Origin of the sequence: Labrenzia sp. THAF82 (genome assembly GCF_009363435.1) — a bacterium.
GTDB lineage: Bacteria > Pseudomonadota > Alphaproteobacteria > Rhizobiales > Stappiaceae > Roseibium > Roseibium porphyridii.
The window spans coordinates 4,305,707-4,362,536 of record NZ_CP045354.1 but is presented as its reverse complement, the minus strand read 5'-3'; the positions used below and the strand labels follow the sequence as shown (position 1 = coordinate 4,362,536).

The window sequence follows — 56,830 nt, the reverse complement described above, 5'->3', positions numbered from 1 at the left end:
GGTCGGGTGTGTCGATACGGATAGACACAAGCCGGCCGTCGCGGGCGAGCTCGCGCACAACAATCTTGGAAAGAAGGCGAGGGTCGATGTTGCCACCGCAAAGGACAAGTCCGACCTTCTTTCCGGCAAATCGATCCGGGTCGCTCAAGAGGGCTGCAAGTCCGGCTGCCCCTGCACCTTCTGCAATTGTCCGCTGCAGAGTCAGATAGGCATTGATTGCCTGTTCAATGCTGCTTTCTGAAACCAGCAAGATGTCATCGACCCGATCCTTGATCACTTCTGTCGTCAGTTGACCAATGTCCCTCACGGCAATGCCCTCGGCAATGGTCGCCCCTTCGCATCGCACTTCCTTTCCGTAGAACGCTCCCCACATGCCAGGATAAAGCGTTGTTTCAACACCGGTTACTGTCACCGAGGGTTTTAACGCCTTAGCCGCTGTTGCGATGCCGGAGATCAGGCCGCCACCTCCAACCGGGATCACCAGAACCTCGAGATCGGGTTGCTGTGCCAGCATTTCCAGGGCAATGGTTCCCTGTCCGTGAATGACATGCGCATCATCATATGGATGAACCCAGACAAGGTCCTTCTCCAGCGCCAGCCGGTCGGCCTCTTCCTTGGCATCGGCAAGTGTGTTGCCGGCCAGAACCACTTCAGCGCCGTATCCACGCGTGGCTGCAATTTTCACAAAGGGTGTCAGGACGGGCATGACGATAGTCGCCGGAATGCCAAGTCGGCCAGCATGATAGGCAACGCCTTGCGCATGGTTACCGGCAGACACGGCAATCACGCCACGCGACTTCTCCTGATCGGTCAGACCGGAGAGTTTCACCAGCGCACCACGTTCCTTGAAAGCGCCGGTAACCTGCATGTTCTCGTATTTGACGAAAATATCTGCGCCGGTCAGTTGCGACAGGCGCGGTGCAGGCAGGCAGGGCGTTTCAAGAACCGCTCCTTTGATGATTTCCGCTGCTTGTTTGATCTTGTCGAAAGTTACTTGCTGCGGGTCGTTGAAGGCCAATGTCATGAACGCTCAGCCAGCATTCCTGCCACTTTCGGCGCGAAATAGGTTAAAATGCCGTCAGCTCCGGCGCGCTTGAATGCCAAAAGGCTTTCCAGCATAGCCTTGTCACCGTCAAGCCATCCGTTTGCAGCAGCTGCCTTGATCATCGCGTATTCGCCTGACACCTGGTAGGCATAGGTCGGGACCTGGAATTCGTCCTTCAACCTGCGCACGATATCGAGATAAGGCATGCCCGGCTTCACCATGATCATGTCCGCACCTTCAGTGATATCGAGTTCAGCTTCGCGCAGAGCCTCATCTGTGTTGGCCGGATCCATCTGATAAGTGCGCTTGTCGCCTTTCAAGGTGCCCGACGACCCAACGGCATCTCGGAATGGTCCATAAAACGCAGATGCATATTTGGCCGAATAGGCCATGATCTGTGTGCCGCGAAACCCTTGAACGTCAAGTGATTGGCGAATTGCGCCGATACGGCCGTCCATCATATCGGACGGGGCGATGACATCCGAACCTGCCTCGGCCTGAACGAGCGCCTGCCGGCAGAGCTGATCGACTGTCTCGTCATTCAGAATGGTTTCGCCGTCCATCAGGCCGTCGTGGCCGTGGCTGGTATAAGGGTCCAGCGCGACGTCCGTCATCAGGCCGATGTCAAATCCTTCAGTCTTGATGGCACGCAGCGCACGGCAGGTCAGATTGTTGGCGTTCAGCGCTTCTGAACCGGTGTCGTCTCTCAAAGAAGGATCCGTGTAAGGAAAAAGGGCAAGCGCTGGAATGCTCAGCTTTGCGGCGCGCTCTGCCTCGCGCACAGCCTCATCCACCGACAAGCGGACAACGTCGGGCATCGACGGAACCGGTTGTCGGATACCTTCACCGTCCACCAGAAAAATCGGCCAGATCAGATCATCGACGGTCAGCGCATTTTCACGCACGAGACGCCGGGACCAGTCGGTCTGGCGATTGCGGCGCATGCGGGTTCCCGCAAGCAGCGTATCCATATGGTCGGATGTGATCTTCGGGAGGGGCGTTTTGGACGGCATTTCAGCAGCCTGTATTTGAGGAAAGTTCGTTTTCGCATTCTGCCGGGAGTGAGCCGACAATCTACCACGCAGTTTGACGCAGTCCAACATTCTGTAAAATAACTGAAAATAAAAACAAAAAAGAGATTGTTTGACGTTTGCGTCAAATATGGTTTAGTGCTGCCGCAATTGGAAGCGGCGGGTGTTTCCGGGGAAAGGGCCTCTGTCTCCGCCTGCGATGGGAGGACAACAAAGTGGACTTTTCACCGAACGAAGATCAGCGTGCCTTTCAGGATATGGCAGCAAGCTTCTCAAGAGATGAGCTCGCACCCTTTGCCAAGGAATGGGACGAGGAAAGCCATTTTCCGATCCCGACATTGCGCAAGGCCGCTGAACTCGGATTCGGTGGGATCTATGTTCGGGAAGACGTTGGCGGATCTGCGCTCAGTCGGCTTGATGCGGCATTGATCTTTGAAGAGCTTTCCAAAGGGTGCACATCAACAGCTGCCTATCTTTCCATTCACAACATGGTGGCCTGGATCATCGACACATTCGCTTCAGAGGAGTTGCGCCAGAAATATTTGGCCAGGCTCTGCACGATGGAGTTGCTGACAAGCTACTGCTTGACGGAGCCGGGTTCCGGTTCCGATGCCGCGTCCTTGAGAACCAGCGCTAAGGACGATGGCGATCATTACGTTCTGAATGGCTCCAAGGCTTTCATATCTGGTGGTGGGGTCAGTGATCTTTATGCGGTCATGGTGCGCACCGGCGGCGAGGGGCCCTCTGGCGTTTCCTGTCTTCTGGTCGAAAAGGGCACACCAGGCCTTAGCTTCGGTGCCAATGAAGTCAAGCTCGGTTGGAAAAGCCAGCCGACAGCGCAAGTCAATTTCCAGGACTGCCGAGTTCCAAAGTCCAGTCTGATCGGTGAAGAGGGACAGGGTTTCAAGATCGCAATGTCCGCGCTTGATGGGGGGCGTCTCAACATTGGGGCTTGTTCTCTCGGTGGCGCGCAAGTCTGTCTGGACCTAGCAGTGAATTACGTGAAGGAGCGCAAGCAGTTCGGAAAACAGCTCGCCGATTTCCAGGCTCTGCAGTTCCGATTGGCCGACATGGTCACCGAACTCGAGGCCGCTCGACTTCTGTTGCATAAGGCCGCGACCGCGGTCGATGCCAAGTCGCCTGATGCCACGCAATTGGCCGCGATGGCGAAGCGGCTGGCAACCGACACAGGGTTTAAAGTCGTCAACGAAGCGCTCCAGCTTCACGGCGGGTACGGCTACTTGCGGGATTATCCGGTCGAACGTTTCTTGAGAGATGTCAGGGTGCATCAAATCCTGGAAGGTACGAATGAAATCATGCGCCTGATTATTGCCCGACAGCTCTTGAAAGACTGAGTGAATTTAATCTGCTTGGAAATTGAAAAGACTCTTCTTTCTATGTGAGGCGCAAAGTGAGCGACGAAATACTCTTTGAAAAACGCGGCAAGGCCGGCTTTGTCATTCTCAATCGACCCAAAGCACTGAACGCACTCAGCCACGCAATGGTTCGCTCGCTTGCAGGACAGCTCACGCGCTGGGCAGACGATCCGGAGATCGCGCAGGTGGTCATCACCGGCACCGGCGAAAAAGCTTTTTGCGCCGGTGGTGACATTCGCAGCATCTATGATGCCAGAATGGCCGGAAAGACAGATGGCTTGGGAGTGTTCTTCCGCGAAGAGTATCTGCTCAATGCGCAAATCAAGGCCTATCCAAAGCCCTATATCGCGTTGATCAACGGCATCGTCATGGGTGGGGGTGTTGGTGTTTCAGTTCATGGAAGCCACCGCATCGGTACGGAAAGAACGCTCTTTTCCATGCCGGAAACCGGTATTGGTTTTTTCCCGGATGTCGGTGGCACGTATTTTCTGCCGCGCATGCCGAAGCAGACTGGAATTTATTGCGCCCTGAGCGCCGGTCGCTTGAAGCAGGCAGACGCACTTTCGACGGGTGTCCTGACCCACGCTATAGAGGAAAGAAGTCTGGATGATGTTGCCGTGGCGCTTGAGACTGCTGAGGATATCAACACAGCTCTGGCACCGTTTCTGGTAACACCTGAAAAAGGGCCTGTAGCTGAACAGGCTGATCTGATCGAAAATCTCTTTTCAGGTTCCAGCGTGAGCGACATTCTTGAAGATCTCGACGGCTCCGGCGAAGAGTTTGCCCGGAAAACTGCGAGCGCAATTCGCGCAAAGTCGCCGACCAGCGTTCTTATTGCCTTTGAACAGATGAAGCGCGGAAAAGAATTGTCCTTTAATGAGTGCATGAAGCTGGAATATCGCATCGTGTCGCGGATTTTGCTGGAAAACGACTTTTATGAGGGTATCCGAGCAGCCATTGTCGACAAGGATCAGGACCCTGCCTGGAGCCCTACCCAGTTCGGGCAAGTAGACAGCGCGACGCTGGCGTCGTATTTCGAGGAACCGCCTGAGGGCGATTTGCCTCTTTGATACCGACCAATGGACACTCGCCGAATATGATCACCAGCTTTCAGGACCTGATCGACTCGCGCCCGCCCTGGAGCACTCTGCTGATCTTGTATCTGCGCGGTATCGCGATCATTTTGATCGGAGGTGGTGTTATTTACTGGGCGCGGATCATAGGCATTGTCGAGTGGCGGGGACTTTGGTTCTGGGAAATGCCGATTGCACTTCAGGGAGCAATCGTGTTTTTCGCCGTTCTGGATCTTGTGGCTGCAACAGGGCTCTGGCTGACGGTCTCCTGGGGAACGGTGATGTGGCTGTTTCGCTGTTTCTGCCAGATCGTAATGCATACCGCCTTTTCCGACCTGTATGGTCGCCGGCCATATGAGATCGCATTTTATCTGCTGACGATCGCGGTCTATGTGGCGCTTCACTATCTGACCATCAAGGAAAACCGGGAGGCTGCGGGTCGACCTGCAGAGACCGGAACTTGAATCAGTTTTTGAACCGCCTTTGACAGCGGTTCAAGACGAGCGGTCAACCGATTCAAAAACAACGCAAAATCACTTTGGGAGGAAACCATGCCAAGCACTATCGGATTCATTGGTCTGGGCAACATGGGCGGACCGATGGCGATCAATCTTGTCAAGGCCGGGCACAAGGTCCTTGGATTTGATCTTTCCGAAGCGGCCCTGGCGCTCCTGACCGATGCGGGTGGAGAAAAGGCCGGCAGTGTTGCAGACCTTGCTGCACAGGCGGACGTGGTCATCACCATGCTGCCTGCAGGAAAACATGTACGGCAGATCTATCAGGGTGAGGGCGGCATCCTGGACAATGCCAGATCCGGCACCTTGCTGATCGATTCCTCTACGATTGATGTCGACAGTGCTCGCGCAGTCAGTAGCGCCGCGGAGGAAAAAGGCATGCCGATGGTCGATGCACCGGTGTCCGGTGGTGTTGCCGGTGCGGCCGCCGGTACGCTCACTTTCATGGTGGGCGGGGCGGACAAGGCTTTTCAAGAAGCCCAACCCTTCCTCGACATCATGGGTAAGACAATCGTTCACGCAGGCGGTGCAGGAAACGGTCAAGCCGCAAAGATTTGCAACAACATGATCCTCGGAATTTCGATGATTGCGGTCTCCGAGGCTTTTGTTCTCGCCGAGAAGCTCGGTCTGGACGCGCAAAAGTTGTACGATGTTTCTTCGACTGCATCGGGTCAGTGTTGGTCGCTGACCTCCTACTGTCCGGTTCCAGGGCCATTGCCGACGTCGCCGGCAAACCGCGATTATCAGCCGGGCTTCGCCGCAGCAATGATGCTGAAGGATTTAAAACTCGCGCAAGAAGCAGCAAATTCTGCAGGCGCTGCGACACCGCTCGGCGCTGAAGCCTCGTCTTTGTATGCATTGTACTGCAACTCTGGCGGTAACGAGACGGATTTCTCCGGGATTGTGAACTTCCTGAGAGGGGTAGGGTAAACAAGACATTAATCGGACCCCTAAATGACCCTTCAAAAGTTAACTTATGATTCAGTGTGTCTCTTAAGCGGATTTTAGAATCGCTCGGTTAGATTGCAGGTCAAGGCGGGAAAATATCCGCCGAAAGACAGGTACTATAAGAGGCGCAAACAAATGATCACCGCAAGTAGGGCAGTCGACGCTGTGGCACCGGGTGAAGAGGAAGCAGTGGACATCAAACCACTCTACCTCGAGGCACTTACGCTCGTTGAGCGACTGCATAGACGTCTTTTGGACGTTATCAAGGATGAGTTCGATCGCATGGGTCGATCCGATGTCAACAGCGTGCAGGCTCTGCTGCTGTTCAACATTGGCGATGCTGAACTGACGGCCGGTGAACTGCGGACACGCGGTTACTACCTGGGATCAAACGTTTCCTACAACCTTAAGAAACTGGTTGAGACCGGCTATATTCATCATCAGCGTTCCCGCATGGACCGTCGGTCCGTCCGTGTAAGCCTCACGGACAAGGGGCAGGAAGTGGCAACGATCGTCAATGATCTTTATGAGCGCCACATTCTGTCCGTTGAACAGGTCGGTGAAATCGGACCGCAGGATTTTGTTGCTCTCAACAAGTCTTTGCGCCGTCTCGAGCGGTTCTGGACTGACCAGATTCTCTACCGTCTGTAAGTTTTCGCGGTACATTCAGATGACAAGGCACCGCCCTCGGGGCGGTGCCTTTCTTTTTAAGTAATTTTTCCAAGGGTATTCGACGCCTCACGTAGCGCTGAAACCACATACAGTGAGTGCTTTATCGACCTCACGCAGAATTGCGCTGCCGATTTGTTGATTTCAGCTCAAAAAACTGATGTCTTCGCCACAGATAGACCTAGCGGCAAGAAACTGACATCTTGTGGTCACATTGGAATGGCTTTGTGCGGTATTCCAAACGAAAAGATGGTTAAAAAATCAAGCGATTTGTTAACTCCCTTCCGCTAGGAATTGGTATAGCTGGCTTGGTTTAATTATGGCAAACCAGCCTGAAACACGGAAACATCCGCGCATAGTCGCAGCAACATGAGGTCGGCAATGAACCTTTTATCCGGACCGTTCGGGATAAAGCTTCACGTCAATAAGACGACTGGGAAATCGCTAATGAGCCTTTGCGCGCTCGGTTTGGCGGTGCCTTTTGTATTGGGCGGAGCGGCTCCGGCTCAGGGCGGCCAGACCGTTGAATGGGCTGACAATTTCGACATCGCGACCGAAAACATCACGGAAGTGAAGTCATCGGCGCCGACGCTGTCTCCCAACACGGCCGACTACAATGCGATTGCGATCAACCGCTACCAGCAGATTGTCCAGGCCGGTGGATGGGGAACCGTGAGCGGTGGTAGCAAAACCCTCCGCATCGGCTCCCGCGATCCGCGCGTCGTGGAACTGCGTCGCCGCCTGATCGCTTCCGGTGATCTTGAGCAGCAGGCAGGCCTTAGCGACACGTTCGATTCTTATGTTGATGCGGGATTGCGCCGTTTTCAGCTTCGTCACGGCCTGATCCCCGACGGCGTCATGGGTGCAGATACGGTTGCCGCGCTCAACGTGCCGGCGCATGTCCGGTTGCGCCAGCTTGAGACCAACATGATCCGCCTGCGGTCGATGTCCGGCTTCAAGGGCGACCGTTATGTGATGGTCAATATCCCGGCGGCTGAGATCGAGGCCGTTGAAAACGGCCGGGTACGCTCCCGCCACACTGCTGTCGTAGGTAAAATCGATCGCCAAACGCCGATCCTGAACAGCAAGATCTATGAGTTGAACTTCAACCCATACTGGACGGTGCCAAAGTCGATTATCCGCAAGGATCTGATCCCGAAGATGAAAGAGGATCCGCAGTATCTTTCAAAGAACAACATCCGGATCTTTGACTGGAGTAACAACGAACTCAGCTGGCAGCAGATCGACTGGAATACCGACGAAGCGACACAATACCGCTTCACGCAGGATCCGGGCGCAGAAAACTCGCTTGGCAACGTGCGCATCAACTTCCACAACAAGCACCAGGTTTATCTGCACGATACACCTTCCAAGACGCTGTTCGGTGAAGCCAACCGCTTCCACTCTTCCGGCTGCGTCAGGGTTCAGAACGTGCGTGAGCTGGTAACATGGATGCTGCAGTCATCAAACGCGGATTGGAGCCGGAACAAGGTGGACTCCGTTATTCGTACAGGTGAGCGTGAAGACGTGAAGCTGAAGAAGTCCATTCCGCTTTATCTGACATATGTGACAGCCTGGTCCAATGCCGACGGTGTCGTGCATTTCCGTGAAGACATCTACGACCGGGACGACATTCATGGAACCGGGTCGCAAGCCCGTCTTTAAAGCCGTTTCATCCGGTTTTTTGCTATGGGGATTGAAGACGCCGGCCTTGATCAGGCCGGCGTTTCGTGTCTTCTGGACCTTGTTGAGCAAGGAGCAGGGCAATGAGTCGCGATCCGCGGCCGGGTGAGATCTATCTGGAATTCAGACCGGTCGGGAAACAGGTCAAAGTCACTGCTATTGATGCGGCAACCGGTATCGAGGTGTCGACCTTTGGTCCTGCATCCGTTGCGCAGGAAGACCTTAAGCGGATCGTCGTACGCAAGCTGCAGCGGCGCATTGAACAAGAAGCCGCAGCCAAAACTACTCGACCAGATCCGACACTGTATTGACAACGGTGGATCCGTCGCTGCGTGACCTCACGCACCTTGATTGATTTACTTGCGGAACAATTTTGATTTTGCGGAACATTGGTGTCGTTTTCCAAGTGGGCCGCGTCGCTATGGCCCTTGGTTCTTGCCGAACGCTGTGTTAATCCCTCGCGTCAAGCTGGCACGGTCGCGATGAAGGTCTGCCGAAGACCGTACCGCTGGTGCCTTCTGCTCCTCGCACAGAATACAAGGATGATGCGATGTCTTTGATGGAAAGCTCTGGTCAATCCCTGCAGTCCGGTTTCTTCACAAGCGGTCTTTCAGAGGCTGATCCGGACATTTTCGGCACGATCGAAAAAGAATTGGGTCGTCAGCAGCATGAAATCGAATTGATCGCTTCGGAAAACATTGTTTCCCGTGCGGTGCTGGAAGCTCAAGGCTCGATCTTCACCAACAAATATGCCGAAGGATACCCGGGCAAGCGGTACTACGGCGGTTGCGAATTCGCCGATGTAGCCGAAACCCTGGCCATCGAGCGTGCCAAGGAACTGTTCGGTTGTAACTTTGCCAACGTGCAGCCGAATTCCGGTAGCCAGATGAACCAGGCAGTTTTCCTGGCGCTTCTGCAGCCGGGCGATACATTCATGGGTCTTGACCTGAATTCTGGTGGTCACCTCACGCATGGCTCTCCTGTCAACATGTCCGGTAAGTGGTTCAATGTCGTCTCGTATGGAGTACGTCAGGACGATCATCTGCTCGACATGGACGACGTCGAGCGCCTTGCACATGAACACAAGCCGAAACTGATCCTGGCAGGCGGCACCGCCTATTCCCGGGTTTGGGATTGGAAAAAGTTCCGTGAGATTGCCGACAGTGTCGGAGCGTATCTGATGGTGGACATGGCCCACATTGCAGGTCTCGTGGCAGGCGGTGTTCATCCGTCTCCGGTTCCTCACGCTCACGTTGTGACGTCGACGACGCACAAATCCCTGCGCGGTCCGCGCGGCGGCCTCATCCTCAGCAATGACGAAGCGATCGCGAAAAAGATCAATTCTGCCGTGTTCCCCGGACTTCAGGGTGGCCCGCTGATGCATGTGATTGCCGCCAAGGCAGTGGCTTTCAAGGAAGCCTTGCAGCCCGAGTTCAAAGCCTATGCACGCGCGGTTGCGGAAAATGCGAAGGCTTTGTCCGAGGCCTTGAAAGAGCAGGGGCTCGATATCGTGTCCGGCGGAACCGACAACCACCTGATGCTGGTCGACCTTCGTCCCAAGAACGCGACCGGCAAGGTCGCTGAAAAGGCGCTTGGCCGGGCGAACATTACCTGCAACAAAAACGGCATTCCGTTCGACCCGGAAAAGCCCTTTGTTACATCCGGCATTCGTCTTGGAACACCGGCGGCAACGACACGCGGCTTCGGTGTCGCTGAATTCCGGGAAGTTGGTCAGCTGATCACGGAAGTGTTGGACGGTTTGAAGGCCGCAAACAGTGAAGAGGGCAACGCGGCAGTTGAAGCAGCCGTCAAAGCCAAGGTAGAAGCACTGACGGCCCGCTTCCCGATTTACGGGGGCTGATGATCGCGGGCTCGGTCAGGAGCTACATGAAATGAGATGTCCTTTTTGCGGCGGCGACGAAACCCAGGTCAAGGATTCCCGCCCGACCGAGGACAACACCGCTATTCGTCGTCGCAGGATCTGCAACACCTGCGGCGGCCGCTTCACCACTTTTGAAAGGGTGCAGCTGCGCGAATTGATGGTGCTGAAACGCTCCAACCGCAGGGTGCCTTTTGATCGGGAAAAGCTCATGCGGTCGGTTCAGATCGCCGTTCGAAAACGGCCTGTTGATCCGGAAAAGATTGAACGCATGGTCAGTGGAATTGTTCGCCAGCTGGAAAGTTCCGGTGAGAGCGAAATTACTGCGGAAACAATCGGCAACCACGTCATGGAAGGCCTCAAGGGCATAGACGATGTCGCCTATGTGCGCTTTGCTTCGGTCTACAAGAACTTCCGCGAAGCCAAGGATTTTGAGGCCCTTTTGGACGAACTCAGTGATTCCGATGGGCAACCTGTAAAAAATACATAATTCCTCAGTATCCGGTTTTTCATGTCACTAGTATCCGATCTCGATTCGCGTTTCATGGCGGCCGCAGGACGTCTTGCCAGGCGAGGCCTTGGGCGTGTTTGGCCCAACCCTTCGGTGGCAGCTCTGATTGTCAGAAAAGAGGAAGAAGGTCAGCGCCTTGTTGGCCGTGGTGTCACCTCCCGGCCAGGAATGGCCCATGCCGAAGTCAATGCTCTGGCTGAGGCCGGTGACAACGCGCGAGGTGCGACCTGTTATGTGACGTTGGAGCCCTGTTCCCACTATGGCCGGACACCGCCCTGTGCGCTTGCACTCATCAATTCAGGCATTGGCCGTGTTGTTGTCGGAATGCTTGACCCCAATCCGCGTGTGGCCGGACGTGGCGTCAAAATGCTGCAAGATGCCGGAATCCCTGTGACGATTGGGGTGCACAAATCCGAGATGGAGAATCTCTATCACGGGTTCACTTTGCGCCAACTCAAGCAACGGCCGCATGTTTTTCTGAAATTGGCGGCATCACAAGACGGTTTTATTGGCCGCGCAGGCGAGGGGCAGGTCAAGATTTCCGGTCCGCTGTCCATGCGCAAAGTGCATGGGTTCAGAGCCGAGCATGACGCGATCCTGGTCGGGTCTGGTACAGCGCTTGCTGACGATCCGTTACTGAATTGTCGACTTCCGGGACTGGCGGAAAGGTCTCCTGTCCGTGTGATCATCGATCGCTGCGCGCGCCTCCCGCTGGAATCCAAACTTGTAAGAACTTGCGTTGACGTTCCGGTCTGGCTGATTTGTGGCAACGACGCAGATGCCGACAAAATCGAAGTTCTGACAGCTGCCGGTGTCAACGTGATCCGAGTTCCGGCAAGCGACTGCAGCATCAAGCCGGCGGTGATCTTGAGCGCCCTGGCAACACGCGGCATCACCAGCGTCATGGTGGAAGGCGGAGCAAGAATGGCCTCGTCATTTCTTGCGGCCGATCTTGTCGACGATCTGTGCGTGGTCACAGGTAATCTCGTGATCGGCGAGAATGGCATACCGGCCCTGCATGATCTTGATCTTGAGAATGTGCTGACAGACCCCAAGTTTCATCGGGTCGAAGCCGGTAGCTACGGTGACGACGCGTTCATTTATCTCAGACGGCGTGGAGCCTGACATGTTCACCGGCATTGTGACCGACCTTGGCGAAGTTCTTTCAGTTGAAGATGTTCCAGCTGGCAAACAGACACGGATACGGACCACATACGACACGGACACGTTCGATATCGGAGCGTCGATTTCCTGCTCCGGCGTCTGTCATACGGTGACAGCAAAACAAAACTCTTCCGATGGCAACTGGTTCGAGGTTGTTTCCGCGGCAGAAACACTTGCGCTTACGAATGTGTCCACATGGACTGCTGGCCAGAAGATCAACCTGGAGCGATCGCTGACACTTGGCGCTGAGCTCGGTGGTCATCTGGTGTTGGGTCATGTTGACGGACTGGCGAACGTCACGAAGCGGGAAAATCATCCCGAAAGCGTCTATTTTCAGTTCGAGGCAACTGGGGAGACAGCTCCCTTCATTGCCAAGAAAGGCTCAGTCGCGCTTGATGGAACCTCGTTGACCGTCAATGAGGTTGAAGGACGACTGTTTTCGGTATTTCTCATTCCGCATACGCTCGAGGTGACCACTTGGTCAGAACGTCAGGTCGGCGACAAGATCAATCTGGAAGTTGATATGATGGCGCGATATGCAGCGCGTCTTGCGGAATTCTCCAAGACCGGGTAGGGGACGGATCCAATACCTTCTTGAAAGAACTGTTTTTCCTGATTGTGAGTGCCGGGCGGCTCAGATTTCGCCAGGTTTTTGCGATCATGCTCGAATGAGACTGGACAAACCCGGGCAGACATGGTTCCTGTCGCGGCCTTATAAAGGATTGTACGACCCATGAGCGCTGCAAAGAAACTTCTGATCATCGAAGCTCGCTTCTACGACGATCTTGCCGATGCGCTTGCTGAAGGTGCTATCAAGACCATCGAGGCCGCTGGTGCCACCTATGACAGGGTTGCTGTGCCAGGTGTCCTGGAAATTCCGGCAGCTTTGTCCATGGCCATGACTGCAATGGAAGGTGACGGCGTTCTGTATGACGGTTTTGTGCTTCTAGGCGTGGTGATCCGCGGTGAAACAACTCACTACGATATCGTTGCCAATGAATCGAACCGTGTGGTCATGGATCTGATTGTGGACGCGGATCTTGCGGTCGGAAACGGGATTTTGACCGTCGAAAACAGCGATCAGGCGTGGGCGCGTGCAAAAGTAGACGACAAGAACAAAGGCGGAGCTGCAGCTCAGGCGGCCCTGGACATGATCGCCCTGCGTGAACGCCTCGGAGTATAACGAATGACCGGAAAGGCTGACCCGGAAAACCCGGCTGCCAAAACTGTGCGCCCTGCGAACAAACGGGGTGTTGCCCGCTTGGCTGCTGTCCAGGCTCTGTACCAGATGGATGTGGGTGGCGCGCCACTTACCAGTGTGATCAGCGAATTCACGGCTTTTCGTCTGGGAAAGGAAATTGACGGAGAGCAGTACCGTGATGCCGATGAACAGTGGTTCAAGCAAATCGTTGCCGGTGTCGTTGAAGACCAGAAGTTCCTAGATCCTTTCATCCACACAGCGCTCACGGAAGACTGGCCGCTCAAGCGCATCGACAGTCTTTTGCGCGCTATCTTGCGGTCGGGGTCATATGAGCTGCTGCGCCGGAAAGATGTTCCTCCGAAAGTGATCATTTCTGAATATATCGACGTCGCCAAAGCCTTCTTCGAGGATGATGAACCGGGTCTCGTCAATGGCGTCCTCGACCGCCTAGCGCATGAGCTGCGAGACGCTGAGCTCGGCGACAAGAAGGCCGATGGTGCCGCCTGACGATGGTTGCGGATCGGCCTGGCGAGTTTGATCTCATCAGGGAGTTTTTCGCTCCGCTGGCAAAAGATCCGGGAAGCCTGGGCCTGACCGACGATGCGGTCGTGCTGACAGCGCGCGCAGGGCATGATCTTGTGCTTACCAAAGACATGCTTGCCGCAAATATTCATTTCTTTTCGCAAGATCCGCCGGAAGCAATCGCTGCAAAGGCGTTGAGGGTCAATCTTTCTGATTTGGCCGCAAAAGGGGCAAAACCCCGCGGCTACATGATGGGCCTGGCCCTGCCGTCCGACTGGTCACCCGACTGGTTGGAAGGTTTTTGCGCTGGGTTGGCCGACGATCAGAAGGCATATGGCTTCGATCTCCTGGGTGGAGACACGATCCGCTCTTTCGGCGGATTGCTTGTTTCCATCACAGCACTGGGTGAGGTGCCTTGCGGAAAGGCTGTTCGCCGCTCGGGCGCACAGCCGGGTGACCTTCTTTTTGTCACCGGTACGATTGGCGATGCAGCCGCTGGACTTCAGCTGCGGTTCGACCCGGCGTTTGGGCAAGAACGCACACTATCTGCTACCGATGAGCAATATCTTCGTGATCGTTATTTGCTGCCCAGACCGAGGACAACCTTGGCTCCCTTTCTGCTTGAATATGCAAATGCAGCCATGGACATTTCAGATGGCTTGATTGCCGATTGTGGTCATTTGGCAAGCGCGTCCGAGGTCGACATCGTGCTTGATTTGGACAAGGTTCCGGTATCGCACGCGATTGCGAAGATTAACGCAAACTCGCAAGACGATTTCCTGCGCTGCGTTGACGGGGGCGACGACTACGAAATCCTTACATGTGTTTCTGAAGCAAATGCCGAGCAGTTTTCAAAGCATGCCACTGCCGTGGGCTGTCCTTTGACCCTGATCGGACGTGTCGATCAGGGAACGGGGATTGTTACCGTGACAAAAAAGGGAACGCCAATTCACATGCATGAATTGGGTGGTTTCCGCCATTTTTAATCCGGTTCTCTTCTGATTCTGAAAATGTGATATCGCATATGGCTTTGTGTTCAGGCGCGCTCATGTTACCGGTTGCGTCCTGCCTGTTTTGACCATCTGAAACCAGAGACCTGAGCCATGACCGCCGCTCTGACGGATACCTTTGTTGATGACCGATTGGCCAAGCGCAATGCGTTGTTGCTTGCCCTTGCACAGGCCGTCGGAGGCGCTTCAGCTTCAATCGTGATCGCAACGGGTCCGCTTGTCGGGTACATGATGCTGGACGAGGACAAATCCCTTGCGACCTTGCCCGTTTCAACCATGGTTCTTGGCACGGCGTTCGGTACCATTCCTGCCGGCATGATCATGCGGCGTTACGGGCGTCGTGCAGGCTTTGCGGGCGCGTCTCTTATCGGTGTCCTTGCAGGTCTCCTGGCCTCTTTCGCAGTCTTCAGGGACAGTTTCCTGCTGTTTTCTCTCGCCTGTTGCCTGGGTGGCTTTACCGGAGCATTCGTTCAGCAATACAGGTTCGCCGCCGCAGATACGGCAAGCAATGCCTTCAAACCCAAAGCGATTTCCTGGGTGTTGGCAGGTGGTGTTCTTGCCGGCATTGTCGGTCCCCAAACCGTGATTGCCACCAAGGATCTTTTCTCACCTATTCTTTTTGCCGGGACTTATCTTGCTCAGGCGGGTCTTGCGCTTGTTGCCTTTGTCCTGGTCCTGTTTATCAAGATCCCCAAACCGCCCCGGATCAGTCATGCCCAGGCTGGCGGTCGTCCGCTGCTTGAGATCATGGCACAGCGCCGCTTCATAGTCGCCGCAGCCTGCGGGATCTGTTCCTATGCTCTAATGAGCCTTGTAATGACGGCAACGCCCCTTGCCATGATCGCTTGTGGCCTGACCGAGACAGACGCGGCGCTTGGCATCCAGTGGCACGTGTTGGCGATGTTCGGCCCGAGTTTTTTCACCGGCAGTTTGATTGCACGTTACGGCAAGGAAAGGATCGTTTCCATTGGTCTGGCGCTTCTTGCCGGGTGTTCAATCGTTGCGCTGATGGGTATTGAACTGGCGCATTTCTGGACCGCTCTTGTCCTCTTGGGTTTGGGCTGGAACTTCGGCTTCATAGGCGCAACTGCTATGCTGACGGATGCATACCGACCCGAAGAGCGCAATATGGTTCAGGCGGTAAACGACTTTCTGGTGTTCGGATTCGTGGCTGCAGCGTCGTTTTCCTCCGGTGCACTTCTCAATGCCTTCGGCTGGGGCACTGTCAATATTCTGGTCTTTCCGTTTGTGGCACTTTGTCTCGGTTTGTTGGCCTGGCTCGCTTGGGCTGAAAGAAAAGAAGTTACAACCGCTTAAAGTCGTTGCGAAAATTCATTTCGTCATTGCAGCATAGATGCCGCACTGCACCAAACAATACCGCAACGGAAGTACCAAATTAAACAATGTGAGAGCTTGACGAAGCGCTCCGCTTTGCTGCTATCGTGTCGACGCTTCACGCTGCGGAAATGGCGTGAAATGCGGTACGGCGGAAAAACAACAAGAAAATCATGCCGCCACAGTCTTGGGAGGAAGTATGATCGAGCTTGTCGTCATCATTATTTGTGGCCTCTTGTCCATCGCTTATGGCGCATGGGCCATTCAGTCCGTTATGGCGGCGGACGCGGGAAATGCCCGTATGCAGGAGATCGCGGGAGCGATCCAGGAAGGAGCCAGCGCATATCTCAACAGGCAATACACCACGATCGCGATCGTCGGTGCTGTTGTTTTCGTACTTGCTTGGATACTGCTTTCCGGGCCTGCGGCTATAGGGTTCGCCATTGGCGCTGTCCTCTCCGGCGCAGCCGGTTATATCGGCATGATGGTTTCCGTACGGGCGAATGTCCGCACTGCGCAAGCAGCCAGCCAAAGCCTTGGGGCAGGGTTGGAAATTGCGTTCAAGGCCGGTGCCGTCACCGGCCTTTTGGTTGCCGGCCTCGCGCTTTTGGGCGTTGCCGTCTACTTTACAATACTGACTGGGCCCATGGGCTACGAGGCGTCCGACAGAACCGTGATCGACGCTCTGGTGGCTCTTGGTTTCGGGGCTTCTCTCATCTCGATATTTGCGCGTCTCGGCGGCGGTATCTTCACCAAGGGTGCTGACGTTGGCGGTGACCTCGTTGGTAAGGTTGAAGCCGGTATCCCGGAGGATGACCCCCGCAACCCTGCGACCATTGCGGACAACGTTGGTGACAATGTCGGTGACTGTGCCGGCATGGCTGCTGACCTGTTCGAAACCTATGCGGTGACTGTTGTCGCCACAATGGTTCTGGCATCGATCTTCTTTACCGGCGCTGAGGCGGTTGAGCTGATGCTGTTGCCGCTTCTTATTGGCGCCAGCTGCGTGGTCACTTCCATAATCGGGACGTTCTTCGTCAAGCTTGGCGAAAACAATTCGATCATGGGTGCTCTCTACAAGGGCTTTATTGCGACTTCGGTTCTGTCCGCAGTCGCACTTGCGGTGATCATTTTCGGCTGGCTCGGCGGCAGCACCGAATACACAACCTCAGGCGGGACAACCTTCTCGGGCTTTGATCTGTTCGTGTGCGGCGTTGTTGGGCTGATTGTGACCGGTCTGATCATCTGGGTGACGGAGTATTACACCGGCACCGAGTACCGCCCGGTGAAATCCATCGCGCAGGCGTCGGTTACAGGTCATGGCACCAATGTCATCCAGGGGCTTGCTGTTTCGCTCGAGGCAACAGCCCTTCCGGCAATCATCATCATTGCCGGCATATTGGTGACATTCTCCTTCGCTGGGCTGTTTGGCATCGCAATCGCGGTGACCACAATGCTTGCGCTTGCAGGCATGGTTGTTGCCCTGGATGCATTCGGCCCGGTAACGGACAATGCTGGCGGTATTGCCGAAATGGCAGACTTGCCTGCTGAAGTCCGCACAACGACGGACGCGCTCGACGCTGTGGGCAACACCACAAAGGCTGTCACCAAGGGCTACGCAATCGGTTCTGCCGGTCTCGGTGCCCTGGTGCTGTTTGCTGCCTACACGGAAGATCTGAAATTCTTCTCTGCCAATGCGGAAGAAGGGTCGATCTTCTACGGCATCGATGTCAGCACACTGTTCACGCTCTCCAACCCTTATGTCGTCGCCGGCCTTCTGTTCGGTGGACTGCTGCCCTATCTCTTCGGCGGCATTTCGATGACCGCTGTGGGTCGGGCAGCCGGGGCTGTTGTGGAAGAAGTCCGCAGCCAGTTCAAGGAAAAGCCCGGCATCATGCAGGGTACAGAGCGACCGGACTATGGCCGGGCAGTGGACATGCTCACCAAGGCAGCCATTCGGGAAATGATCATTCCTTCGCTGCTTCCCGTGCTGTCACCGATCGTGGTCTTCTTCGTGGTGCGCGCGGTTGCCACCCCGGCGGATGCATTTGCAGCCCTCGGCGCCATGCTGCTTGGTGTGATCGTCACCGGTCTGTTCGTGGCGATATCCATGACCGCAGGTGGCGGTGCATGGGACAACGCCAAGAAGTCGTTTGAAGACGGCTTCACAGACAAGGACGGCGTAACCCATGAAAAGGGTGGTGAAGCGCACAAGGCATCGGTGACCGGCGATACAGTTGGCGATCCCTACAAGGACACTGCCGGCCCGGCGGTGAACCCGATGATCAAGATCACCAACATCATGGCGCTGTTGCTGTTGGCGATCCTCGCACACTGACGATAGACGACATCTAAAAAAGAAAACCCCGGCCTGTCAGGCCGGGGTTTTTGTTTGCGCCGCTGAAATCGATCAGAGGCTGAAATTCGGGTTGGTCGCGCCGCGCAGGATCTGGGTCAGGAAGCCGTAGTCGGCACCGCCTGTCCGCGTCTTGCGGGTCACGATATCGACGATCTTGCCGTCTTCAAGAGAGTAGTTGCCCATGTCCTTCACGAAGCCGTCCTCATCGAAATAGACAGCAACGACGCGCTGCTCGACGATATCAGGGGCCATGAAGGCCGTGGTCGCGGTCTTCTGGGAAATGTAATAATAGGCATCACCCGCAAGGCTTGATGTTGTGGAGGGTGAGCCGAGGACCAGTTCTACCTGCTCGCGGCTGGAACCGACCTGCACCTGGCTCATCATGTCGCTTGTGATGACATGACCATGCGTGTAGGTGGTCGTGAAACATCCGCCGAGCGGCAGTGTTGCAAGAAGCGGTAGGATCAGGGCGCCTGCCTTGAAGTTCATTTAAGAAGTCCCATCTTGCCAGATCTGCTGGCTTCCTTGAATTTCGTTGCTTGGCAAAGTCACTATCGTGGGATAGGGCACAAGGCAACACCTGGTTTTATGGAGACGTCATGCTTTTTGGGCTGTTTCGCCGCCGATCCCGTGATGCCGAGCACAAGGTTTATTGTGAAATCGTGGCTCAAGCGCGGCAACCGGTCTTTTATTCAGGGTTACTTGTTCCCGATACTGTGGATGGCCGGTTTGACATGATTGTTGTTCATGCAGTGCTTTATTTCCGTCGTATGCGGGGCGAGGGCGCCAATGTTGCTGAGTTTGCGCAAAACGTCTTTGACTTGTTTTTTCAGGATATGGATGCGTCCTTGAGAGAGATGGGCGTAAGCGACACACGCGTTCCCAAAAAAGTGAAGGTGATGGGGGAGGCCTTCTATGGCCGGGCAGACGCTTACATCTCCGCTATCGATAGCGACAATGTTGCTGAACTCGCAGACGCTATCGGGCGCAATATCTTTACTGATGATGCGCAACCTATCGCGCAAAAGAGGCTTGCTGCCTATATTCTGGAGGCTGCGAGACTGTTAAACGATCAATCGGCGCAGGATCTCATGCGCACCAATATTCGCTGGCCCGATCCAAATGCTTTCAAGACGTTGCCAGTCTGATTCTTTGTTTCGAAAAAACAAAACTCTGGCGAACAAAAATTAGAAGAAGAATGATGGCACAGAACACTTTTCCCTATTCCTTCAAGGTCAATGCAAGCAAAGTGGTCGACAAGGACCAGTTGGTGGTCGTGGAGCCGGATCAGGCTGCATTGGTTGCAATAGCGAAAACCTATGAACTGGATGGGATCGATACACTCAAGGCAGACTTCACGCTCAAGCCCTACAGAAAAGCTGGATTGCGCGTGGTCGGGCCGATATCGGCAACTGTGACGCAAACCTGTGTGGTAACGCTTGAGCCCTTCCAAAGCAGCCTCAAACTGGACGTGGACCGAACTTTCGAGCCACACTCGACCAGGCCACGCAAGATCCGAGATCTGAATGACGAAGGCGAGATCGAAATAGATTTGGAATCGCTCGATCCGCCTGACGTAATCGAGGACGGCGTGCTTGATCTGGGTGGGGTCATCTGCGAGGAACTTGCATTGTCGCTGGATCCCTTTCCGCGTCGTCCTGGCGCAGAGTTCGAAACCGGGGAGGAGGAGGCCCCAGACGAGGATGAGCAGGCAGAGGAAAAACCCTCTCCATTTGCCGCGCTTCAGGCACTGAAGGAAAACCCGGCCGACAAATGATCTCGCCGTAACTCATGTTGGTTGGCGTGGACCATCCGGCTGCTTGAGTGGGTTTTCAACGCCAGATCGGCACACGATCATTAAAACGGTTGTCAGTCTTGCCAAAACCGTTATGTTCGCGCCCGTTCTTGGCACTCCTGTCTGGGCCTCTGTCGTGGTGGCAGGACTATGGGGGGCGCCATCCGGTGCTGTTCTTGGTAGCGAAACGTCAAAAGACATTCTAGATGGCGAAAACTATACCGATTTCCCTGGACGCCATGGGCGGCGATAACGGGGCCGAGGTTGTCATTCCCGGCGCTGAGATCGCGCTTGTCAGGCATCCTGACATTCATTTCATCCTGTATGGCAATGAAAAGGTCATCGGTCCGCTTCTCGAAGAGTATCCGCGTGTTCGCGACGCTTCGACTTTTCACCATTGCGACGTTTCCATCGCCATGGACACAAAGCCAAGCCAGGCGCTGCGTCAGGGGCGCTGGAGGTCTTCCATGTGGCGGTCGATCGAGGCCGTCAAACAGGGTGAAGCCTCGGTCGCCGTGTCTGCCGGAAATACCGGTGCGCTGATGGCAATGTCCAAGTTCTGCCTGCGCACCATGGCAAACATCGAGCGGCCCGCAATTGCCGCGATTTGGCCGACGACACGCGGTGAATCCGTTGTGCTGGATGTGGGGGCCACGATTGGCGCTGATGCGCAACAGCTCATCGACTTTGCTATTCTGGGCGGCGCAATGGCGCGCGCCCTGTTCGGTGTGCAACGACCAAGCGTCGGCCTTCTCAATATCGGTGTCGAAGAGGTGAAAGGGCTGGAAGAGGTCCGCACCGCTGGCCGATTGTTGCGCGAAACGCCTCTGCGTTCACTCGAATACGCCGGTTTCGTCGAAGGCGATGACCTCGGAAAAGGGACCGTGGATGTCGTGGTAACTGAAGGCTTTGCCGGCAACATCGCATTGAAGACGGCAGAAGGCACGGCCAAGCAGATCGGCAGTTACTTGCGTTCGGCGATGAATCGGACCTTTATGTCCAAAATTGGTTATCTCTTCGCCAAAGGCGCCTTTGATTTGCTGCGTGAGAAAATGGATCCGCGCAAGGTCAATGGCGGCGTGTTCCTGGGATTGAACGGCATTGTGATCAAAAGCCATGGCGGTACGGATGCCGAGGGCTATGCCTCGGCAATCGATTTGGCCTATGACATGGTCAAAAATGAACTGACGCACAAGATCGCTCAGGATCTAGTGCATTACCATCGGGGCCGCTTCGCAGAAGCCGGGCCGACATCGGAAGGTGATTTGTGAGCGTGATCCGTTCGACCGTGACCGGCTGTGGCAGTTTCCTGCCGGAAAAGATCCTGACCAATGACGACCTTTCGAAGATGGTCGATACTTCAGATGATTGGATCGTGCAGCGTACCGGCATCAAACAACGGCACGTGGCGGCCGAAGGGCAGGTGACATCAGACCTTGCGCTGGGTGCAGCAAAAAGAGCGCTTGAGCATGCTGGTCTTGATGCCCAGGACATCGACACGATCATTCTTGCAACCGCAACACCCGACAACACGTTTCCTGCAACGGCAGTGACCGTTCAAAGCGGTCTTGGCATTTACCACGGCGCAGCCTTTGACGTTCATGCCGTCTGTTCGGGGTTCGTTTATGCCCTAACAACGGCCGATGCCTATATCCGGTCCGGCATGGCAAAGCGGTGTCTTGTGATCGGTGCGGAAACGTTTTCCAGGATACTTGATTGGACCGACCGCACGACCTGCGTGCTCTTTGGCGACGGAGCGGGCGCTGTTGTGGTCGAAGCAGCGGAGAGCACCGGATCCAACGCGGATCGCGGAATTCTGACTTCGCATTTGCGCTCAGATGGTCGGCACAAGGAAAAGCTGTTTGTCGATGGAGGGCCTTCGGCAACCCAAACGGTTGGCCATTTGCGCATGGAAGGCCGGGAAGTCTTTAAACATGCGGTTGGCATGATCACCGATGTGATCGAAGACGCTTACAAGGCCACCGGGCTGTCCTCTGAAGATCTGGACTGGTTCATTCCCCATCAGGCCAACAAGCGCATCATTGACGCCAGTGCGAAAAAACTGAACATCGCGCCTGAGAAAGTGGTGACCACGGTTCAGCTGCACGGCAACACGTCTGCTGCCTCCATACCGCTTGCCCTGGATACGGCCGTCAGGGACGGACGTGTCAAAAAGAACGATCTTTTGATGTTGGAGGCGATGGGCGGCGGATTTACGTGGGGTTCGGTCCTGCTGCGCTGGTAGTCGGTCTTCATTCAAAAAACGACAAATGCAATCTTGTTAAGGAGTTCCGGTTGACCGGCTCGCCGTGAGGCCGTACCGTATGGCCTTGCATCGGAGTTCTCTTGCAAAATCAGCCAGATCACTGGCGTCCTTGAGGAGGGGTTATGGGCAACCGGACTATTACCCGCGCGGATTTGTGCGAAGCCGTTTATCAAAAAGTCGGGCTTTCGCGCACCGAATCTTCTGAATTGGTCGAACGTGTACTTTCTGAAATTTCTGACTGTCTTGTGACGGGAGAATCGGTAAAATTATCAAGCTTCGGGTCATTTGTGGTTCGCTCCAAGGGGGAGCGTATAGGCCGCAATCCGAAGACTGGCGAGGAAGTACCGATTTCACCGCGCCGTGTGATGGTGTTTAAACCGTCCAATGTATTGAAACAGCGGATCAATGATGCGCTGACAGGACAGGCCAGCAAATAAACTAAAAAGACCGGATGAGCTCGCAGGATAAAAGCCCAGACGCTTTTCGTACCATTAGCGAAGTCGCAGAAGACCTTGACCTGCCGCAGCATGTGCTGCGCTTTTGGGAGACACGGTTCTCGCAGATCAAGCCGCTAAAACGGGGTGGGGGTCGCCGCTACTACCGGCCCGACGATGTGGAGCTCTTAAAAGGCATCCGGCATCTGCTATACGGTGAAGGCTACACCATCAAGGGTGTCCAGCGCATTCTGAAAGAGCAGGGCCCGCGTTTCGTCATGCAGGCCTGGCAGGAAGATATCGCACAGATCCAGATGGAACCGGTGGCTGTGGAAGCTGTCTCACCAGTACCAGAAACATCTCCACCGCCGACGCCTGTACACACTGACAGTGGCTACGGACCGCATGAGAAGTTGCCAAGCGGCCTGTTACCGGATGATGCCCCCGACACGGAAACGAGTTCGCAGTCTGGCGGATTGAACATTCTTGGCCGCTTGCGAGGCGATAAGCCTGCTCCAAACGTTCCGGCCGGCAAGGCGTCGGTCACCAAAGAGGACATCAGGCGCTTGCAAGCGACGCTCTTTGAACTGCTGGAATGCAAACGCACGCTCGATCAGGCGCGATAAGCTCGAAATTCAACTGGCCGGTCCGGGCCGGATCGACTATTTGCCGAACAGTTTCTTTAAAAATGCTCGTTTGCCGGTTTTTGCTTCAGGCTCTGCATCCGCCACTTGGGCTTCGCGCGCAAATCTTCTGAGTTCCTCCAGCGAAACTCGCTGAGATGGACCGGACTGAGAAGAGCTGGATTTTGGCTCTTGGCTATGACCTATTTCAGCCGTCTTCTCATTTGTTGCCGACCTTGCCTCGGTAGGCTCTTCAGCGATTGCGCTTTCAGGTGAAACGACTGCGTCTGGTTTAGGAGGAGACGCTTTCTTTATTGCGAGTAGCCGGTCCAAAATGGCAGCATCAACGGGATCATTGGGGTCCAGTCCGCTGACGTCCACGTCTGAAACTGTTGAGGAAAGGCGCTCGCCATTGTCATCATACTGGTGATAGATGCTTGGACGGTACTCACCTTCTATGCCCAGTTCGGCACTTGACTGTACAGTTAGTAAAATACGATCAGGTTTGTCTTTTTCAGTTTGCTTGTAGGAAATTCTGACCTTTTCATCCTGGTTTTTTCCGAACACGTCGCCTTCTGGCAGTACTTCTTGGCGCTGTAGGCAAAAGGCGACAAAGTAGTGCAGATTTTCGACCATATAAGCGGGAGGAACAGTGCTAGGTTCGAATTCGACCCGGTATCCAATCAGATGTTCTGCGCCGGATGCGACAACTCCAAATGTCCTCGTGTCGGAAACGCTTTGAATTGGTGCGTGCAGGTGCGGCCGGATATAAAGAAGGGTTTCATCGTTTTGGATTGCCAGCTCAGCGAACCGTTGAGCAGGCAAAAGATATCCATTCTGGCCCCAAAAAACTCCCTCGCAACGGGTTTTAAGAGAGACTTGTACGGCGATTACCTTCGCAATGTTCAATGCGAATTTGGTCGACTTGCTGTCACAGAAGCAGTCGAATTCAGGACCCAACATTTCGGAAAATTCATCCGAAAGCTTTACACCACCTAATGCAAATTTCTGTACTGATATCGTAGTCACGGCCTTGCACTTGGTGAGTACATCAGCGGCATCCGGGAAAGCTTGGCTGACAGCATAGTCCCGAGTGAGTGGCTCAATATGTGACGTGTCCGACAACGGCAGGCTTTGGGTCACCAGGATCTGCAGGTCGTTCAGCAACATGTAAATGTCAGCTTCGGTGCTGGTGCGCATCAACTGGCAGGCTTCCCTTGCAAAGCCGCATTGCTGCACAGCAGAGCGAATGATCTCCTGAACTTGTTCGCCGGTTAAAGGTGCATAGGTTTCATAGAGCAGCTGACAATCGACACTGCGCAACGGATGGGTTTTCAAGGCCGCCCCCAATTGAATTGCTATGGGACTAGGTCTAACGACAAACGGTAAACGCGGCCTTGCAACGCAAAATTGAATTTGCCCTATCTGCGCATTTACTTGAGGCCCATGCAGGACGCGTAGAAACTGGTGGTTGCCGGCCAATCAGAGAAGATACCCTTCACGCCAACGTCTCCGGCCAGAACATCGACGACTTCCAGCATGTCACCATCAGATTTGATCACGTCGCTGACGGTCTGATAGTACCAGCCGCCGCCTGTGTTCAGTGGCCCTGAACGCTCCAGCGTCCAGGTGATCAGGTCCAATCCGGCCTCTTTTGCGGCTTTCGCATAAGCTGATGGAACGATTTTGCCGTCTTCGACGCTCAACAGTACAAAGAGCGGCGGTGCGATGTAGTTGACGCCCATTTCCTTCAGTTCTTGCATCGAGGGAGAAAATGTCGACGGATCCTGAGGATTGATGTCACGCCGGCCATCCAGGAACACCGCCTGTTTGCCGAATTCAGGTTCGTTCTCGATCCAGTATAGAACGTCATCGAGACGGAAGGATTGTGCGAAGACATCCTCAGGTGGAATGCCAGCTTGCTTGTACTCGTCGATCAGCTTCTGTGCGTAGTCGGCTTGCGAAAAGCCGTCATGAGGCATGTCGATTTTCGGAGATTTCAATTCCGGGGTGAATTTGACACCAAGGTCTTTGAAAAGGGCGATGGAATCAGCGTGCGTCATCAATGTGCCGGTTGCCCCGTAAAGCTCCGTCCGCCAGGAAGCTGTGCCGTTCATGTAATCCTCAACCGACTGTGCCTGCTTGTCTGCACTGTCCATTTTCCCCTTCAGCGACCTGAATTCCGCCAGGCTGATGTCCGAGGTTCTGCATTCGGCTGAAGCCGGGTCACCGCCGCTGGCAGGTTTGAAGCCAGAAGTGCATTTGGCTGCCAGGTCTGTCGCAAGAATGTTGGTGGTGGTGTGCAAATCATTCTGGGAGTGACGGCAAACCAATTCCTTGTCTGCTGTAAAGGTCACATCACATTCAAGAATGCCCGCGCCCATCAGCGCAGCGGCCCGGTATCCTTCTTCTGTATGTTCGGGAAATTGCAGCGGTGCGCCTCGGTGACTGATGGAAAAGAGGGATGGCTTCGCTGGGTTGCCAATGCAGGCGGCGAGCTTCTCCTTCAACGGGCCGGGGTTCATTTGAGAAACGAGATAGGCGGGGCGCGGCCCCAGATCGACGCCTTCAGCAAATGCTGCCGCGCCAAAGCCGAAGCCGAGAAGGATTGAAAGTGAGAGACTGATACGCATGGTCTTTAATCCCGGGTCTTGAATCAAATTCTTAAGTGGCTTCAGAAGGTATTTTAGGTCAGGAGGTTATCAGGAAAAGGTCAAGCAGGCTTCCAGGCAACTCTAAGAGCCTGCGGACCTCGCACAGACAGTCCGCGTTTGTATTTTGGAGCCTCTTCCGCCAGCTCAACGGATCGAAAACGCCTCAACAGCGTTGAAAAGATGATGTCCATATCCAGCCGGGCCAGATGATTGCCCAAACAAAAGTGCGCGCCTCTACCAAAGGCTGTGTGCCAATTGGGGGTGCGCCCGACGTCGAACGTGTCGGCATTGGGGAATTGTCGCGGATCTCTGTTGGCAGCACCGTAAAGTACCCCGAATTTCGTGGCCCTGGGAAACATGCTGCCGCACACATCCATGTCCTTGGTCGAATAGCGATGAAAGAAGGGAAGGGGAGATTCATAGCGAAACATTTCCTGCACAGCCGTTTTCATCACACCGGGTTCATCACGTAGTCGCTGCATTTCTGCCGGAAATTTCAAAAGGGCATGCAATCCGGAACCAAGTACATCGATTGTCGATCCGTGACCTGCCATCAGGATCAGCATGGCCGTGGAAAAGAACTCGTCGTGGTTCATGTGCCCCTGGCGTTCGGCCTGGATCATCACCGACAACAGATCATCCCTGGGAACCGCCTCACGCTCTGCTTTCAGCTTCAGCAAGTACTCGTAGAACTCGGTCGTGTTCCGCTCCGCCAGTTCTTTTCGTTCATCGGATCGGTCAACATCGAAGAACTGGACAATGTTTTCCGACCAGATCCGCAATTGCGGACAGTCTTCGTCGGGAACACCAATGATCCGTCCAATCACATGGCCCGGCACATGGGCGGCAAGATCGGCAACAAAGTCAATTTCGCTTTGATCCTGCAAACCGTCGAAGAGGCTGTCCACATAGGCCTGTATCTCGTCGCGGAGCTTCCCCACCATGACCGGTGTAAACAGCTTGAACACCTGCTTGCGCAACCTGTCATGAATGTCACCGTCGCTATCCAGCAATGAGAATTGCACGAAACGGGAATGATGCGGCATGTCGTGCCAGTTGCCGGCCTGCTTTTGCGCCGATATTTCTTCCGGACTGGCAACATGCTCCATGGATCTGACCATGTCCTCATGCATGACGATTTCCATAACGTCGTCAAAACGCGCGGCGAGCCAGACATCAAACTCTTCGTAGTAGGTCAAACCGTCGCTTTCACGCAGAGCCTCATACGTCGGGTAGGGATCTTGCGCGAAGGCGTCTGACAGTGGCTCGAAGGAAAGGTCTGTGGACGGGGGCATCAGGTACTCATGAGAAGCCGCTCATTGCGGTAAAATTGTGATTCTTGGCAGGGTCGAAGATTTGGCTGGCCAAGTGCAAGGAAAATCCGCCGTCAATCTGCTGATATCAGCAAATTTCCGCGATTTTCAGCAAATGGTGCTGAAGGCTTGGGGATAGCGAGGAAAGGATAAAACTGACGATACCGGCCCGTGGATCGGGTTCTTAACGATTATCAAATCGCAAAAAGGCGGCTGAAGCTTATGAAGAGCCCCTTTGCAAGCTGGAGTGCGTGAGACCGACATGAAAGTGCCGAAAGCTTTCATCAACGAGTATCAGACCTTCTTGAAGGAGGCCGGGTTCGACAATCCGAACCCGCAGGCGCTCTTGATGGAACTCGCCTCGCTCAGCATGGAAGTCTACCTGAAAGAGATAGCCTGGCTGTCGGATTTCATCGGTAGAATCAGGAAGGCCAACCGCGAAGCGGCCTAGACAAAAGCACTCCAAGACCGGCCCAATTTCTCTTTTCTGATCACGCGGTGACGACTGCACTCGTTTCGCTAAATTTCCAACGAATGGTGTGCGATCGCTGTCGCTGCCTTCTGAAGTTTCCCGTTTCTGAATCTGAGTCCCGGAGAAGCGCTCTTGTCTTCTCTATAGTCGAATTTGGGTTTCAGCATTCGCTGGACACCCGTTTTCAATAATCACCGATTTTGAGTCGAGCGTTGACTTGTTTGAAAAAATACATAACCATTCTGTTATGGATTCGAAAAAACTCGATCTCGTATTCTCGGCTCTCTCAGATGCGACGCGCCGCGGAATTCTGGCCAATTTGGCATTGGGAGAACGGACAGTGCACGAACTCACTGCTGCGTTTGACATTTCACAGCCGGCAGTGTCTCGGCACTTGCGCGTGCTGGATAGCGCCGGGCTCGTGAAGCGAGAAAAGCGGGGCCGAGAGACATTCGTGACCGCGGCCACCGAAACTGCAGCTGAAGCCGCGCACTGGTTGGCGCATTACGTGGATTTCTGGACCGCACATTTTGATCAAATGGACGCCATCCTGACAAAGCAAAAGGAGCGACCCGATGACCGTTAAAACCAATTTCTCAGACAACACGCTGACGATTACCAAGGAATTTTCGCAGCCGATTGAGGCAGTCTTCGATGCCTGGATTGACGCGGCAAAAACAACTCATTGGTGGGGGTGCGCAAATACGACCAGAGTTGCTTCCACGGTTGAGCCGAGAGTAGAGGGAACCTACCGGCACACCATGTCCATTGAAGGCGTCGGGGACCATACGATTGAAGGCACGCTGGTCGACTATGACCCACCAAACAAACTGGCATACACGATCCCGGCAAATGACTTTGCACCCGAAATGCTCGTTTCGGTGAGATTTGAACCGACCGGGAAGGGGACACGGGTCATTCTCAAACAGTCGGAAATCGGTGGCGGCCTGAAGGACGTGGTCGCGGCCGGATGGACGGCGTCGTTTGAGCGGCTTGAAGCCTATTTTGAAGGCCAGCGGCGGGTGGCATGACTTCTCGCCGAACGAACAAGGGCAAGGCCTTCCCAGAATGCCACACTGGTCTGTTTGAGGCTGAAATGCACGCAAACCACTCGTTGAAAATGGAGTGGTGCGTCCGTTTGTCTAAGGGGTTTCGGCGGTAAACCTGGAATGAATCGGCAAGGTTGCCGCTCCGTAGGCGAGCGCATTCGGTCCAAACTGGCTTCCGGTTACCGTTAGACCGGCCGAGACCTTCAGTTTCAAATCAGAAACCAGCACATCGGTGATTGATTTTGGCACCGGGGCCGACAAGATCAGTTCAGAGACAGTTGCAAACGTTCCAAGGCTTTGAACGAGAGTGTCCAGCTTTTCGACAACTGCGCCAAGCCATTGGCGAACCGCAGGATCATCGTCTTGTGCACCAGACGTGATTGCGTCATGCGTCCTTTGCCAAGTCTCGCTGTCACAAATGGAGATCTGCGGTGTTGAGCCTGTGTAAATGCGGCCACCGAGGATGAGCCGAGGCTTCAGGTCCTCACAAACGTAACAGAAAAGCAGATCGTCAATCCGTTTGGCCTGACCGAACAGGGTCTCAGCACTGGCGGTCGCGGTTATGTCATTCTGGATGAAGACTTCAAAACCTGTGTGCGCACGCAAATCTTCTTCAAAATCATGCGCAAGAATGGCTTGTTCCTCCGGCCTATCGGCCTCGAAACGCCCAGGCAGGGTGAGGCCAACCCCTGCAATAAGTGCTTTTTGCTCAGCACCCAATTCCGATAGCAAAGCGTCGACTGTTCCGGTGAGCGTGTCTTGAACCGTCTGGACATCAAGTGCGGCCAAGGAGCTGCGCCTTTGAAACACCGGCTCACCGACAAAGTTTATGATGCTTGCCTCGATTGCGTGACGGTCAACATGAAGCCCGATTGAAAAAGCACCGTTGGGGTTCAAGCTGATTGGCGTGGTTGGAGGTCCGATCCGTCCGCGGACAGCTTCGCCTTTGCTGACCAGGTTGTCGCGTTCAAGAGCTCTGACAATGACAGATATCGTCTGTGCGGACAGTCCGCTTTCCTGTCCGAGCTGGAGACGTGTCATGCCCTCGTGCTGCAAGAGAAGGGACATGATCAATCGTTCGTTGAAGCTGCGCGCCAAAACCTGATTCATACCACCTGGGTGTTCTGCAACACGAACAGTTGGTGGCGGGGCAAAACGCATATCCGGCAATAGTACAGCCTCCGGCTTTCAAATCAGGGTTGGTAGCGCTCACCTCGGGATCGAGGCAGGGCTTCACGTTATGGGTTATCACGTTTGGGCGGCAGGGACCGGCGTTTGTGACTTGTCCGATCTTGAACCTCCCATGGTTTAGTCACTTTGTTCCGGCCAGCCAATCGCTGCGATCTCTTCCGCGATTGCATGGCCCAAGTCCTTGTGGGCCTGCACATCGAGATGAAAGCCGTCCTTGTCGCTGGAGTTGACGACAAGGCCAGCGTTGAAGAAATGAACCTCGTGAGCTTCGGCAACCCGTTCATACTCCCGGGCCAGTGCACGCGATTTTTCCTGCGCTCCGAGAAACACATCCGACCATTCTTTCAGATCAAGGGCTGTCGGCGGTGGCGCGACGATCAGAATTTCGGGGATTTTTCCATCGACGCCGGCAGGCATGGACTTGATGTCGCTGACGAGTGCTCCGACGCCCATGGCGATTTCACCCGGCGTCTTGTTGAAGCGCACTTTCAAGTCGTTGGTGCCGAGCATGATAATGACCAGATCAAGCGGCTTGTGGCTCATGATGCATGGTCGAAGATAGGTCCGGCCATTTTTCTCCGAACCCTCAATCTCGTCATCACTGACGGTGGTTCTCCCGCTCAAACCTTCTTCGATAACAAGCCACTCATTGCCGACGAGGCTCCGCAACACTCCAGGCCAGCGCACATCATGCGGATATCGGTCATCTGGTTTGTTGGCGGTGGTTTGTCCATACGTATTGGAATCTCCGTAGCACAACACTGATCGCATACCGCCTCCAAAAGACATATTTTTCAATAATTTAGGCAGTCTGATCGCGATTGCCAACGTGATCCAGCCTAGAAGCGGATCTTCAAATGGTCAATAGTAATTCATCGTGAATAATTATTGACACAGACATATTTTCCGTGCTCATCATGATGAACAGACACACGGATCCGGTCGAAAATTGCCTTGTCCGTGTCGTCAGATCACGGGAGGATCAGATGAAGCTCATGAAATCAGTTCTGGCGGCTGCCGCCGTCACATTAGGTCTTGGCGCCACGTCGCCGGCATTGTCCAACGAAGAGGGGCCGATCCTGGTTGTAAGCGGCCCGCTGTCCTGGCCGTTCTTCGCAGCGGTGAAGAAGGGCTTTGACGACGCTGCGGAAATTTTCGATGTCGACTATCAGTATATCGCGGTCACAGACACCTCGAATATGACGAGCGATTACCCGAGGCTTCTGCAGCAGGCAATCAGCCGCGAGCCCAGAATGCTTCTGGTAGGGGAGTTCTTTCCAGATGGCATGGATCCATTGATCAAGGAGGCGACTGCGGCCGGTATTCCTGTCCTCATTCACAACTCCGGCCAGACCCTTTGGGAAGGCAACGGTTCAATCGGATTTGTCGGCGAAGACCCTTATCAGATGGGTTACAAGGCGGGTCAGATACAGGCGGAAGCCGGTGTGACCACAGGCCTCTGCTTCAATCAGGTTCCCGGAAATCCGACGGTTGAAGAGCGGTGCAACGGCTATGTCGCTGCCATGAAGGAAGCCGGCAAGGAAACTGTCTACCAGACCATTGGTACGGGCGACGCGACAAACCCACAGGCGATGACACAGGCAATCAAAGGCAGCCTTCAGGCGAACCCTCAGATTGACGGGATCTACACACTGAATGCGGTTCCGGCAATGTCCGCATTGCGCGCTGTGGATGAGGTCGGGCGCAAAGGTGAGATCATGGTTGGAACGGCAGATTTGTCCAACGAGGCGCTGCTTGCGATCAAGAATGGCGACCTGGCCTTTGCCATGGACCAGCAGCCGTATTTGCAAGGGTTCATGTCCATTCAGATTGCGCATCAGTACCTGAATTACGGACTGCATCCGATCGGTCATGTCAAAACCGGACCATTGGTGATCGACAGCTCCAATGTCGAAGAAACGCTGAAGGTCAATAAGGAACACGCAGGAGTACGCGGCGCCTCTTAGGCGCCGCAAGGTTCCGGTCGGGATATCCAACCATGCTCACCTGGAGAATGACGTGCTCAGGAATTTCATGAAGCGGCCCGAAGCGGGCGCTTTCGCAGCCTTTGTCATCACTTACCTCTTCTTTGCGTTGGCAACGCCGGGAACTGGTTTTGTGTCAGTGAACGGAACCGCCGGATGGCTCAATCTTGCCGCTGAACTGGGAATTGTCGCGATTCCGGTGGGGCTTTTGATGATCTCAGGTGAGTTCGACCTGTCAATCGGTTCGACTGTCGGGGCGTCGTCCATGATCCTCGCGCTTGGCACCAACCAATACGGATTGCCGATCTGGCCAATGGTGTTTCTGGCGCTGGCTGCCGGTGCTGCAATTGGACTGGCGAACGGACTTGCGGTCGTAAAAACCAAACTGCCGTCTTTCATTGTAACCCTGGCAACCAACTTCATTGTGATCGGTGCAACGATGGGCATCTCACGCCTGATCGCCAATGTCACATCAAGTTCGATTGTTGCCTCCGACAGCGCAAAATTCGTTTTTGCAGCACGTTGGGGTCAGGCCAATATCTCTATTCTCTGGTGGTTGCTCGTCGCGTTCATTGGCTACCGGATTTTGAGCCGCAGTATTTTTGGCAACTGGATTTATGCCACGGGCGGCAATCTGGATGCTGCCAGAGGTGCGGGCGTGCCGGTTCAAAGGGTCAAGATCAGTCTTTTCATTGCAACCGGACTTGCTGCGGCGCTTGTGGGCATCCTCCAGGGCGTCCAATGGAACTCAGGCAATGCGACCTACGGCATGGGCTTTGTGTTCCAGGCACCGATTGTTGTTGTCATCGGTGGAGTTCTGCTCACTGGCGGGTATGGCAGTGTCACCGGCATTGTGCTCGGCACGGCGTTGTTCGGTGTCATTTCCAGCGGAATTTTCTACACCGGCTGGAACACGGACTGGATCCAGTTGTTCCTCGGGCTTTTGCTTGCTGCGGCCGTTCTTGCCAACAACTACGTTCGCCGGTTGGCGCTCTCAAGCAAATAGGGTCCGTCATGTCTCAGCCACTTATGGAATTGCGCGACGTCGACAAGTTTTTCGGGTCCACCAAGGCGCTCAAACACGTGTCGATGCAGGTCGAACCTGGCAAGATCCTCTGCCTGCTCGGAGACAACGGAGCCGGCAAGTCAACCTTGATCAAGGTTCTCTCCGGCTATCACCAGCCAACATCAGGGACGTTGATGTTCGAGGGCAGGCCAACAAAATTTGCCTCGCCCCGTGAAGCACGTCAGCGCGGCATCGCAACAGTTCATCAGGATGTTGGCTCCATTCCGTTGATGAGCGTTGGTCGCAACTTCTTTCTGGGTGCTGAACCCGCGACGGGCCGTTGGCCGTTCAAAAGCATAGACACACGTCTTGCCAATGAAGTCGCCGTGGAACAGATGCAGAAATTCGGCCTCACCCGCGTGACCAGCGGAGATCAGCTTGTTGGAACGATGTCCGGTGGCGAACGCCAGGTGCTGGCAATCGGACGGGCAATGTATTTCGGGGCCAAGATGCTGATCCTTGATGAGCCGACATCCGCACTGGGCGTCAAGGAAGCCGCGATGGTCCTCAAAATGATGAGAATTGCCCGGCAAAACGGTGCGGGTATTGTCTTCATCACGCATAATGCGCGTCATGCCATGAGTGTTGGCGACACTTTCGTAGTCCTGATTCAGGGAGAGGTCGCAGCGTCATTCAAGCGGGGCGAGAAGTCTCGTGAAGAAGTTCTCAATCTCATGGCTGGTGGCGAAGACATGAGTGAGCTTGAAGATGACCTTGAACAGATTGATTGACCAATGAGCCTGTTTCTAGCGGTGGATGTTGGAACCGGCAGTGTGCGTGCGGGCGTATTCAGCCAGGACGGGCAGCTGCTTGGGCAGGCCAGTCAGGACATCAGAACCTGGCACCCGAGACCGCATTTTGCACAACAGTCCAGTGCCGACATATGGAGTGCGGTGTGCGCGTCAGTGCGAACGGTCATAAACCAGGCCGCCATAGCGCCGGAAGACATTACGGGACTGGGGTTCGACGCAACCTGTTCCCTGGTTGTTGTCGACGGGCAGGGCGATCCTCTCAGCATTTCGCCCGATGGCGAACAGGAACAAGACACTGTTTTGTGGGCGGATCACAGAGCGATCGCAGAAGCTTCCAGGATCGATGAAACGGGTCACCAGAGACTGAGTGTTTCAGGCGGCAAGATTTCGCCTGAAATGCAATTGCCGAAGCTGCTGTGGATCAAGGAGAACCTTCCCTCGATTTGGCAGCAAGCTGGTCACTTCTTTGATCTTCCGGACTGGCTGACCTGGCGCGCCACGGGAAACCTGACTCGGTCCTTGTGCAGCACCGTATGCAAATGGACCTATCAGGGAGAAGCAGGCACGAAAGGTGAGGGCTGGGATGCCGAATTCTTTGCTCTTGCTGGACTGAAGGATCTCGCGGACGAGGGGTTCAGTCGTATCGGCACCGTGTGTTTGAGCCCCGCAGCCCCTCTTGGCCCGTTGAGCGAAAAGGCGGCGCAAGAACTCGGATTGACGACATCGACACTGGTCGCGGCAAGTATGATTGATGCCCATGCCGGTGCCATGGGCACGCTTGGGGTTACGGCTGACGCAGTCGGCCCGGATCGTATGGCTCTGATAGCCGGCACATCCGCCTGTCACATCACTGTTGCGCAGCAGGCGGCATACGTGCCGGGTGTCTGGGGACCTTATTATGGCGCAGTGTTGCCTGACCTTTGGGCAAATGAGGCCGGTCAATCCATGGCTGGCGCGGCAATCGACACAGTGTTGCAGAGACACAGCGCCTTTGAAGGGGCAAAAGCAGCGGCCCTAGAGCAGGGCATGACCATCTATGACTATCTGGATGATCTCCTGTCCGGTCTTGCGAGCGAAGAGCCACCATCACTTTTGACCAATGATCGTCACATTATCCCGGATTTCAACGGAAACAGGGCACCACTCGCGGACCCTCGCCGATTGGGAGTGACTTTGGGACAAACCGCGATCCCGGATATTGACGATCTTGCGCGTGATTATCTCGCCTGCATCCAGTCACTGGCCTATGGAACACGGCATATTCTCGACCAGTTGGCAGAGAATGGCGTGCGTCCGGACGCAATTGTTGTCAGTGGCGGCCTTGGACGCAACAGTCTCTATTGCCAAACCCATGCAGACGTCACCGGATTACCAGTGCTTTTGCCTGATCAGGAAGAGCCTGTTCTGCTCGGAACCGCAATGTTAGCGGCTGTGGGGTCAGGAAAATTTGAAAGCCTGAGCAGCGCTATGGACGCAATGAGCGGGCCTGCAAAGGTTCTGCGGCCGGACACCGGGACAAGGGCCTTCCATGACAGGAAGTACCGCGTCTTCCGCGCCATGCATGACGACTTTGAAACCTACCGAAAAATCATGTCCGAGTAAGGCCTGACACCATGTCCGAGAACTCCATCTACCTGTTTGCCAGCGGCGACAGCAGGGAAAGCGCGAACCGAACCTGCTGGCCGGCCCAGGAAGCCATGGAAAAGGCGTTTGCCCGGGAGTGCCGGGAACTCGGATTTGACGTCATTCGTGCGCACCGTGTCGATCCTGTGAAAGGACATGGATTTCTTGCCTCGCAGCGCGAGGGCATGGACGCCGTCGCGTCTGTTCCGAGCAACGCGAAGATCGTGGTGGCGGAGGCCGTCTGGCAGTATTCGCATCACATTCTTCCTGGCCTCACCAGTCACAAGGGTCCGATCCTCACACTGGCAAACTGGTCCGGGCAATGGCCGGGACTTGTTGGGATGCTCAATCTCAACGGCTCCCTCACAAAGGCAGGGGTCTCCTATTCAACGCTCTGGAGTGCTGAATTTGATGACGGTTTCTTTCGCGAACATCTAAAGGCATGGCTCTCAACCGGCACAATCAGTCACGAGGATAGCCACGTCGCGGACTATGATCCTGAATTGACTTCGGATGCAGACAAGGAAACGGCTGGCCGGATTGCTTCGGATCTAAGGTTGAACAAGTCCATCATGGGGGTCTTTGATGAAGGCTGCATGGGCATGTACAACGCGATCATTCCCGATGAATTGCTGATGCCGCTAGGAGTGTTCAAGGAACGCCTGTCACAATCGGCTCTCTATCATGAAACGCTTCAGGTCTCCGAAGACGAGGCCCGTGCTGTTTACGACTGGATGCGGGCAAGGGGAATGACCTTCCATCTTGGCCACGACGGGGCAACGGAACTGACCGAAGAGCAGGTTTTGATGCAATGCCGGATGTATGTCGCAGCTGTGCGGATGGCAGATGCATTTGATTGCGAAACGATCGGAATACAATACCAGCAGGGTCTCAAGGATCTGCTGCCAGCCTCCGATTTGGTGGAAGGCATGCTGAACAACACTGAACGGCCGGACGTCAAGCGTGCCGATGGCAGCGTGATCAGGCCCGGTCAACCGGTTATCCATTTCAATGAAGTGGACGAATGCGCCGGTTTGGATGCCTTACTGATAAACAGAACCCATTCGGCGCTTGGTGAGCCACTGGAAACAACGCTCCACGATATCAGGTGGGGAGATTTGGACGCCAGCGGCACGACTGATCAGTTTGTCTGGGTTTTTGAAATCTCCGGCGCTGCGCCTCCCGCTCACCATCTCGGTGGCTGGACAGGCAGTGAAAGCCTGCGCCAGCCAGCGATGTATTTTCCTTCGGGTGGCGGCACACTCAGCGGCGTTGCCAAACCGGGCGAGATAATCTGGTCGCGCATTTATGTCCAGGACGGTGCCCTGCATATGGACATCGGCCGCGGACGATGCATTGAGCTGCCTGAAAGTGAAACGGAACGACGGCGGCAAAGCACAACGCCGGAATGGCCGATCATGCACGGAGTTCTTGATGGTGTCAGTCGCGACCAGCTCGTGGGACGACACAAGGCCAACCACATCCAGGTCGTTTACGCGAATTCAGCATCCGGCGCAGATCGAGCACTTTGGATGCGCGCGCATCTGGCGCATGAGTTGAACATCCAGGTCAATATCATTGGAGACGTTACCAGATCGGGTTAAACCCGAGACGCGTAATCCTGGTTGATTTGCCTCCGTCATCCAGACAAGTCTCACAAGATTTCTGTAACCTTCGTGCAGCCCTACCGCTTCTGGCCATTGTCCTAGATCAAGGCGGGAAGGCTGCACATCCGCCAGTCTAGGGTCTTGCAATTAAGGGAGGCCTGACATGGCTCAATCCATCTTAATTCCTGTTGACCTTGCCCATAAGGACGCTTTGTCAAAAGCTGTTTCCGTGGCAGGGGATCTTGCAAAACTCGGCGACGGCGCGAAGCTCACCCTGATCGGCGTGACAAGCTCTGCAGTGACCGAAGCTGCACACAATCCAGTCGAGTTTGAAAAAAACCTTGAGGCATATGCGCGCGAGGTCTCTCAAGACATCGGACATCCAGTCGAGACACGCTCGATGATCGACAACGATGTCGCCGTTGATCTTGGCAATGTGCTTATCAAGGCGGCAGAAGACATGGGCGTCGATCTGATCGTGATGGCATCTCATATTCCCGGGTTACTGGAGCACATCTTTGCCTCCAATGCGGGGTATGTCGCCAGCCACGCAAAATGCTCTGTCTACGTGGTGCGCTGACCAGGGCCTTTGGTGGTGCAAAGAAGATGTAGGCTGACACCATTCAGGGTCGCCGACATTTTCTGCGCGCATTCCAGTCGCCGTTGCGTGGTGATGTGGCCCGAAGACCCGGAAGTTTTCATGAGGTCTCCGAGCGATCAGTCGCGGGCGGCGGCGTGCGGGAGAGGGCAGCAATCTCTTCTCGCGTCGATGGCGTCATCTCGATGTCTATGGACCGCAGTGCGGGCTCAAGCTGACGCGTGTTTCGAGCACCGATGATCGGGCAGGTTATGCCTTCATGCGCGCCGGCCCACGCAACAGCGAGACTGACGGGATCATAGCCGCCTTCGCGTGCATAAGCCGTGAACGCTTCGGCAACATCGTAAACCCAATCGTCACCATAGCGGGACGCGTACATGTCATTGTCCTTCAGGCGTCCGGCATTCTTTGGTGCCGTTCCAGAATACTTGCCTGTCAGGAGACCTCCGCCAAGCGGGCTATAGGAGATGACAGCCAACTCCTCTGATTGTGCCAACGGCAGAATTTCGACCTCCGCCTGCCGTTTCACAAGGTTATACATCGGTTGAATCACCTCGAAGCGTGACCAGCCATTCCTTGCGCTCACACCGAGTGCCTTGGCAATCTGCCAGGCCGCGTAGTTGCTGACACCGAGATAAAGGACCTTGCCCGATCGTACGAGGTCCTCAAGTCCGCGCAGGGTTTCTTCAAGCGCAGTGTTTTCGTCCCATCGATGAACGAAATAGACGTCAAGGCGGTCGGTGTTCAGTCGCTTCAAGCTCGCTTCAACGGCCTTTGTCACGTGCCTGCGATTGGTGCCGCCGTCATTGATGCCATCCCCCATTTTGCCGAACACTTTCGAGGTGATCACCAGGTCATCGCGTTCATGAGAGATCAACTTGCCGAGGATCTCCTCGGCCAGGCCATTGCTGTAGACATCGGCACAATCGAAAAAATTGATGCCCGCGTCGCGGGTCGCCTTGTATAGCTCTGCAGAAGTGGCTTCGTCCGCATCGCCGCCGAAAGACATGGTTCCAAAGCAGAGTTGCGAGACTTTGACGCCTGTGCGGCCGAGTAGTTTGAATTGCATCTTTCAGCATCCTCGAAGACAGGATTTGCATCCGCTGATGACCGGAACAGGTTCCGCGGTCCGGCAGAAGCGGATCGGAGTTTAAGTTTAAAACTTGAAGGTCAGGCACACTGGGATTGCTCTGAGCGTGCTTTTGGAGGGACATCAAGGATAGCGGTCAGAACAAGGTAATTCAATTCACGAAAGCCGACGTCAAACCACTTTATGAAATTTCGTGTTTTTTACAAAAACGCCCTAGGTCATCCGCCGTTGCCTGAAATTTAGGACGAATTGGCTGGCTGCAATCCCTTGAGCGTTAGCAGATCCAGCAGTTTTGCTGAAAGGGATAGGAGAGGATAATTCTCCGGGCATGACCCGGATAGGCCGCGCCTATTTTGCAGCGGCGAGCAGTACCTTCTCTAAAAACTGTTTTACCGGAACAAGGTGGCCGGTACCGGCCACCTTGAAAGAACGTGCATGGACTATTGCGCCGTTGGAGCGGATGACTGGGTGGTGTCCGTATCGCCGACGGCCGGCGCGCCGTCGCTTGGTGCAGAGCTCTGGGGAGCAACACTCTCATTCCCCTGTGAAGCCCCATCGGGTTGATTGGAGTTTTCGCCATTGCAAGCGGCAAGCCCAAGTAGTGACGCAGCAACAACAACCATGAACGCGCTTTTCATCTGGAATCTCTTTCCTCAAGTCTGCGCTTGCAAGTATTTATCCTTACAAGTGCGTTCGTTTAGAGTTCCCGCCCCGTCTTTGTTATTATGTTTGCGATTCTAGAAATTGATTTCGTCGATAAGTTGAAATTTTAGAGCTAAAATTGTGGAATTAATTTAGATCTATTTTCAGCTTGCTTTGTCACTGCTTGCCTTGGCTTAAGTATGATCAGTATCGGCACTGTGTGCCCTAACTCCCTGATTTGAGAGCTGTTTGGACTGTGACGGGAGCTGTTGCCTCCCATCCATCCAAGGTGTCCGATGTCCGGCCAGTCTGGCACAAAGTGTCCATTCTTTGACGCAAAAGGGATGTCTGCGGACCGTCAATTCCGGCAAAGGCGGCTGATGTCTTCCAGGCCTTGAGTTTGCTCGTGCGTTCAGCAGCCATCTGTGCGACGGAACAATTGCGATCTGGAAACGCAAGTCGCCTTTTGTTCGTCTGTTGTTTTGGTCCTCAAGTGATGCCAATCGGCACTTTTGGCCAGTCGCTGCACACTCCGAAACACTGGAAATTTTATCCGGCAGGGCGTTATAGATTTCCCGACCCAAGATTCTGATTAATCGATTAACTTAAGCGTTGACTTTGCGTTAGCGAGCTTGCTTAATCGTTAAAGCATTGGGGGCGTGATGGTCAGCATCAAGCAAATTGCCAACGACATTGGCGTGTCAACCGCAACGATTTCGAACGCGTTGACCGGCAAGGGACGTGTTTCTGAGGAGTTGGTCACGCGTATCCGGGCAAGAGCGGATGAACTTGGATATCGTCCCAGCACAGCAGCCCGCGCTCTCAAGACTGGGCAGACCGGTATCCTTGGTCTTGTCATGCCGGACCTGACCAACCCGTTGTTTCCGCGCATCGCCCAGACGCTCTCAATGGAAGCCGACAAGAGAAAACTTGGCATTCTGATTGCGGATTCGCGGGGCAGTGCGGACGAGCAAACCGAAGCATTGCGAAGACTGCTGGATCGGGGCGTGGACGGCCTTATCGTCGTGCCGCAAAAAGGCACGACACCGGATCCGATGCCTGTTCCGATTGCGGTGTTGAACACAGCTTCTGACCCTGGAAACTCAGTCTCGGCGGATCATGCGGGTGGCGGTGCGCTGGTTGCCCGGCACATTTTGGATATCGGACATCGCAAGATCGTCATCCTGGGCGGGGACGAAGTCTCCGAAGTTCAGCGTGACCGCATTGCCGGGATGCGCAGTGCCTTGCCTTCGGACATTGATGTCGATGTTTTTTGGGGTGAAGCGGGCATTGAACGGGCTGTCGCAAAGGTTCAGGCAGGCGCAACAGCGATCATGGCCACTTCAGACCTGATTGCGCTGCAGGTGCGCACCGAACTGATGCGCGTGCAGATTTCCGTCCCGGACCAGGTCAGCCTGACAGGCTTCGACAACATGTCTTTTTCTTCAATCATGCATCCGGCGCTCACGACGGTTGCCCAGAATGTCGACGAAATCGCCAGCCGCGCGATTGACATCATCTCAGCCAAAATCAGCGGCGAAACACCGGCTCAAGAAGGGGAAACCGTGCCAATGCGATTGGTGGTACGGCAATCAACATCTATCCCGAGCCAGCTTTTAACAAGGAGACGACCTCAATGACCAAGTACATATCAATCCTTGCGCTGAGTGCAGCTCTCACTGCGACCGGCGCGGCAGCACAAGACAAGCTTACCATCTCGGTCTATTCCTTCGCTCAGGATGCCTACAAAGAAGCGCTGTATGATCCCTTTGAAGAGATTTGCGGCTGTGAACTGGTGATTGAAACCGGAAACTCCGTGGAGCGCATGGCCAAGATCGAGGCGAATGCGGCGGACCCGGTGATCGACATGGCCGTGATTTCCTCCCACGACGCACTGAGCCTTGCGCGCAAGGGTCTTCTCCAGTCAATTGATACGTCAAAGCTTCAAAGCTTTGACAAGCTTTACCCGGCCGCACAGAACCCGATTGGCGACAGCATGGCTGTTGGCTACACTTTCTATGCAAGTTCAATCGTTTATCGCAAAGACCTGGTGAGCATTGAGAGCTGGAACGACCTGCTGGGCGAAAAGCTGGCCGGCAATGTTTCCCTACCGAATATCACCGGGACACAAGGGCCGCTCACCTTGATGATGCTCAACAAGGCTGAAGGCGGCGATCCGGGTGATTTTAGTGCGACGATTTCGGAGATCGGCAAACACGCTGATGACATCGTGACCTTTTACTCCCGGTCTTCCGAGCTCGCGCAGCTCATGAACCAGGAAGAAGTCATCGCTGCGCCTGTTGGCCGCTTCGCCTGGAGCCGCTTCAAGAGTTCTCCGCTTCCCTTCGCATGGGCTGATCCGAAAGAAGGCCAGGCAGGCGGCATGAATGTCATGATCATGACCGCCAACAACGGCAATGAAGAACTGGCCTATAAGCTCATGGATTATTGGCTTTCAACGGAAGTTCAGACCCGGATCGCCGAGGCTCTGATTGACAGCCCGGCAAATATGGACGTGAAGGTCAGCGATGAAGTGGCGGAAAACCTGACCTACGGGGCTGAACTCATCAACTCGCTCAACATTCTCGACCCAGCCGTCATCATCGCCAACCGCGATGCATGGGTCGACCAGTGGAACAATGAGGTCATCCGTTAAAGACGACCGGGGGCGGTCAGACCGACCGCCCTCCCACGCCCATTCGCCCGGAGCTTCCTCATGTTTCTCAACCGCGCAGAAGGACTGGCGCTTGCCCTGCCTGCCGCGCTTTTCACGTTTCTTGTGTTCCTGGTGCCGGTTGGCATCCTGTTGTCTGTTGCCTTTCAGGCTGAGAGCGGGGCCTGGAGCCTGCAGGGCTATGTTGATTTCTTCTCCGAGCCTTTGAACCAAAGCGTCTTTTTCCGCACGCTCAAACTCGGAATTCTGGTCGCCGGCACGTCTGCTGTGATCGGTTATGCGGCCGCGTTCTGCATCGTCAACCTGCCGGCAACCTCACGCGGTCGCATATTTGGACTCGTTGTTCTGCCGCTGATGATTTCTCCCGTTGCCCGGACTTATGCCTGGATTGTCATTCTGGGCCGTACCGGCATCGTCAACGACGTGATAGTCGGGCTCGGCCTGTCGGAGTTGCCCATTCGTCTGCTGTTCACTGAAACGGCTGTCTTCATTGGTCTTCTTCAATTGTTTCTGCCGCTCATGATCATTTCCCTGGTTTCCGCCATGGAGAACATCCCCCGCGACGTTGTTCCGGCAGCTCGTGTGCTGGGCGCCAGCTGGTTCCAGGTCTTTTTCCGGGTGATCCTGCCGCTGACCAAGGAGGGGCTGGTCATTGGCGGTACGCTGGTCTTTACCGGCGCGCTTACGGCCTACATCACACCGGCCATTTTGGGAGGATCGAAGGTCCTAATGCTGGAGACGCTGCTCTACCAGAAGGTCAATGTTTCAAACGACTTCGTGTCGGCAAGCGTTATTGCCATGATCCTGATCGTCATGTGTTTCTCGGCCAATCTGGTCCTGAAGCGCATTGCCTCGGTGCGGAGGTAGACCGTGTCCCGTTTAACTGTCTGGCTCATTCTGGGTGCAACGCTCACATTCCTGATCGGCCCGTTCCTGATCGTCATTCTCGCAGGCGCTTCAGCCGGAGAGGCTTTGTCTTTCCCGCCTCAGGGCCTGTCTCTCAAATGGTACGCCAAGGTTTTCACGGTGGAGAGCTTCCGGGCCAGCTTTGCCTTGTCGATGTTCCTTGCGATCTTTGGCACGTTGGCAGCGCTGTTGATCGGCATCCCGGCTGCCTATGCGCTCAACCGCTATGATCTGCCCGGCGCAGAGACCATCCGGACAATTGTTGCTGCGCCAATCATCGTGCCCGGCATCATCGTTGGGCTCGCGCTTCTGCGTTACTTCGTTGTGCCGCTTGATGTCACGATCACCATGGCGCTTTTCGCGACACACACCGCTCTGGTGCTGCCCTATGCGGTGCGTGTTGTGTCCTCGAGCCTGAACAATTTGCGTGCCGATATGGAAGAGGCTGCGGTCATTCTCGGGTGTACCCGGCTGCAGGCGTTCACCAAGGTTGTCCTTCCCAACATCAGGGGAGGCATTCTGGCAGCTTTCATTCTGGGTTTCGTCACCAGCTTCAACGAAGTTCCGGCTTCGTTGTTCTTGTCGGGACCTGGCGTGCGCACGCTGCCGATCGACATGCTGTCCTATATGGAAATCACCTTCGATCCGTCGGTTGCAGCGCTGTCGGCTCTGCTGGCCTTCATGTCGGTCGCCATCGTATTTGCCGCCGAACGACTTCTGGGGTTCTCTCGTTATGTCTAACGCATTCGTTTCATTGTCGGATTTGACGCTGTCCTATGGGCAGACGGTCGCTGTGCCGGATCTCAATCTGGATATCCGAAAGGGCGAACTGATCGCCTTGTTGGGCCCATCGGGCTGTGGCAAGACAACCACCATGCGCGCAATTGCTGGGCTTTTGACGCCGACAGGCGGGAAGATCATGATCGACGGCGCGGACGTGACCCGGACACCGGCAAACAAGCGGGGCATCGGCCTTGTTTTCCAGTCCTATGCGCTCTTTCCTCATCTAAGCGCCTTTGAGAACGTTGCGTTCGGGCTCCGGCTTCGCAAGTTGCCGGATGCACAGGTGCGAGCCAAAACGGAAGCCGGCATGGCAACGGTTGGCCTGAAGGGCTTTGAAGCCCGCAAGCCTGCCGAAATGTCCGGCGGACAGCAACAGCGCCTGGCACTCGCCAGGTCTCTGGTGATGGAACCCAAGGTCCTCCTGCTTGATGAACCGCTGTCCAACCTGGATGCACGACTTCGGCTGGAGATGCGCAATGAATTGCAGCGGGTGCAAAAGGACACCGGAATTACGATGGTTTTTGTGACTCACGACCAATCAGAGGCCCTGGCCCTGGCTGATCGGGTCGTGTTGATGAAGGATGGCAGGATAGAGCAACTGGGGTCACCGTCAGAGCTTTATGCCGAACCCAGCACAGCGTTTGCAGCAAACTTCATGGGGTTTGAGAATATCTTCCGGATGGAGGGAACTGATCTTGTCTCTGACCATGGTCGATTGCCGCTTGGCTCTGAAGTTACCGCCCCCATGCTCGCCTGGCGCCCGAGCGGTGTCGCGGTCGGGAAGGGGCCACACACCGGCCGGGTGATTGCAAGCAGTTTTGCCGGCGACCACCGGGAATACGTGATCGACAGTCCGCTGGGGCAGATCAAGGCCGATGCCTCAATCGAGCTTCCTGAAGTGCCGCTCGGCGAGCAGGTTGCATTTGATCTTCCCCAGGCAACCGCACGGCAATTGGCAGCGTGACAGCAATTTGGGTCGATACGGATTTCGGGTTTGACGACCTTTGGGCGCTTCTCGTGCTGAGGTATCTTGGGCGGAATGTGGCTGGCGTCTCCCTTGTTGCGGGAAACGCACCGCTTGCTCAGGTAACAGCCAACGCACTGGGCGCTAAAACCTCTTACGGGTTCGACTGGCCAGTATGGCAGGGAGCAGCAAAGCCGCTGAAGCGTCCGTTGGAAACCGCTGAGCGCATCTTGGGCCCGACAGGCATCAGAACCAGGGGAATGGTGCTGCCAAAACCGGATACTAACGCGCCTTCTGAAGGTGCGGTGCAGGCTCTTGCAAACTGGCTTTCAGATGGCGCGGGCGCTGAACCCGAGGTTTTGGCGCTTGGGCCACTGACCAATATTGCTTTGCTTTTGCAGCAGTCGCCCGAACTGGCTGACCGGATAACGCGGCTGATCTGGATGGGGGGAAGCGCGGGCAGGGGAAACCACACGCCTCTGGCGGAGTACAATGCCTTTGCGGACGCAGACGCATTGGCCTATGTGCTGTCGACCGGCATTCGGTTCGACATTGTCGATCTGTCATTTTGCCGAAAAGTGACCTTTGGACCAAAGGACATGCCCCTGACGGACCAGCTGACCGGTGACCTTCTCGGAGGTTATCTCGACATTGCCTTGGAGCGCGGACGGTCCGCAATGGCGATCTACGATCCTCTGGCCGCACTGGCCGCGGCGCAGCCGGACTGCATAGGCTTTTCGCCATGTGCCGTTGAGGTGTCGACCAAATCTGACGAGAGCTATGGCGCAACGAACGTCTCGCACGTCGCAGCGTCCAAAGTGAGACTTGCAACAACTGCCGGAACCGATCTTGCCCGGCTCTGTCTGAGTGCATTGAAACGGGAGGCCATGGATGGCCCAAGATAGCAACATCAACGCGCCGGAATTGCGGGCCCGCGCTGTGAGAGCTGCCCAGGGCCTGGAACCGTTCGATCTCCTCATATCGAACGCGCGGTTGTTGGATATGGTCACGGGCCGGGAACGGGACGCCGATATTGGCATTGTCGGCGGGCTCATCGCCAGCGTTCGAAAAGCAGGCTCAAAGCCCGATTCAATTGCAAGTCTCGATGCCGGAGGCCGATACGTGGTGCCCGGTTTTATCGACACGCACATGCATGTTGAAAGCTCGATGGTGACACCGGCCGAATATGCTGCGGCCGTGGTTCCGCGCGGCGTGACCACCATTGTCTGGGATCCGCATGAATTCGCCAACGCATGCGGTCTTGCCGGGGTTGATTATGCGATTGCGGCCGGCAAGGAGGTGCCGCTGCGCTTGCTTACCCTTGCGCCCACATGCGTTCCCTCCGCACCCGGGTTCGAGGCAAGCGGGGGCGACTTTGACCCGGATCTGCTGACAGAGCTTCTGGCAAGACCTGACATACATGGCGCTGCGGAGTTGATGACAATGCAGCCGCTGTTGAATGGCAACGACAGGGTCCAGGGCATCGTGAATGCCGGTCTGGCAAGCGGTAAACGTGTGTGCGGACACGCGCGCGGCCTCAACGACGGCGCATTGTCGGCCTATGCCGCAGCCGGTGTTGAGACAGACCATGAACTGTCTTCAGCCGAAGATCTGATTGCACGTCTTGAAGCCGGTATGACCGTTGAATTGCGCGGTTCGCACGAACATCTCCTGCCGGAGTTTGCCAAGGCCATTCTCGACTTGGGCCATCTTCCGCAAACGCTCACACTCTGCACCGACGACGTCTTCCCGGACGATCTCCAGCGCCAGGGCGGTCTCGACAACGTCATCCGTCTCATGATCCATTTCGGACTTCCCCCGGAGTGGGCCTACCGCGCAGCAACTCTCAACGCGGCAACGCGCATACGGCGACCCGACCTTGGCCTGATCGCGCCGGGCAAACGTGCCGACATCGTTCTCCTTGACGATCTTGCGCAGGTGAAGCCGAGCCTTGTTGTTGCAGATGGCAAAACTGTCTCTGAAGATGGCAATCTGACAACGCCCTGCCGCAGCACCGAGCCGCCGGCTGCGCTGCGCAATTCCGTGTCCGTCGCCGAATTTCAGGCTGATGATTTTGAAATTCAGGCTCCCGGCTCCAGCGCACAGATCGCGGTTCTTTCAAAACCGCGTTTTCCGGTCTGGGGGTCAAGAACGGTCGATGTGGAGGCGGGCAAGCTGATCCTCCCTGACGACATGATCCGTATGGCCGTTGCGAACCGCTACGGGCAAAATGCGCCCGTCCGGGTCGCCTTTCTGGAAAAGTGGGGCAGGTGGCGCGGCGCATTTGCAACAACCGTTTCCCATGACAGCCACAACCTGACAGTCTTCGGCCGTGATCCTTCTGACATGGCTCTGGCCGCCAATACTGTCCGGTCTTCAAACGGCGGAATGTGCGTGGTCGCCAAAGGCGAAGTGATTGAAAAAATAGAACTTCCCTTGGCGGGCCTGGTGAGCGAAGCACCGCTGTCGGAGATCGCCGTGCGCTTCGCCGCTCTGCGCCAAGCTCTCGATGCCTTGGTCGACTGGGAGCCGCCCTATCTGGTGTTCAAGGCACTCTTCGGCGCATCTTTGGTCTGCAATGCGGGACCACGCCTGAGCGATGTCGGCATCGTTGATGTCTTCAAGGGACGTGTTCTCGAGACGCCGGTGCTGTCTTTGGACAGCTCACTTGAGTGAGCAGTCGGGTCCTTAGACATGACTGCATTGCGGCAACATGAATTCCCTTTGGCTCTTGAGCCCTTTTCTCGAACGTTGCCCGCATCGTCGGAGAATGCAACCCCGAATGGGTGTTCTGCGAAAACGTCTCGGGACTCTGGACCTTCAATCCGAATTTTTCGGACTGGATGATGGGTTGGCCAATCGGGTTGAGCGATCCCGTACAGCCGGTAACGGGCTTGTCCCGCTGGTCACAGCTTATGCGTGGCGAACTCTCAAGGCAGCTTTCTATTGAAGAAAAATGACAGCTTTGGGCGGGAAATAGACATTTGCTACTATGCAGCTGATCGGCTCATTTCAATGAAACGCAGACACTCGGTTTCAAGCATTTAACTTGTTATGTCATGGATTAAGCTTAAAGTTGCATTGCGCGGATCTACGTGCAGGGACGACGTTTGAATAGACCAAAGGAATTTCATCAAGTGAGTACAGCCATCAAACGCGGGTTTATCTCCGACTCTATACAAAACGCAGCGACTGAATTGAATGTTACCGAAGACGACGCGTTCATGCATTGGTTTTACTCCGTCTTGTTCGATGCTGATCTGGATGAAGTTCCAGATGATGAACTGGTCGATGGGGCCGGTGAACGGCAAATCGACATCTTTAAGATTGAAGTGGATGACAGCAGCCAATCAGTTCACATTCGTCTAATTCAAGTCAAAAACACACAAGGTTTTTCCGCGAATACCGTATCGCTTATGAAGGTTGGCATAGAATTTATTTTTTTGGCCAAGCAGGCCGAATATAAAGACAATCCAAATGTAAAACTGGTGGAAAAGATAGAGAACGCAAGAGAGCTGATCAGGCAATATGGCAACAACAGCGTGAGCGTATCTTGTTACTTTGTAACACTTGGTGACGAAGCGGACATTGCGGAAGAAGCTATAGCCAACAAAGGCAATATTCTGCGAGACTTTTCGGACAGTGGAGTTTTCGCCAGCTTTGATTTTCACTTCATTGGGGTCAATGAACTCGATCGAATAAACAATTTGAGGCGAAACAGAGTTCGCCAAATCGATGCAAACATTCCGATTGTGTATGATGCAAACCGACCTTCGATTGTCGAATTTGACACTGGTGGTGTCAGAAGCGTTCTTTGCACAGTTAAGGGAAGTGACCTTGCAAAGCTTGCACAAACTGAGCCACGAGATGCGATCTTCGACGCAAATGTCAGAGGTAATCTGGGCCTTGGTGGGCAGGTAAACAAATCGATCTATTCGACCGCTACTAGCGACGAAAAATCAGACAGTTTTTGGTACATGAACAACGGTGTAACAATGGTCTGTGATAGCTTATCGATGGTTAGAGACCCAGACGCGCCCTCAGTTCGAGTCGAGAAAGTACAGATTATCAATGGTTGTCAAACAACGTCATCATTACGTTCCGCTTTTGAAGATGAAAAACTAAAAGACGACGTAAAGGTTCAAGTCAAAATCTACGAGTCGCACGACTTTGAGTTTGTGAACAATGTAGTTATAGCAACGAACAATCAAAACTCTATTGGTTCTCGTGACCTGCATGCAAATGACGAGATACAGCAACTCATCCAAAGGAAGATCGACGAAGATTTTGGCCTGTTTTACGAAAGAAAACGAGGAGAAGCAAAGAGTGCGGGTGTACCTAAATCCGAGGTGATTGGTATGGAAAAGGCAGGCCAAGCTTATTTAGCTATATTCAAGAACCAGCCCACCGTTAGCCGCGCTCAAAAGTACAAAGTGTATTCCCCGGAGTTTTACAATGACATCTATGGCAAAGCACAGCCTTGGCAGCTAGCGGCTTCCCACGAAATTTACAGGTTCGCGGAAACTCGAGGGAGAAGAGCCTACCGAGAGCTCGCTCCAGATGATCCTTCACGAAACATCCTGAATTATGGTGTCTTCCACATTTGTCGGATTTTGTGGTGGGTATTGGAAAATGAGCTAGATTTGGATCCTCGAGATGAGGCCGCAGCAATGGCTGTCGCTCGAGAGGAAAACGACTCGCTTGAGACTGCATATGATAGAGCAAACAACATTCTCTTCGAGGTGGTAAACAAGAACAATGAGAGCCTCATCAATCTGAACAATTATTTCAAAAAGGCGCAATCCCAACAGAATATCAACCAATACCTTCAGAGCCAGCTCGACCAAGCTGCTGAGAACTGACCCGTTAGAGGCTGTGTGCAAACAGCTAATGGCCGCTTTGTTGACTTTGATTGCAGCACCTGTTTCAAGCGAGGAAGGTCCGTTTTGAGACGTGTCCGTGAAATCCGACAATGGATGATTTGTCCGCATTGTCGGCATCTGGCGGGCTAACGTCTTCGCTGACGCAATGAATAGCAGCTTCGGCGGCCTGCACCGACGCAGCGTGCCAGCGAGCCAATGAACGCTTTGGGCTGAAAGCGCCTTTGGTTCACCCTCAAACTGGGTGCCAAATGAAGTTGCGCGCTACACAGCACGAACCAATTTTCAAGCATGACTACCGGCCTTTCGCTCGGCAATCGAGCAAAAGTTCTCAACATCATCCATGTCTTTGAAAAATGGTCGGGCAGGCCGGATTTGAACCGACGACCCCTTCACCCCCAGTGAAGTGCGCTACCAGGCTGCGCTACTGCCCGAACGGACCCTACCTAGCTTGTTCGCTTTGCAAGCGCAAGCTGCTTGTTGCGCTCGTGCTGTGAGATTTTTGAAACCGGTCAAGGGGACTTTATGCAGCTGCCAGTCTTTGTCTGCGTGCGCGCTTTTGTTCGATCTTGTCCGTCGCGATCATGCCCCAGGCAAGGCCATAGAGCATGTACATGTGGCGCCAGTGATCGGTGTCGATAATCACCGACAGGATCAGATGTGCCACGAAGACCGCAAAGACGCATTGGGTGAACGCTGTCCAGGGGCGGGACTTGAACAGGAGCGGCACCAGGGCGCAGACCGTCCAGAGCGCCATCGCGATATAGACGAACCCGCCGAGCCAACCATAAGTGGTGAAGCCTTTCAGGTAGACGTTGTGCTCGTCTTCTGGAAAGTACTTGTTGAACTCCAGCGGACCGAGGCCGAGCGGGTATTCCATCACCATCTGGAAACCGAGCGCATAGCGCGCAAAACGTCCGAGGCGGGCTCCGTCATATTCCTGAACGAGCCGCGCGCGCTGGGAAAACATGTCCGACACGGTGTCGATGGAAAGGGCTGCGGCAAGCAGACCGGCACAGGCCAGAATGCCGGCAAAGCCGAGAAACACCAGACGCGCGCGCCGGCGGTTGCTCTGCTCTGTTACGAGCGCGAGGAAATAGACCACAAGAACAGCTGCCACCAGAACGCCCCAGGCACCGCGCGAGAAGCTGAGAAAGATGCCGAGCAGGAGGATGGCGAGCGGCACCAGCAGTGCAAAGTTCCGGATGACGGAGTCGCGCAGCAGCTTCTGAATGATCAGCATGGTCGGCAGCACCAGAAACGGTCCGAAGACGTTCGGGTCCTGAAACGTGCCGCGAGCCCGGCTGTAAAGCGTGAAATACTCAGCGCCCGGAAACAGATTGAAATAGCCGGCAATCCCGATCATCGCCACAAAGACCGCACTGATCGTGTAACCGCTCTGAATGACGCGGAACCGGTCCGGCTCATCGGCAAGGATGGCGGCATAGAAAATCGCCGTTATCGCCAGGAAGCCCGAGACGGCGATATACATCACCGCATCGCCGAATTCCTGCGCCATCGGGATAGAGGCGACGCCACCGGCGACATAAAGCATCATGCAGATGATCAGAGGGCCGAATTCCGGGCGCAGCTTCAGTCCGAATGCCAGCCAGATGACCGACAGCAGCACCATGTAGAGTTCGTAAGGGGCCGGTTCCTCAATAACGAAACCTGACAGGAAGGCTGCAAGCCACAGTGCCGCATTTCCCAGGCTTTTAGCCGGGAGGCCGACAGACGCACGCACCAGAGGTGGGCCGCCATGTGTGCCAGCCATGGCGCTCAATAGGCATTCTCCGTGTTGAGCAGGCGGAACGGTGTCAGAACCAGGATCTGCAGATCGAAAAGCAGGGACCAGTTTTCAATATAGTAGACATCGCACTCGACACGGTTCTGAATTTTCTCCGGTGTGTCGACTTCACCGCGCCAGCCGTTGATCTGTGCCCAGCCCGTGACGCCCGGCTTGACCTTGTGACGGGCGAAGTAGCCGTCGACGACGTCATCCCAGGTCCTGTTGTCCGTATGAGCATTGACCGCATGCGGACGCGGACCAACCAGCGACAGGCTGCCTGCCAGAACGTTGAACAGTTGCGGCAGCTCATCGATGGAGGTTTTTCTGATGAAACGTCCGACACTGGTGACACGGGGATCGCCCTTGGTCACGACGGTCTTTGCATCGGGGTCCGCCATGTCGGTGTACATCGACCGGAACTTCAGGACATCGATGACCTCGTTGTTGAAGCCGTACCGCTTCTGACGGAAGAGGACCGGTCCCTTGCTGTTGAGCTTGATCGCGACGGCTGCTGCTATCATCACCGGGAAGAGGGTGACGATGGCAAGTGTTGCGAACACCAGATCGAAGATCCGCTTGGCGACCATGTCCCAGTCCGCAATCGGCTTGGCGACAACATCCACAAAAGGAACCGTGCCGATGAAGGACGCGGCGCGATTGCGGAAGCGGACCTTGTCCGTATGGGCCGACAGACGAATGTCGACGGGAAGAACCCAAAGCTTTCTGAGAAGTTCCAGCACGCGCTTTTCCGCGCGCAGGGGGATGCACACAATCAGCATGTCGATGCGCGCAAGCCGCGCAAATTCCACAAGCGCACTGATGTTGCCGAGCTTCTGATAACCCGCCACCACCGGTGGTGAGCGATCATTCGACCTGTCATCGAAGATGCCGCAAATGCGGATATCGTTTCCCGGCTGGGCTTCAAGTTCGTGAATGAGCTCCGCAGCAGCCGTGCCGCCACCAACGATGATCGCGCGCCGTTCCAGCCGGCCCGACGACATCCAGCGGCGCACCAGCCGGGAGACGATGAGGCGGGAAACGCAAAGCCCTGTCAGACCAAATACAAACCACGAGCCGATCCAGGCCTCGGCCAGCCCGATGCCGACCCCGGTCGTGGAGCGCAGCAGGGCGAACATGGCAAAGACAAGGGTCCAGCCGGCAGCAACACGGCCAAGCTGGGACAGGCCCTGGCGCATGACCTGAACCTGATAAACATCCGCCGCCTGAAAAAAGGCCAGCGTGAACAGCAGCGCCGCCGCAATTGCAAAGACGTTTTCCAGCCCGAAGCCGGACGGTTCTGAACCTGCAAACGCTGCGACCAAAGCAGAACCTGCAACCAGCAGAATGTCGGCCAGGCGCACAAACCCGGACAAAACGGGCGCGGAAAGCCCCTTGCCACCAAGACCTTGTGCTATTTCAGCTGCTTCCACGCTCAAGCTGGAGCTGTTTCCGGACAATTTCTGGATATTGTCGGGATCGGTGATGCCCTGAAGCGATTCCCGGAATTGCTTTTCCAACCGGTCGTCCAGGTCGTCAGCGCTCGCGCTGGCACCTGTCTGTGCAGCAAATGCCTTGGGCTCAATCGGGTCCGTCGGTTTTAGGGCGTGGCTGCTCATGATCTGTTGCTCGACCTCGCCAGCGCAGTTTGCGCACGCGCAACACCGGAAAGACCGTTTGCCGGAGCAGCAACAGACTGATCAGCCGGTTTGATGCCTTTCAGCTCCTGGTAAAGCGTTGTGATGCGATCATTCATCAGCTCGGTCGAGAACGTCTCCGCCAGACAGCTTCGAAGTTCCTTTGCCTCGCCCGCCATCTGCTCAGGGCTGTCAAGGGCCGCTTCCATCGCAACGGTCAGCTTGCCAATGTGTCCCGGCTCGATCAGTCGATTGGAATATCTGCCGAAGATCTCCGGTATTCCGCCGACGCGCGTAGCGATCAACGGGCGTTCAGCAGCAACAGTTTCCAAGATGATGTAAGGCATTGCCTCCGCGCGGGAGGGGACGACCACATTTCTTGCAAGCTTGAAGGCTTCGCGGGCGGGTAGGGCGCCATGGAACGTGACAGCACGTTCCAGGTCGAACCTTTTGACCATGTTGCGATAGCGCTCTTCATCCGGGCCTTCACCGACGATATGTGCACGCGGGGCCTGGCCGGTCTTCAGGCGGATATTGTGGAGCGCCTCAATGAAGAGATCCGGTCCCTTCAAATCACGCAGCATACCGATATAGAGGAAGTCGCCGGCGCTCTCGTCGACGCTGACCGGTGCAAATTCGGCAGGTGTCAGCCCGTTATAGACAATCCGGGACAGCGCGCGGGGTTGTCCGACCTTGCTTTCGTAAGCCGCAGCTTCGTAGTCGGAGACAAAAACCAGCCCATCGGTCAAACGGCCAAGCATGCCTTCAATCGTATGATAGATCCGGCCTTCGAAGCGGTTCGGATCGTAATGAAGGCTGCCGCCATGCGGACAGTAAACGCGGGACACCTTCTGACCGCGGAGCTTCAAAATGCTGCCGATCAGGCGCACGTATGCGCCGCCCTTGGCGCCGTGGCCGTGCAGGATATCCGGTTTCAGGTCACGGATATGACGATAAAGCGCAAGCGTTGCGGTAAGGTCCTTGAAGGTCAGCTGACGCTGCATTGGAAAGCGAGCCAGGCCGAGAGCCAGCTTCGGTTCAAGCTCTTCCACGCCTCGATTGTCGAAAGCGCTGCCCGTAGTGCTATCGCAAATTAAGCCGACATCGTGTCCCGCTTCCGCCTGGGCTGTTGCCAGATCGCGGATATGACGGAAGATCCCGCCGATAGGCGAGCGAACACAATGCACGATCCGCATGGGAGTCGTTGTCATGGTGCAGTTTCCCTGTTCTCGCCCCCAGGTTTCTTATTGAACCTGTGGAGCTCTGAAACTGCACACTAGCAAAGGGAGGTGAGTCCGCGGTTAACTTCGTGGATCTCTAGAAATAGCGTTCGCGGACGTAAATTGTGTCTCCGGGACGGACAGGGTCCGAAATGGGCACACGTCCGTTTAGGATTTCACCATTGATCTGACGGGTCACATCGACGTTCGATTGTTGTGCCCTGGCCGAAAATCCACCGGCTGTAGCAATGGCATTTTGCACTGTCATGCCGGCCACGTAGTTATACTGGCCTGCATTTTGCACCTCTCCCATCAAAAAGATCGGACGATAGGTATCGATCTCCACGGAGACATCCGGGTCGCGGATAAAACCTTGCCGCAATTTACCGGCAATCTCTGAAGCAAGGCCTTGCTGAGTCTTGCCGCGAGCCGCGACGCTGCCAACCAATGGAAAGGAAATATATCCAGCTTGATCAACGACATAGGTGTTGGACAGGTCATCCTGACCAAACACGATGATGCGCAGCCTGTCGCTTGAATCCAAGAGATAAGGCTGTGTCAGTGTTTCATGAAATGCTGTCGGCGGCTGCCTGTACCCGCTGCAAGCAGCAAGGCCCAGGCAGATGCCCAGGACAAGTAGCGCTCTCATTCGCATCAACGACTCTCCTACAATTCGGAGATAGCATCGCGTGTTATGGTTAATTGAGGGTGAAGAGGAAAAAACACTGAATGGAGGGATGAAAGAAACCCTCGGAAAAAAATTAACAGCTGATCTGACCGGATTTGGGACAGTTTAACCGATCGCTTACCCTAATTCGACATAGTTTGCCGGAACTTTGGAGTTTCTAACGATGAATGCTGAGCGGCAGACCCTTCCTGACGACGACATGGCGCTGGACCTGGGCGGTCTTTTGCGCGCCATTGGACGGTCCCTGAGCTGGCTCGTGCCGCTGACACTGATCGTTGCCGCTGCAGTCTTCTTGGGACTTCAGTTCGTTGCGCCGAAATACAAAGGCGAAGCGCGTATCATTATCGAGAGCACGGACAACAATTTTCCAGGTGCCGCGCGTGGTGCCGAAGAAGAACGAGCGCTGCTTGACGCAGAAGGTGTCGCCAGCCAGGCGCAGCTCCTCATGTCCGCTGATCTGGCTCGCCGTGTCGCCAGCAAACTCAACCTCGCTGCAATACCCGAATTCGAAGCCCAACGGTCAGGTGGCCTGGTCAAGGGTCTGCTGTCGATGATTGGTCTGGGCACTACCTCAGCTGGCAACAGCGAAGAGGAGAGGGTGCTCAAGCACTATTATGAGAACCTGGATATCTATCGCCTCGATGGGTCACGGGTGATCGCCGTTGATTATACGGCTGAAAATCCTGTGCTCGCCGCGAAAGTCGCCAACACCATCATCGACCAGTACCTTTTGCTGCAGTCAAACGCCAAGCGCCAGACTACGGAACAGGCTTCAGCCGCGCTTGAGCCCCAGATTGTCGAGTTGCGCAAGGAAGTGCAGGCTGCCAGGCAGGCTGTGGCCGACTTCAGGGCCCGTGCGGATCTTCTCATCGGTGCCGACAACATTCCTTTGAACCAGCAGCAGCTGGCAGAGACCAGCAGCGATTATTCCGCAGCCCAGGCTGCCAAGGCAGAATCGCAAGCCAAGGCAGATCTTATCCGCGAACTTTTGAATTCAGGTGGGTCGCTTGAAACCGCTAGCGATGTTCTCAATTCTCCGTTGATCCAGCGTTTGCGCGAACGGCAGGTGGAAATCCAGTCCAACATTGCCGAACTGTCCATCACTCTTTTGCCAAGCCATCCGCAGCTGAAAGCGCTTCAGTCGCAACTGGGCGACTATGACCGGCAGATCAGGTCGGAGGCACGCAAGATCCTGCAGGGCCTGGAAAACGACGCCAAGGTCGCAGAACAGCAGGCCAGGGCACTGGAAACGCGTTTGGACAGTCTGAAGACAGCTGCCGCAAAATCCAATGCGGATCAGGCGCGTCTGGCCGAGCTGGAGCGAGAAGCGAATGCCAAGGCGATGCAGCTTGATCAACTGTTGCTAAGCTATCAGGAAGCAGACTCGCGATTGCGGGCACAGGTACTCCCGGCCGATGCAAGGGTCATCTCCCAGGCCGCTGTTCCGGTTGAGCCCGATTCCCCGAAAATCATGTCCAGCACGATAATCGCGGCACTCGTTACTTTCATCCTCGGTTGCGCCTTTGTCCTGATGCGTGAATTTTTGAGTGGCAATGCGCTCTACCGGATGAACCAGGTGGAACCGGCATTTGCCGGCGCTTCGCAGGATCAGTCCGGGGGACATGCTCCGTCGGCCTCTTCAGACGCCGACCGCGCGAGAAACATCGGCCCCGGACCGGACGACAGTTTTGGTTGGGAGCGAGGCTACGGCCAAACCATTTCCAACTATCGTATGGACACCGGTTTCCGTGAGCCTCAGCGATCCGGTGCGTTCGGCGACAATGACGACAGCGCTGCTGGCGCCGCACACG

Annotated in this window: 56 protein-coding genes and 1 tRNA gene (2 of these 57 cut by a window edge); 42 read left to right on the top strand and 15 right to left on the bottom strand. The window is 55.2% G+C overall.

Going from position 1 to position 56,830, the window contains the following annotated elements:
* A protein-coding gene (locus tag FIV00_RS20065) for a threonine ammonia-lyase (protein WP_152502417.1) crosses the window boundary here: on the bottom strand, window positions 1-1,024 show its 5' portion. Its footprint begins 224 nt before the window's first position; 1,024 of the gene's 1,248 nt are visible here — the first part of the coding sequence; it begins with the start codon at window positions 1,022-1,024; its stop codon lies off the left edge, out of view.
* Window positions 1,021-2,016: a porphobilinogen synthase gene (gene hemB / locus FIV00_RS20060; RefSeq protein WP_247649430.1), complete on the bottom strand. Its 996-nt coding sequence runs from the start codon at window positions 2,014-2,016 to the stop codon at window positions 1,021-1,023. The genes FIV00_RS20065 and hemB overlap by 4 nt, the downstream gene beginning before the upstream one ends.
* A 275-nt stretch (window positions 2,017-2,291) precedes the next feature.
* On the opposite strand from hemB, the gene FIV00_RS20055 reads away from it, so the two are divergent.
* From FIV00_RS20055 to FIV00_RS19980, 16 genes are all read left to right on the top strand, one after another.
* Complete coding sequence (locus FIV00_RS20055) at window positions 2,292-3,431, top strand: isobutyryl-CoA dehydrogenase (protein WP_152502415.1); 1,140 nt, start codon at window positions 2,292-2,294, stop codon at window positions 3,429-3,431.
* 56 nt (window positions 3,432-3,487) lie between these two features.
* A complete protein-coding gene (locus tag FIV00_RS20050) occupies window positions 3,488-4,522 on the top strand; it encodes an enoyl-CoA hydratase/isomerase family protein (protein WP_152502414.1) in 1,035 nt (344 codons plus the stop codon).
* Window positions 4,523-4,548: 26 nt separating this feature from the next.
* Window positions 4,549-4,989 carry a DUF6163 family protein gene (locus tag FIV00_RS20045; RefSeq protein ID WP_152502413.1) on the top strand — a complete coding sequence of 147 codons (441 nt, stop codon included), beginning with the start codon at window positions 4,549-4,551 and terminating at the stop codon, window positions 4,987-4,989.
* 87 nt (window positions 4,990-5,076) lie between these two features.
* A complete protein-coding gene (mmsB, locus tag FIV00_RS20040; RefSeq protein ID WP_152502412.1) occupies window positions 5,077-5,970 on the top strand; it encodes a 3-hydroxyisobutyrate dehydrogenase in 894 nt (297 codons plus the stop codon).
* A gap of 153 nt (window positions 5,971-6,123) precedes the next feature.
* Window positions 6,124-6,639, top strand: a complete 516-nt coding sequence (gene ldtR / locus FIV00_RS20035) for a transcriptional regulator LdtR (RefSeq protein ID WP_152502411.1) — start codon at window positions 6,124-6,126, stop codon at window positions 6,637-6,639.
* 465 nt (window positions 6,640-7,104) lie between these two features.
* On the top strand, window positions 7,105-8,322 hold the full coding sequence (locus FIV00_RS20030) for a murein L,D-transpeptidase (protein ID WP_209006634.1): 1,218 nt from the start codon (window positions 7,105-7,107) through the stop codon (window positions 8,320-8,322).
* A 101-nt stretch (window positions 8,323-8,423) separates the two neighbouring features.
* On the top strand, window positions 8,424-8,651 hold the full coding sequence (locus tag FIV00_RS20025) for a serine hydroxymethyltransferase (protein ID WP_152502409.1): 228 nt from the start codon (window positions 8,424-8,426) through the stop codon (window positions 8,649-8,651).
* Between the two features lie 248 nt (window positions 8,652-8,899).
* The gene (glyA, locus tag FIV00_RS20020; RefSeq protein ID WP_371419588.1) at window positions 8,900-10,201 is read left to right on the top strand and encodes a serine hydroxymethyltransferase; all 1,302 of its coding nucleotides are present in this window, start codon (window positions 8,900-8,902) and stop codon (window positions 10,199-10,201) included.
* Window positions 10,202-10,232: 31 nt separating this feature from the next.
* Window positions 10,233-10,709 (top strand): transcriptional regulator NrdR, encoded by a 477-nt coding sequence (nrdR, locus tag FIV00_RS20015; protein WP_152502407.1) that lies wholly within the window; start codon window positions 10,233-10,235, stop codon window positions 10,707-10,709.
* A gap of 21 nt (window positions 10,710-10,730) precedes the next feature.
* Window positions 10,731-11,855 carry a bifunctional diaminohydroxyphosphoribosylaminopyrimidine deaminase/5-amino-6-(5-phosphoribosylamino)uracil reductase RibD gene (gene ribD / locus FIV00_RS20010; RefSeq protein ID WP_152502406.1) on the top strand — a complete coding sequence of 375 codons (1,125 nt, stop codon included), beginning with the start codon at window positions 10,731-10,733 and terminating at the stop codon, window positions 11,853-11,855.
* Between the two features lies 1 nt (window position 11,856).
* Window positions 11,857-12,468, top strand: a complete 612-nt coding sequence (locus FIV00_RS20005) for a riboflavin synthase (protein WP_152502405.1) — start codon at window positions 11,857-11,859, stop codon at window positions 12,466-12,468.
* Between the two features lie 159 nt (window positions 12,469-12,627).
* Window positions 12,628-13,077, top strand: coding sequence for a 6,7-dimethyl-8-ribityllumazine synthase (gene ribH, locus FIV00_RS20000; RefSeq protein WP_152502404.1), 450 nt, complete (start codon window positions 12,628-12,630; stop codon window positions 13,075-13,077).
* 3 nt (window positions 13,078-13,080) lie between these two features.
* The gene (gene nusB / locus FIV00_RS19995) at window positions 13,081-13,602 is read left to right on the top strand and encodes a transcription antitermination factor NusB (RefSeq protein WP_152502403.1); all 522 of its coding nucleotides are present in this window, start codon (window positions 13,081-13,083) and stop codon (window positions 13,600-13,602) included.
* A gap of 2 nt (window positions 13,603-13,604) precedes the next feature.
* Entirely contained in the window at window positions 13,605-14,603 is a 999-nt protein-coding gene (gene thiL / locus FIV00_RS19990) for a thiamine-phosphate kinase (protein ID WP_152502402.1), read from the top strand.
* A gap of 117 nt (window positions 14,604-14,720) precedes the next feature.
* On the top strand, window positions 14,721-15,944 hold the full coding sequence (locus tag FIV00_RS19985) for an MFS transporter (protein WP_152502401.1): 1,224 nt from the start codon (window positions 14,721-14,723) through the stop codon (window positions 15,942-15,944).
* Window positions 15,945-16,161: 217 nt separating this feature from the next.
* Window positions 16,162-18,300: a sodium-translocating pyrophosphatase gene (locus FIV00_RS19980; RefSeq protein ID WP_152502400.1), complete on the top strand. Its 2,139-nt coding sequence runs from the start codon at window positions 16,162-16,164 to the stop codon at window positions 18,298-18,300.
* Window positions 18,301-18,372: 72 nt separating this feature from the next.
* Here the strand turns inward: FIV00_RS19980 and FIV00_RS19975 are convergent, their stop codons facing one another.
* Window positions 18,373-18,810, bottom strand: coding sequence for an outer membrane protein assembly factor BamE (locus FIV00_RS19975; protein ID WP_152502399.1), 438 nt, complete (start codon window positions 18,808-18,810; stop codon window positions 18,373-18,375).
* A gap of 110 nt (window positions 18,811-18,920) precedes the next feature.
* Between FIV00_RS19975 and FIV00_RS19970 the strand changes: the two genes are divergently transcribed.
* The 7 genes from FIV00_RS19970 (at window position 18,921) to FIV00_RS19945 (ending at window position 23,442) form a co-directional block, all read left to right on the top strand.
* Complete coding sequence (locus tag FIV00_RS19970; protein WP_152502398.1) at window positions 18,921-19,469, top strand: ubiquinol-cytochrome C chaperone family protein; 549 nt, start codon at window positions 18,921-18,923, stop codon at window positions 19,467-19,469.
* Window positions 19,470-19,519: 50 nt separating this feature from the next.
* Entirely contained in the window at window positions 19,520-20,098 is a 579-nt protein-coding gene (locus FIV00_RS19965; RefSeq protein WP_209006633.1) for a DUF177 domain-containing protein, read from the top strand.
* A gap of 43 nt (window positions 20,099-20,141) precedes the next feature.
* Window positions 20,142-20,369: a hypothetical protein gene (locus FIV00_RS29865; RefSeq protein WP_173006075.1), complete on the top strand. Its 228-nt coding sequence runs from the start codon at window positions 20,142-20,144 to the stop codon at window positions 20,367-20,369.
* On the top strand, window positions 20,323-21,387 hold the full coding sequence (gene plsX, locus FIV00_RS19960; protein WP_152502397.1) for a phosphate acyltransferase PlsX: 1,065 nt from the start codon (window positions 20,323-20,325) through the stop codon (window positions 21,385-21,387). Before FIV00_RS29865 ends, plsX begins: the two co-directional genes overlap by 47 nt.
* The gene (locus tag FIV00_RS19955) at window positions 21,384-22,361 is read left to right on the top strand and encodes a beta-ketoacyl-ACP synthase III (protein ID WP_152502396.1); all 978 of its coding nucleotides are present in this window, start codon (window positions 21,384-21,386) and stop codon (window positions 22,359-22,361) included. The genes plsX and FIV00_RS19955 overlap by 4 nt, the downstream gene beginning before the upstream one ends.
* A 143-nt stretch (window positions 22,362-22,504) precedes the next feature.
* Window positions 22,505-22,819, top strand: coding sequence for an integration host factor subunit alpha (locus FIV00_RS19950; RefSeq protein ID WP_023003819.1), 315 nt, complete (start codon window positions 22,505-22,507; stop codon window positions 22,817-22,819).
* Window positions 22,820-22,833: 14 nt separating this feature from the next.
* Window positions 22,834-23,442 (top strand): MerR family transcriptional regulator, encoded by a 609-nt coding sequence (locus FIV00_RS19945; RefSeq protein WP_152502395.1) that lies wholly within the window; start codon window positions 22,834-22,836, stop codon window positions 23,440-23,442.
* Window positions 23,443-23,478: 36 nt separating this feature from the next.
* Here the strand turns inward: FIV00_RS19945 and FIV00_RS19940 are convergent, their stop codons facing one another.
* The 3 genes from FIV00_RS19940 to FIV00_RS19930 all read right to left on the bottom strand — a co-directional run bounded on the left by FIV00_RS19940 (window position 23,479) and on the right by FIV00_RS19930 (window position 27,388).
* Entirely contained in the window at window positions 23,479-24,921 is a 1,443-nt protein-coding gene (locus FIV00_RS19940; RefSeq protein WP_152502394.1) for a hypothetical protein, read from the bottom strand.
* A complete protein-coding gene (locus tag FIV00_RS19935; RefSeq protein WP_152502393.1) occupies window positions 24,873-26,072 on the bottom strand; it encodes a glycerophosphodiester phosphodiesterase family protein in 1,200 nt (399 codons plus the stop codon). The genes FIV00_RS19940 and FIV00_RS19935 overlap by 49 nt, the downstream gene beginning before the upstream one ends.
* An 80-nt stretch (window positions 26,073-26,152) precedes the next feature.
* A complete protein-coding gene (locus tag FIV00_RS19930) occupies window positions 26,153-27,388 on the bottom strand; it encodes a cytochrome P450 (RefSeq protein WP_152502392.1) in 1,236 nt (411 codons plus the stop codon).
* 280 nt (window positions 27,389-27,668) lie between these two features.
* Between FIV00_RS19930 and FIV00_RS19925 the strand changes: the two genes are divergently transcribed.
* The 3 genes from FIV00_RS19925 to FIV00_RS19915 all read left to right on the top strand — a co-directional run bounded on the left by FIV00_RS19925 (window position 27,669) and on the right by FIV00_RS19915 (window position 28,909).
* Window positions 27,669-27,857, top strand: a complete 189-nt coding sequence (locus FIV00_RS19925; protein WP_152502391.1) for a hypothetical protein — start codon at window positions 27,669-27,671, stop codon at window positions 27,855-27,857.
* A gap of 268 nt (window positions 27,858-28,125) precedes the next feature.
* Window positions 28,126-28,464, top strand: coding sequence for a helix-turn-helix transcriptional regulator (locus FIV00_RS19920; protein ID WP_152502390.1), 339 nt, complete (start codon window positions 28,126-28,128; stop codon window positions 28,462-28,464).
* On the top strand, window positions 28,454-28,909 hold the full coding sequence (locus FIV00_RS19915; RefSeq protein ID WP_152502389.1) for an SRPBCC domain-containing protein: 456 nt from the start codon (window positions 28,454-28,456) through the stop codon (window positions 28,907-28,909). The genes FIV00_RS19920 and FIV00_RS19915 overlap by 11 nt, the downstream gene beginning before the upstream one ends.
* Window positions 28,910-29,020: 111 nt before the next feature.
* Here FIV00_RS19915 and FIV00_RS19910 read toward each other — a convergent pair whose 3' ends face one another.
* Together FIV00_RS19910 and FIV00_RS19905 are read right to left on the bottom strand one after the other, a co-directional pair.
* Window positions 29,021-30,037, bottom strand: coding sequence for an ROK family transcriptional regulator (locus FIV00_RS19910; protein ID WP_209006632.1), 1,017 nt, complete (start codon window positions 30,035-30,037; stop codon window positions 29,021-29,023).
* A 198-nt stretch (window positions 30,038-30,235) separates the two neighbouring features.
* Window positions 30,236-30,889, bottom strand: a complete 654-nt coding sequence (locus FIV00_RS19905; RefSeq protein WP_152502387.1) for an SGNH/GDSL hydrolase family protein — start codon at window positions 30,887-30,889, stop codon at window positions 30,236-30,238.
* Between the two features lie 215 nt (window positions 30,890-31,104).
* Here FIV00_RS19905 and FIV00_RS19900 point away from each other — a divergent pair, with 215 nt between their 5' ends.
* The 6 genes from FIV00_RS19900 to FIV00_RS19875 all read left to right on the top strand — a co-directional run bounded on the left by FIV00_RS19900 (window position 31,105) and on the right by FIV00_RS19875 (window position 37,731).
* Entirely contained in the window at window positions 31,105-32,085 is a 981-nt protein-coding gene (locus FIV00_RS19900) for a sugar ABC transporter substrate-binding protein (protein WP_173006073.1), read from the top strand.
* A gap of 52 nt (window positions 32,086-32,137) precedes the next feature.
* Complete coding sequence (locus FIV00_RS19895; protein ID WP_152502385.1) at window positions 32,138-33,109, top strand: ABC transporter permease; 972 nt, start codon at window positions 32,138-32,140, stop codon at window positions 33,107-33,109.
* An 8-nt stretch (window positions 33,110-33,117) separates the two neighbouring features.
* The gene (locus FIV00_RS19890) at window positions 33,118-33,900 is read left to right on the top strand and encodes an ATP-binding cassette domain-containing protein (protein ID WP_152502384.1); all 783 of its coding nucleotides are present in this window, start codon (window positions 33,118-33,120) and stop codon (window positions 33,898-33,900) included.
* A gap of 3 nt (window positions 33,901-33,903) precedes the next feature.
* On the top strand, window positions 33,904-35,523 hold the full coding sequence (locus tag FIV00_RS19885) for an FGGY-family carbohydrate kinase (protein WP_152502383.1): 1,620 nt from the start codon (window positions 33,904-33,906) through the stop codon (window positions 35,521-35,523).
* Between the two features lie 11 nt (window positions 35,524-35,534).
* The gene (locus FIV00_RS19880) at window positions 35,535-37,148 is read left to right on the top strand and encodes a fucose isomerase (protein WP_152502382.1); all 1,614 of its coding nucleotides are present in this window, start codon (window positions 35,535-35,537) and stop codon (window positions 37,146-37,148) included.
* A gap of 166 nt (window positions 37,149-37,314) precedes the next feature.
* Window positions 37,315-37,731 (top strand): universal stress protein, encoded by a 417-nt coding sequence (locus tag FIV00_RS19875; protein ID WP_152502381.1) that lies wholly within the window; start codon window positions 37,315-37,317, stop codon window positions 37,729-37,731.
* 118 nt (window positions 37,732-37,849) lie between these two features.
* Here FIV00_RS19875 and FIV00_RS19870 read toward each other — a convergent pair whose 3' ends face one another.
* Together FIV00_RS19870 and FIV00_RS19865 are read right to left on the bottom strand one after the other, a co-directional pair.
* Window positions 37,850-38,818, bottom strand: coding sequence for an aldo/keto reductase (locus FIV00_RS19870; RefSeq protein WP_152502380.1), 969 nt, complete (start codon window positions 38,816-38,818; stop codon window positions 37,850-37,852).
* Between the two features lie 461 nt (window positions 38,819-39,279).
* Complete coding sequence (locus FIV00_RS19865; RefSeq protein ID WP_152502379.1) at window positions 39,280-39,477, bottom strand: hypothetical protein; 198 nt, start codon at window positions 39,475-39,477, stop codon at window positions 39,280-39,282.
* 666 nt (window positions 39,478-40,143) lie between these two features.
* Here FIV00_RS19865 and FIV00_RS19860 point away from each other — a divergent pair.
* The 9 genes from FIV00_RS19860 (at window position 40,144) to FIV00_RS19825 (ending at window position 49,670) form a co-directional block, all read left to right on the top strand.
* Window positions 40,144-41,121 (top strand): LacI family DNA-binding transcriptional regulator, encoded by a 978-nt coding sequence (locus FIV00_RS19860; protein WP_152502378.1) that lies wholly within the window; start codon window positions 40,144-40,146, stop codon window positions 41,119-41,121.
* Complete coding sequence (locus tag FIV00_RS19855; protein ID WP_152502377.1) at window positions 41,118-42,137, top strand: extracellular solute-binding protein; 1,020 nt, start codon at window positions 41,118-41,120, stop codon at window positions 42,135-42,137. The genes FIV00_RS19860 and FIV00_RS19855 overlap by 4 nt, the downstream gene beginning before the upstream one ends.
* Before the next feature lie 60 nt (window positions 42,138-42,197).
* Window positions 42,198-43,022 (top strand): ABC transporter permease, encoded by an 825-nt coding sequence (locus tag FIV00_RS19850; protein ID WP_152502376.1) that lies wholly within the window; start codon window positions 42,198-42,200, stop codon window positions 43,020-43,022.
* A 3-nt stretch (window positions 43,023-43,025) separates the two neighbouring features.
* Complete coding sequence (locus FIV00_RS19845) at window positions 43,026-43,802, top strand: ABC transporter permease (RefSeq protein ID WP_152502375.1); 777 nt, start codon at window positions 43,026-43,028, stop codon at window positions 43,800-43,802.
* Window positions 43,795-44,808 (top strand): ABC transporter ATP-binding protein, encoded by a 1,014-nt coding sequence (locus FIV00_RS19840; RefSeq protein ID WP_152502374.1) that lies wholly within the window; start codon window positions 43,795-43,797, stop codon window positions 44,806-44,808. Before FIV00_RS19845 ends, FIV00_RS19840 begins: the two co-directional genes overlap by 8 nt.
* Complete coding sequence (locus FIV00_RS19835; protein WP_173006071.1) at window positions 44,805-45,713, top strand: nucleoside hydrolase; 909 nt, start codon at window positions 44,805-44,807, stop codon at window positions 45,711-45,713. The genes FIV00_RS19840 and FIV00_RS19835 overlap by 4 nt, the downstream gene beginning before the upstream one ends.
* Window positions 45,700-47,484, top strand: coding sequence for an adenine deaminase (locus tag FIV00_RS19830; protein ID WP_152502372.1), 1,785 nt, complete (start codon window positions 45,700-45,702; stop codon window positions 47,482-47,484). Before FIV00_RS19835 ends, FIV00_RS19830 begins: the two co-directional genes overlap by 14 nt.
* A gap of 106 nt (window positions 47,485-47,590) precedes the next feature.
* Window positions 47,591-47,758, top strand: a complete 168-nt coding sequence (locus tag FIV00_RS29860; RefSeq protein ID WP_173006070.1) for a hypothetical protein — start codon at window positions 47,591-47,593, stop codon at window positions 47,756-47,758.
* 187 nt (window positions 47,759-47,945) lie between these two features.
* Entirely contained in the window at window positions 47,946-49,670 is a 1,725-nt protein-coding gene (locus tag FIV00_RS19825; protein WP_152502371.1) for an AIPR family protein, read from the top strand.
* 375 nt (window positions 49,671-50,045) lie between these two features.
* Here the strand turns inward: FIV00_RS19825 and FIV00_RS19820 are convergent.
* The 5 genes from FIV00_RS19820 to FIV00_RS19800 all read right to left on the bottom strand — a co-directional run bounded on the left by FIV00_RS19820 (window position 50,046) and on the right by FIV00_RS19800 (window position 54,986).
* Window positions 50,046-50,122 (bottom strand) — tRNA-Pro (locus FIV00_RS19820).
* Window positions 50,123-50,211: 89 nt separating this feature from the next.
* The gene (locus FIV00_RS19815) at window positions 50,212-51,462 is read right to left on the bottom strand and encodes an O-antigen ligase (protein ID WP_152504348.1); all 1,251 of its coding nucleotides are present in this window, start codon (window positions 51,460-51,462) and stop codon (window positions 50,212-50,214) included.
* 5 nt (window positions 51,463-51,467) lie between these two features.
* Window positions 51,468-53,093 (bottom strand): undecaprenyl-phosphate glucose phosphotransferase, encoded by a 1,626-nt coding sequence (locus tag FIV00_RS19810; RefSeq protein WP_152502370.1) that lies wholly within the window; start codon window positions 53,091-53,093, stop codon window positions 51,468-51,470.
* Window positions 53,090-54,322, bottom strand: a complete 1,233-nt coding sequence (locus tag FIV00_RS19805; RefSeq protein ID WP_173006069.1) for a glycosyltransferase family 4 protein — start codon at window positions 54,320-54,322, stop codon at window positions 53,090-53,092. Before FIV00_RS19805 ends, FIV00_RS19810 begins: the two co-directional genes overlap by 4 nt.
* Window positions 54,323-54,428: 106 nt before the next feature.
* Window positions 54,429-54,986, bottom strand: coding sequence for a polysaccharide biosynthesis/export family protein (locus FIV00_RS19800; protein ID WP_173006068.1), 558 nt, complete (start codon window positions 54,984-54,986; stop codon window positions 54,429-54,431).
* Window positions 54,987-55,182: 196 nt separating this feature from the next.
* On the opposite strand from FIV00_RS19800, the gene FIV00_RS19795 reads away from it, so the two are divergent.
* On the top strand, window positions 55,183-56,830 hold the 5' portion of the coding sequence (locus FIV00_RS19795; protein ID WP_152502369.1) for a GumC family protein. The gene runs 839 nt beyond the window's last position; the window shows 1,648 of its 2,487 coding nt (coding positions 1-1,648); the start codon lies at window positions 55,183-55,185; its stop codon lies off the right edge, out of view.

What these genes read in the sequence shown, in the direction of transcription:
- hemB (WP_247649430.1), bottom strand. Translation starts at nt 2,016, where the DNA reads ATGGATACGCTGCTTGCGGGAACCCGCATGCGCCGCAATCGCCAGACC.
- FIV00_RS20045 (WP_152502413.1), top strand. Translation starts at nt 4,549, where the DNA reads ATGATCACCAGCTTTCAGGACCTGATCGACTCGCGCCCGCCCTGGAGC.
- mmsB (WP_152502412.1), top strand. Translation starts at nt 5,077, where the DNA reads ATGCCAAGCACTATCGGATTCATTGGTCTGGGCAACATGGGCGGACCG.
- ldtR (WP_152502411.1), top strand. Translation starts at nt 6,124, where the DNA reads ATGATCACCGCAAGTAGGGCAGTCGACGCTGTGGCACCGGGTGAAGAG.
- FIV00_RS20030 (WP_209006634.1), top strand. Translation starts at nt 7,105, where the DNA reads ATGAGCCTTTGCGCGCTCGGTTTGGCGGTGCCTTTTGTATTGGGCGGA.
- FIV00_RS20025 (WP_152502409.1), top strand. Translation starts at nt 8,424, where the DNA reads ATGAGTCGCGATCCGCGGCCGGGTGAGATCTATCTGGAATTCAGACCG.
- glyA (WP_371419588.1), top strand. Translation starts at nt 8,900, where the DNA reads ATGGAAAGCTCTGGTCAATCCCTGCAGTCCGGTTTCTTCACAAGCGGT.
- nrdR (WP_152502407.1), top strand. Translation starts at nt 10,233, where the DNA reads ATGAGATGTCCTTTTTGCGGCGGCGACGAAACCCAGGTCAAGGATTCC.
- ribD (WP_152502406.1), top strand. Translation starts at nt 10,731, where the DNA reads ATGTCACTAGTATCCGATCTCGATTCGCGTTTCATGGCGGCCGCAGGA.
- FIV00_RS20005 (WP_152502405.1), top strand. Translation starts at nt 11,857, where the DNA reads ATGTTCACCGGCATTGTGACCGACCTTGGCGAAGTTCTTTCAGTTGAA.
- ribH (WP_152502404.1), top strand. Translation starts at nt 12,628, where the DNA reads ATGAGCGCTGCAAAGAAACTTCTGATCATCGAAGCTCGCTTCTACGAC.
- nusB (WP_152502403.1), top strand. Translation starts at nt 13,081, where the DNA reads ATGACCGGAAAGGCTGACCCGGAAAACCCGGCTGCCAAAACTGTGCGC.
- thiL (WP_152502402.1), top strand. Translation starts at nt 13,605, where the DNA reads ATGGTTGCGGATCGGCCTGGCGAGTTTGATCTCATCAGGGAGTTTTTC.
- FIV00_RS19985 (WP_152502401.1), top strand. Translation starts at nt 14,721, where the DNA reads ATGACCGCCGCTCTGACGGATACCTTTGTTGATGACCGATTGGCCAAG.
- FIV00_RS19980 (WP_152502400.1), top strand. Translation starts at nt 16,162, where the DNA reads ATGATCGAGCTTGTCGTCATCATTATTTGTGGCCTCTTGTCCATCGCT.
- FIV00_RS19975 (WP_152502399.1), bottom strand. Translation starts at nt 18,810, where the DNA reads ATGAACTTCAAGGCAGGCGCCCTGATCCTACCGCTTCTTGCAACACTG.
- FIV00_RS19970 (WP_152502398.1), top strand. Translation starts at nt 18,921, where the DNA reads ATGCTTTTTGGGCTGTTTCGCCGCCGATCCCGTGATGCCGAGCACAAG.
- FIV00_RS19965 (WP_209006633.1), top strand. Translation starts at nt 19,520, where the DNA reads ATGATGGCACAGAACACTTTTCCCTATTCCTTCAAGGTCAATGCAAGC.
- plsX (WP_152502397.1), top strand. Translation starts at nt 20,323, where the DNA reads ATGGCGAAAACTATACCGATTTCCCTGGACGCCATGGGCGGCGATAAC.
- FIV00_RS19950 (WP_023003819.1), top strand. Translation starts at nt 22,505, where the DNA reads ATGGGCAACCGGACTATTACCCGCGCGGATTTGTGCGAAGCCGTTTAT.
- FIV00_RS19945 (WP_152502395.1), top strand. Translation starts at nt 22,834, where the DNA reads ATGAGCTCGCAGGATAAAAGCCCAGACGCTTTTCGTACCATTAGCGAA.
- FIV00_RS19935 (WP_152502393.1), bottom strand. Translation starts at nt 26,072, where the DNA reads ATGCGTATCAGTCTCTCACTTTCAATCCTTCTCGGCTTCGGCTTTGGC.
- FIV00_RS19930 (WP_152502392.1), bottom strand. Translation starts at nt 27,388, where the DNA reads ATGCCCCCGTCCACAGACCTTTCCTTCGAGCCACTGTCAGACGCCTTC.
- FIV00_RS19925 (WP_152502391.1), top strand. Translation starts at nt 27,669, where the DNA reads ATGAAAGTGCCGAAAGCTTTCATCAACGAGTATCAGACCTTCTTGAAG.
- FIV00_RS19920 (WP_152502390.1), top strand. Translation starts at nt 28,126, where the DNA reads ATGGATTCGAAAAAACTCGATCTCGTATTCTCGGCTCTCTCAGATGCG.
- FIV00_RS19915 (WP_152502389.1), top strand. Translation starts at nt 28,454, where the DNA reads ATGACCGTTAAAACCAATTTCTCAGACAACACGCTGACGATTACCAAG.
- FIV00_RS19910 (WP_209006632.1), bottom strand. Translation starts at nt 30,037, where the DNA reads ATGAATCAGGTTTTGGCGCGCAGCTTCAACGAACGATTGATCATGTCC.
- FIV00_RS19905 (WP_152502387.1), bottom strand. Translation starts at nt 30,889, where the DNA reads ATGCGATCAGTGTTGTGCTACGGAGATTCCAATACGTATGGACAAACC.
- FIV00_RS19900 (WP_173006073.1), top strand. Translation starts at nt 31,105, where the DNA reads ATGAAGCTCATGAAATCAGTTCTGGCGGCTGCCGCCGTCACATTAGGT.
- FIV00_RS19890 (WP_152502384.1), top strand. Translation starts at nt 33,118, where the DNA reads ATGTCTCAGCCACTTATGGAATTGCGCGACGTCGACAAGTTTTTCGGG.
- FIV00_RS19885 (WP_152502383.1), top strand. Translation starts at nt 33,904, where the DNA reads ATGAGCCTGTTTCTAGCGGTGGATGTTGGAACCGGCAGTGTGCGTGCG.
- FIV00_RS19880 (WP_152502382.1), top strand. Translation starts at nt 35,535, where the DNA reads ATGTCCGAGAACTCCATCTACCTGTTTGCCAGCGGCGACAGCAGGGAA.
- FIV00_RS19875 (WP_152502381.1), top strand. Translation starts at nt 37,315, where the DNA reads ATGGCTCAATCCATCTTAATTCCTGTTGACCTTGCCCATAAGGACGCT.
- FIV00_RS19870 (WP_152502380.1), bottom strand. Translation starts at nt 38,818, where the DNA reads ATGCAATTCAAACTACTCGGCCGCACAGGCGTCAAAGTCTCGCAACTC.
- FIV00_RS19865 (WP_152502379.1), bottom strand. Translation starts at nt 39,477, where the DNA reads ATGAAAAGCGCGTTCATGGTTGTTGTTGCTGCGTCACTACTTGGGCTT.
- FIV00_RS19860 (WP_152502378.1), top strand. Translation starts at nt 40,144, where the DNA reads ATGGTCAGCATCAAGCAAATTGCCAACGACATTGGCGTGTCAACCGCA.
- FIV00_RS19855 (WP_152502377.1), top strand. Translation starts at nt 41,118, where the DNA reads ATGACCAAGTACATATCAATCCTTGCGCTGAGTGCAGCTCTCACTGCG.
- FIV00_RS19850 (WP_152502376.1), top strand. Translation starts at nt 42,198, where the DNA reads ATGTTTCTCAACCGCGCAGAAGGACTGGCGCTTGCCCTGCCTGCCGCG.
- FIV00_RS19840 (WP_152502374.1), top strand. Translation starts at nt 43,795, where the DNA reads ATGTCTAACGCATTCGTTTCATTGTCGGATTTGACGCTGTCCTATGGG.
- FIV00_RS19830 (WP_152502372.1), top strand. Translation starts at nt 45,700, where the DNA reads ATGGCCCAAGATAGCAACATCAACGCGCCGGAATTGCGGGCCCGCGCT.
- FIV00_RS29860 (WP_173006070.1), top strand. Translation starts at nt 47,591, where the DNA reads ATGGGTGTTCTGCGAAAACGTCTCGGGACTCTGGACCTTCAATCCGAA.
- FIV00_RS19815 (WP_152504348.1), bottom strand. Translation starts at nt 51,462, where the DNA reads ATGGCTGGCACACATGGCGGCCCACCTCTGGTGCGTGCGTCTGTCGGC.
- FIV00_RS19810 (WP_152502370.1), bottom strand. Translation starts at nt 53,093, where the DNA reads ATGAGCAGCCACGCCCTAAAACCGACGGACCCGATTGAGCCCAAGGCA.
- FIV00_RS19805 (WP_173006069.1), bottom strand. Translation starts at nt 54,322, where the DNA reads ATGACAACGACTCCCATGCGGATCGTGCATTGTGTTCGCTCGCCTATC.
- FIV00_RS19800 (WP_173006068.1), bottom strand. Translation starts at nt 54,986, where the DNA reads ATGCGAATGAGAGCGCTACTTGTCCTGGGCATCTGCCTGGGCCTTGCT.